This is a genomic window from Butyrivibrio sp. ob235 (assembly GCF_900109475.1).
GTDB lineage: Bacteria > Bacillota > Clostridia > Lachnospirales > Lachnospiraceae > Butyrivibrio.
The window spans coordinates 1-57,671 of the sequence record NZ_FOBE01000025.1 but is presented as its reverse complement, the minus strand read 5'-3'; the positions used below and the strand labels follow the sequence as shown (position 1 = coordinate 57,671).

Annotated in this window: 54 protein-coding genes and 1 tRNA gene (1 of these 55 running past the window's edge); 38 read left to right on the top strand and 17 right to left on the bottom strand. The window is 43.0% G+C overall.

What is annotated here, in order from left to right:
- The 23 genes from ftsZ to BMW61_RS15480 form a co-directional block, all read left to right on the top strand.
- A protein-coding gene (gene ftsZ / locus BMW61_RS15585) for a cell division protein FtsZ (protein ID WP_022761678.1) crosses the window boundary here: on the top strand, window positions 1-1,297 show its 3' portion. It extends 11 nt beyond the left edge of the window; only the last 1,297 of its 1,308 coding nucleotides appear in the window; its start codon lies off the left edge, out of view; its stop codon occupies window positions 1,295-1,297.
- A 221-nt stretch (window positions 1,298-1,518) separates the two neighbouring features.
- Window positions 1,519-2,025, top strand: a complete 507-nt coding sequence (nrdR, locus tag BMW61_RS15580; RefSeq protein WP_022761677.1) for a transcriptional regulator NrdR — start codon at window positions 1,519-1,521, stop codon at window positions 2,023-2,025.
- 122 nt (window positions 2,026-2,147) lie between these two features.
- Window positions 2,148-3,758 carry an ABC transporter substrate-binding protein gene (locus BMW61_RS15575; protein WP_175475249.1) on the top strand — a complete coding sequence of 537 codons (1,611 nt, stop codon included), beginning with the start codon at window positions 2,148-2,150 and terminating at the stop codon, window positions 3,756-3,758.
- A gap of 26 nt (window positions 3,759-3,784) precedes the next feature.
- Entirely contained in the window at window positions 3,785-4,729 is a 945-nt protein-coding gene (locus BMW61_RS15570; RefSeq protein WP_091823750.1) for an ABC transporter permease, read from the top strand.
- Window positions 4,729-5,562: an ABC transporter permease gene (locus BMW61_RS15565; RefSeq protein WP_022761674.1), complete on the top strand. Its 834-nt coding sequence runs from the start codon at window positions 4,729-4,731 to the stop codon at window positions 5,560-5,562. The genes BMW61_RS15570 and BMW61_RS15565 overlap by 1 nt, the downstream gene beginning before the upstream one ends.
- Before the next feature lie 21 nt (window positions 5,563-5,583).
- Entirely contained in the window at window positions 5,584-6,384 is an 801-nt protein-coding gene (locus BMW61_RS15560) for an ABC transporter ATP-binding protein (protein WP_049944859.1), read from the top strand.
- Window positions 6,385-6,396: 12 nt separating this feature from the next.
- Window positions 6,397-7,161, top strand: a complete 765-nt coding sequence (locus BMW61_RS15555) for an ABC transporter ATP-binding protein (RefSeq protein WP_026497830.1) — start codon at window positions 6,397-6,399, stop codon at window positions 7,159-7,161.
- 103 nt (window positions 7,162-7,264) lie between these two features.
- Entirely contained in the window at window positions 7,265-7,681 is a 417-nt protein-coding gene (locus BMW61_RS15550; protein ID WP_091823747.1) for a hypothetical protein, read from the top strand.
- 73 nt (window positions 7,682-7,754) lie between these two features.
- Complete coding sequence (locus BMW61_RS15545) at window positions 7,755-8,264, top strand: YqeG family HAD IIIA-type phosphatase (protein WP_091823765.1); 510 nt, start codon at window positions 7,755-7,757, stop codon at window positions 8,262-8,264.
- A 20-nt stretch (window positions 8,265-8,284) separates the two neighbouring features.
- Entirely contained in the window at window positions 8,285-9,673 is a 1,389-nt protein-coding gene (gene aroE, locus BMW61_RS15540) for a shikimate dehydrogenase (protein WP_091823745.1), read from the top strand.
- 11 nt (window positions 9,674-9,684) lie between these two features.
- Window positions 9,685-10,122 (top strand): type II 3-dehydroquinate dehydratase, encoded by a 438-nt coding sequence (locus BMW61_RS15535; RefSeq protein ID WP_022761670.1) that lies wholly within the window; start codon window positions 9,685-9,687, stop codon window positions 10,120-10,122.
- Window positions 10,123-10,186: 64 nt separating this feature from the next.
- The gene (gene efp / locus BMW61_RS15530) at window positions 10,187-10,744 is read left to right on the top strand and encodes an elongation factor P (protein WP_022761669.1); all 558 of its coding nucleotides are present in this window, start codon (window positions 10,187-10,189) and stop codon (window positions 10,742-10,744) included.
- Window positions 10,745-10,850: 106 nt separating this feature from the next.
- Window positions 10,851-11,783: a DUF5688 family protein gene (locus BMW61_RS15525; RefSeq protein ID WP_091823742.1), complete on the top strand. Its 933-nt coding sequence runs from the start codon at window positions 10,851-10,853 to the stop codon at window positions 11,781-11,783.
- Between the two features lie 30 nt (window positions 11,784-11,813).
- Window positions 11,814-11,885: transfer RNA gene (locus tag BMW61_RS15520), tRNA-Arg, on the top strand.
- 30 nt (window positions 11,886-11,915) lie between these two features.
- Window positions 11,916-13,388, top strand: coding sequence for an SH3 domain-containing protein (locus tag BMW61_RS15515; protein ID WP_091823739.1), 1,473 nt, complete (start codon window positions 11,916-11,918; stop codon window positions 13,386-13,388).
- A 109-nt stretch (window positions 13,389-13,497) separates the two neighbouring features.
- Complete coding sequence (locus BMW61_RS15510; RefSeq protein WP_242876766.1) at window positions 13,498-14,484, top strand: Gfo/Idh/MocA family protein; 987 nt, start codon at window positions 13,498-13,500, stop codon at window positions 14,482-14,484.
- A gap of 159 nt (window positions 14,485-14,643) precedes the next feature.
- Window positions 14,644-15,978 carry an NADP-specific glutamate dehydrogenase gene (gene gdhA / locus BMW61_RS15505; protein WP_022761665.1) on the top strand — a complete coding sequence of 445 codons (1,335 nt, stop codon included), beginning with the start codon at window positions 14,644-14,646 and terminating at the stop codon, window positions 15,976-15,978.
- A gap of 146 nt (window positions 15,979-16,124) precedes the next feature.
- On the top strand, window positions 16,125-17,654 hold the full coding sequence (locus BMW61_RS15500; RefSeq protein WP_091823736.1) for a Na+/H+ antiporter NhaC family protein: 1,530 nt from the start codon (window positions 16,125-16,127) through the stop codon (window positions 17,652-17,654).
- Between the two features lie 236 nt (window positions 17,655-17,890).
- Entirely contained in the window at window positions 17,891-18,052 is a 162-nt protein-coding gene (locus BMW61_RS22040) for a hypothetical protein (RefSeq protein ID WP_022761663.1), read from the top strand.
- Window positions 18,053-18,290: 238 nt separating this feature from the next.
- On the top strand, window positions 18,291-19,445 hold the full coding sequence (locus BMW61_RS15495; protein WP_091823734.1) for a GDSL-type esterase/lipase family protein: 1,155 nt from the start codon (window positions 18,291-18,293) through the stop codon (window positions 19,443-19,445).
- 10 nt (window positions 19,446-19,455) lie between these two features.
- Window positions 19,456-19,980: a DUF4358 domain-containing protein gene (locus tag BMW61_RS15490; RefSeq protein WP_175475248.1), complete on the top strand. Its 525-nt coding sequence runs from the start codon at window positions 19,456-19,458 to the stop codon at window positions 19,978-19,980.
- 14 nt (window positions 19,981-19,994) lie between these two features.
- Window positions 19,995-21,404, top strand: a complete 1,410-nt coding sequence (locus BMW61_RS15485) for an MBOAT family O-acyltransferase (protein ID WP_091823729.1) — start codon at window positions 19,995-19,997, stop codon at window positions 21,402-21,404.
- A 15-nt stretch (window positions 21,405-21,419) separates the two neighbouring features.
- A complete protein-coding gene (locus BMW61_RS15480; protein ID WP_091823726.1) occupies window positions 21,420-22,607 on the top strand; it encodes a DHHW family protein in 1,188 nt (395 codons plus the stop codon).
- A 75-nt stretch (window positions 22,608-22,682) separates the two neighbouring features.
- Here BMW61_RS15480 and ptsP read toward each other — a convergent pair whose 3' ends face one another.
- From ptsP to BMW61_RS15455, 5 genes are all read right to left on the bottom strand, one after another.
- Window positions 22,683-24,389, bottom strand: coding sequence for a phosphoenolpyruvate--protein phosphotransferase (gene ptsP, locus BMW61_RS15475; RefSeq protein ID WP_022761658.1), 1,707 nt, complete (start codon window positions 24,387-24,389; stop codon window positions 22,683-22,685).
- Between the two features lie 15 nt (window positions 24,390-24,404).
- Entirely contained in the window at window positions 24,405-24,668 is a 264-nt protein-coding gene (locus BMW61_RS15470) for an HPr family phosphocarrier protein (RefSeq protein WP_022761657.1), read from the bottom strand.
- Window positions 24,669-24,751: 83 nt separating this feature from the next.
- Complete coding sequence (locus BMW61_RS15465; protein WP_091823723.1) at window positions 24,752-26,686, bottom strand: PTS fructose transporter subunit IIABC; 1,935 nt, start codon at window positions 26,684-26,686, stop codon at window positions 24,752-24,754.
- A 95-nt stretch (window positions 26,687-26,781) separates the two neighbouring features.
- Window positions 26,782-27,687, bottom strand: a complete 906-nt coding sequence (pfkB, locus tag BMW61_RS15460) for a 1-phosphofructokinase (protein ID WP_091823720.1) — start codon at window positions 27,685-27,687, stop codon at window positions 26,782-26,784.
- A gap of 17 nt (window positions 27,688-27,704) precedes the next feature.
- On the bottom strand, window positions 27,705-28,454 hold the full coding sequence (locus tag BMW61_RS15455; RefSeq protein WP_091823718.1) for a DeoR/GlpR family DNA-binding transcription regulator: 750 nt from the start codon (window positions 28,452-28,454) through the stop codon (window positions 27,705-27,707).
- Between the two features lie 223 nt (window positions 28,455-28,677).
- Here BMW61_RS15455 and BMW61_RS15450 point away from each other — a divergent pair, with 223 nt between their 5' ends.
- The 7 genes from BMW61_RS15450 to BMW61_RS15415 all read left to right on the top strand — a co-directional run bounded on the left by BMW61_RS15450 (window position 28,678) and on the right by BMW61_RS15415 (window position 38,080).
- A complete protein-coding gene (locus tag BMW61_RS15450) occupies window positions 28,678-29,328 on the top strand; it encodes an HAD family hydrolase (RefSeq protein WP_091823715.1) in 651 nt (216 codons plus the stop codon).
- A 132-nt stretch (window positions 29,329-29,460) separates the two neighbouring features.
- Window positions 29,461-30,060 (top strand): flagellar motor switch phosphatase FliY, encoded by a 600-nt coding sequence (gene fliY / locus BMW61_RS15445; RefSeq protein WP_022761640.1) that lies wholly within the window; start codon window positions 29,461-29,463, stop codon window positions 30,058-30,060.
- Between the two features lie 36 nt (window positions 30,061-30,096).
- Window positions 30,097-31,233 carry a DUF4317 domain-containing protein gene (locus BMW61_RS15440; RefSeq protein WP_022761639.1) on the top strand — a complete coding sequence of 379 codons (1,137 nt, stop codon included), beginning with the start codon at window positions 30,097-30,099 and terminating at the stop codon, window positions 31,231-31,233.
- Window positions 31,234-31,413: 180 nt separating this feature from the next.
- Window positions 31,414-33,168 carry an ABC transporter ATP-binding protein gene (locus BMW61_RS15435; RefSeq protein ID WP_091823712.1) on the top strand — a complete coding sequence of 585 codons (1,755 nt, stop codon included), beginning with the start codon at window positions 31,414-31,416 and terminating at the stop codon, window positions 33,166-33,168.
- Complete coding sequence (locus tag BMW61_RS15430) at window positions 33,168-35,108, top strand: ABC transporter ATP-binding protein (protein ID WP_091823709.1); 1,941 nt, start codon at window positions 33,168-33,170, stop codon at window positions 35,106-35,108. Before BMW61_RS15435 ends, BMW61_RS15430 begins: the two co-directional genes overlap by 1 nt.
- 622 nt (window positions 35,109-35,730) lie before the next feature.
- Window positions 35,731-37,446: a lysozyme inhibitor LprI family protein gene (locus tag BMW61_RS15420; protein ID WP_175475247.1), complete on the top strand. Its 1,716-nt coding sequence runs from the start codon at window positions 35,731-35,733 to the stop codon at window positions 37,444-37,446.
- 1 nt (window position 37,447) lies between these two features.
- Window positions 37,448-38,080: a hypothetical protein gene (locus BMW61_RS15415; protein ID WP_022761633.1), complete on the top strand. Its 633-nt coding sequence runs from the start codon at window positions 37,448-37,450 to the stop codon at window positions 38,078-38,080.
- A 178-nt stretch (window positions 38,081-38,258) separates the two neighbouring features.
- On the opposite strand, the gene BMW61_RS15410 is transcribed toward BMW61_RS15415, so the two are convergent.
- Complete coding sequence (locus tag BMW61_RS15410) at window positions 38,259-38,876, bottom strand: hypothetical protein (RefSeq protein ID WP_026497807.1); 618 nt, start codon at window positions 38,874-38,876, stop codon at window positions 38,259-38,261.
- Between the two features lie 275 nt (window positions 38,877-39,151).
- On the opposite strand from BMW61_RS15410, the gene BMW61_RS15405 reads away from it, so the two are divergent.
- Complete coding sequence (locus tag BMW61_RS15405) at window positions 39,152-39,592, top strand: hypothetical protein (RefSeq protein WP_091823702.1); 441 nt, start codon at window positions 39,152-39,154, stop codon at window positions 39,590-39,592.
- Between the two features lie 58 nt (window positions 39,593-39,650).
- Here the strand turns inward: BMW61_RS15405 and BMW61_RS15400 are convergent, their stop codons facing one another.
- Genes BMW61_RS15400 through BMW61_RS15360 form a run of 9 tightly spaced genes read right to left on the bottom strand, consistent with a single transcriptional unit; the run spans window position 39,651 to window position 46,472 of the window.
- Window positions 39,651-41,150, bottom strand: a complete 1,500-nt coding sequence (locus tag BMW61_RS15400) for a diguanylate cyclase (RefSeq protein WP_091823699.1) — start codon at window positions 41,148-41,150, stop codon at window positions 39,651-39,653.
- Between the two features lie 20 nt (window positions 41,151-41,170).
- Window positions 41,171-41,590, bottom strand: a complete 420-nt coding sequence (locus tag BMW61_RS15395) for a hypothetical protein (RefSeq protein WP_091823696.1) — start codon at window positions 41,588-41,590, stop codon at window positions 41,171-41,173.
- A complete protein-coding gene (locus tag BMW61_RS15390) occupies window positions 41,580-42,167 on the bottom strand; it encodes a hypothetical protein (protein ID WP_022761628.1) in 588 nt (195 codons plus the stop codon). The genes BMW61_RS15395 and BMW61_RS15390 overlap by 11 nt, the downstream gene beginning before the upstream one ends.
- A complete protein-coding gene (locus BMW61_RS15385; RefSeq protein WP_022761627.1) occupies window positions 42,164-42,664 on the bottom strand; it encodes a DUF4860 domain-containing protein in 501 nt (166 codons plus the stop codon). The genes BMW61_RS15390 and BMW61_RS15385 overlap by 4 nt, the downstream gene beginning before the upstream one ends.
- Entirely contained in the window at window positions 42,661-43,014 is a 354-nt protein-coding gene (locus BMW61_RS15380) for a hypothetical protein (RefSeq protein ID WP_022761626.1), read from the bottom strand. Before BMW61_RS15380 ends, BMW61_RS15385 begins: the two co-directional genes overlap by 4 nt.
- 6 nt (window positions 43,015-43,020) lie before the next feature.
- Window positions 43,021-44,073 carry a type II secretion system F family protein gene (locus BMW61_RS15375; protein ID WP_022761625.1) on the bottom strand — a complete coding sequence of 351 codons (1,053 nt, stop codon included), beginning with the start codon at window positions 44,071-44,073 and terminating at the stop codon, window positions 43,021-43,023.
- Between the two features lie 14 nt (window positions 44,074-44,087).
- A complete protein-coding gene (locus BMW61_RS15370) occupies window positions 44,088-45,209 on the bottom strand; it encodes a transglutaminase domain-containing protein (protein ID WP_242876764.1) in 1,122 nt (373 codons plus the stop codon).
- A gap of 41 nt (window positions 45,210-45,250) precedes the next feature.
- Window positions 45,251-45,739 (bottom strand): RNA polymerase sigma factor, encoded by a 489-nt coding sequence (locus tag BMW61_RS15365; RefSeq protein WP_139176364.1) that lies wholly within the window; start codon window positions 45,737-45,739, stop codon window positions 45,251-45,253.
- 10 nt (window positions 45,740-45,749) lie between these two features.
- Window positions 45,750-46,472, bottom strand: a complete 723-nt coding sequence (locus BMW61_RS15360) for a GGDEF domain-containing protein (RefSeq protein ID WP_170832667.1) — start codon at window positions 46,470-46,472, stop codon at window positions 45,750-45,752.
- Window positions 46,473-46,648: 176 nt separating this feature from the next.
- Here BMW61_RS15360 and BMW61_RS15355 point away from each other — a divergent pair, with 176 nt between their 5' ends.
- Together BMW61_RS15355 and BMW61_RS15350 are read left to right on the top strand one after the other, a co-directional pair.
- Entirely contained in the window at window positions 46,649-46,885 is a 237-nt protein-coding gene (locus BMW61_RS15355) for a hypothetical protein (RefSeq protein WP_022761621.1), read from the top strand.
- A gap of 16 nt (window positions 46,886-46,901) precedes the next feature.
- Window positions 46,902-48,935, top strand: a complete 2,034-nt coding sequence (locus tag BMW61_RS15350) for a methyl-accepting chemotaxis protein (RefSeq protein ID WP_091823686.1) — start codon at window positions 46,902-46,904, stop codon at window positions 48,933-48,935.
- A 78-nt stretch (window positions 48,936-49,013) separates the two neighbouring features.
- Here BMW61_RS15350 and BMW61_RS15345 read toward each other — a convergent pair whose 3' ends face one another.
- Window positions 49,014-49,844, bottom strand: coding sequence for a histidinol-phosphatase HisJ family protein (locus tag BMW61_RS15345; RefSeq protein ID WP_022761619.1), 831 nt, complete (start codon window positions 49,842-49,844; stop codon window positions 49,014-49,016).
- Between the two features lie 23 nt (window positions 49,845-49,867).
- Window positions 49,868-50,710 (bottom strand): cache domain-containing protein, encoded by an 843-nt coding sequence (locus tag BMW61_RS15340; protein ID WP_175475246.1) that lies wholly within the window; start codon window positions 50,708-50,710, stop codon window positions 49,868-49,870.
- A 281-nt stretch (window positions 50,711-50,991) separates the two neighbouring features.
- Here BMW61_RS15340 and gap point away from each other — a divergent pair, with 281 nt between their 5' ends.
- From gap to BMW61_RS15315, 5 genes are all read left to right on the top strand, one after another.
- Complete coding sequence (gap, locus tag BMW61_RS15335) at window positions 50,992-52,017, top strand: type I glyceraldehyde-3-phosphate dehydrogenase (RefSeq protein WP_022761617.1); 1,026 nt, start codon at window positions 50,992-50,994, stop codon at window positions 52,015-52,017.
- Between the two features lie 156 nt (window positions 52,018-52,173).
- A complete protein-coding gene (locus BMW61_RS15330) occupies window positions 52,174-53,409 on the top strand; it encodes a phosphoglycerate kinase (protein WP_091823679.1) in 1,236 nt (411 codons plus the stop codon).
- Window positions 53,410-53,427: 18 nt separating this feature from the next.
- Window positions 53,428-54,174: a triose-phosphate isomerase gene (gene tpiA, locus BMW61_RS15325; protein WP_022761615.1), complete on the top strand. Its 747-nt coding sequence runs from the start codon at window positions 53,428-53,430 to the stop codon at window positions 54,172-54,174.
- A 72-nt stretch (window positions 54,175-54,246) separates the two neighbouring features.
- On the top strand, window positions 54,247-54,993 hold the full coding sequence (tpiA, locus tag BMW61_RS15320; RefSeq protein WP_091823676.1) for a triose-phosphate isomerase: 747 nt from the start codon (window positions 54,247-54,249) through the stop codon (window positions 54,991-54,993).
- 175 nt (window positions 54,994-55,168) lie between these two features.
- Entirely contained in the window at window positions 55,169-57,187 is a 2,019-nt protein-coding gene (locus tag BMW61_RS15315) for a methyl-accepting chemotaxis protein (RefSeq protein WP_091823673.1), read from the top strand.
- Window positions 57,188-57,671: the final 484 nt, after the last annotated feature.

Sequence of the window (57,671 nt, the reverse complement as noted above, 5' to 3'; positions counted from 1 at the left end):
AAAGTCAAATGAGGCTGAATCCGGTGCCAAGATCATTGTTGTTGGGGTTGGTGGCGCAGGAAATAACGCTGTAAATAGAATGGTAGAGGAAAATATTTCCGGTGTAGAATTCATCGGAATTAATACAGATAAGCAGGCTTTGCAGCTTTGCAAAGCTCCCAAGCTGCTTCAGATCGGTGAGAAGCTCACCAAGGGTCTTGGTGCGGGAGCAAAGCCGGAAATCGGTCAGAAAGCTGCTGAGGAGAGCCAGGAAGAGATTTCCGCAGCTCTTAAGGGTGCTGACATGGTTTTCGTTACTTGCGGAATGGGTGGCGGTACCGGTACAGGTGCAGCTCCGGTTGTAGCTAAGCTTGCAAAGGATATGGGTATTCTTACTGTCGGTGTAGTCACCAAGCCTTTCGCTTTTGAGGCTCGCGTACGTATGCAGAACGCACTTGCCGGCATTAACACAATTAAGAACAACGTAGATACTCTTATCGTTATTCCTAACGATAAGTTACTTCAGATTGTTGACAGACGTACAACAATGCCCGATGCACTGAAGAAGGCTGATGAAGTTCTTCAGCAGGCAGTTCAGGGAATCACAGATCTGATCAACGTACCCGCTGTTATCAACCTTGACTTCGCTGACGTTCAGACAGTAATGAAGGACAAGGGAATCGCACACATCGGTATCGGTTCCGGTAAGGGCGATGATAAGGCTGCAGACGCAGTTAAGATGGCGGTTGAGTCTCCTCTTCTTGAGACTAAGATTGACGGAGCTTCCAATGTTATCATCAATGTATCCGGTGATATCACACTTATGGATGCTTCAACTGCATCAGACTATATCAGAAATCTTGCAGGAGATGATGTTAATATCATATTCGGCGCTATGTATGACGAATCAATGGCAGACACCTGCAATATTACTGTTATTGCTACAGGTATTGATGACAGAGCAAATAATGCTGCTGCATTGCAGAGAGCTCTTAATCGTAACGCTGAGAAAGCCGCAGCCGCTCAGGCAGCACAGGCTGCAGCTGCTGCATCACAGCAGGCTCAGGCACAGCCTCAGCCCCAGGTTCAGGTACAGCCTCAGGTTCAGGTTCAGCCGCAGGTACAGCCAGTTCCGGTTACTCCCGAGCCCATGATTGATACACTGACAGCTCGTTCAGCTCAGACAATACCGACACAGAAACCGGTTACTCCTCAGCCTACTCAGAGACCTTCATCAGGACTTAATCGTACTCCTGAAGTTAGAAGCTCTGTAGAAGCTAAGAGTCTTAAGATACCGGATTTCTTACAGAAAAAGTAATAATGACTTTCAGACAGTCACCTGAATAATCGGGTGACTGTTTTATTTTGCATTTTTTAATAGTTTGAGCGAGATAATGCATTTTTTTGTGGATAATTCCGTTTCACAATGTTACAATAACTTGTGTGGGTGTTTTTTTTAGACCCTAAATCTTGTAAAAGAATCAAAAGTTACAAATCTATAATTTTTTATGTGCGATAAAGCACAGAAAGGTTATCATTATGAAGTGTCCTTTTTGCGGTAAAGACAACACTCGTGTAATTGATTCAAGACCTGCGGATGAGAATACATCCATCAGACGCAGACGTGTCTGCGATTCTTGCGGGAAGAGGTTTACGACCTATGAGAAGGTTGAGACTATCCCTCTTATTGTTATCAAGAAGGATAATAACCGTGAACCCTACAATCGTGCAAAGATCGAAGCAGGCGTGCTGAGAGCATGTCACAAGAGACCGGTAAGTGCTCAGCAGATTACACAGATTGTCGATGCTGTAGAGACTGAGGTTTTCAATCTTGAGCAAAAGGAAATCCCCAGCCGTATTATCGGTGAGCTTTGCATGGATAAGATGAAGAATCTCGATCCTGTAGCTTATGTAAGATTTGCGTCTGTTTACCGTGAGTTTAAGGATGTAAATACCTTCATGGATGAGCTTAAGATAGTACTTGAGAAGGAAGAAGAGGGTGTGATAACCGATTCTACTGATAAGAACACCCCCTTGTTGAAATAAACTGTAATCTGACCTTGGTTGTTGACATCTGCTACGTCTTTCCGTATAGTTTATGGTGCATCAAGACTTGATAATCAAATTGTTTTGGTGCGAAAACTAAATAAAGAAAGAAGGATTGTAACATGATGAAAAAAGGTATTGGAAGGAGAGAACTTTCCACACTTTTAGTTGTGTTAACGACACTGACTCTTACTATGAGCGGATGCTCAGGTAAAAAGGCAGAGGAATCTACGGCAGATGCGACCAATGCTACCGAGAATACCAGTTCAGGAAAGGACGGTAAAGCGGAGACAGCTGACAACACTGCAAGTTCAGATGATCTTTCAAAGATTACCATTGGTATTCCACAGGATATTGACAGTATGGACCCGCACATCGCACAGGCGGCGGGAACCAGAGAAGTACTGTTCAATGTTTACGAAGGACTTGTGAAGCCTGACCAGAATGGTAATCTGCAGCCTGCCATAGCCAGCGAGTACACAATTTCTGAGGATGGAAAAACTTATACCTTCACACTTAGAGAAGGCGTTAAGTTCCATGACGGTTCTACGGTTACGGCGGAGGATGTTAAATATTCAATCGAGCGTAATGCCGGTACCGATGGAACAGATCCGTTGATATCGGCATTTTCTAATATTGATAGTGTTGAGATTGCGGATGATTCCACAGTAGTAATGACACTTAAGGAAGCAAATACAGAGTTTCTGGCATATATGACAGTAGCTATTATTCCTGCTTCCAATGAGGATCCCGAAGGTAATCCTGTGGGAACAGGCCCTTATAAGTTTGTTTCACGTTCACCTCAGGAGAACGTAATACTTACCAAGTTTGATGAATATTGGGGCGAGCCCGCATACATTAAGGACATAACACTTAAGGTTGAGGCTAATGCTGATTCAATCGTTATGGATCTTGAAGGCGGCTCCATTGATATGTTTGCAAGAGTAACATCTGCACAGATGTCACAGCTTTCCGATAAGTTTGATGTATATGAAGGAACCATGAACCTTGTTCAGGCACTGTATCTAAACAATGCCGAGGAGCCCTTCAACAACGAACAGGTTCGTCAGGCTCTCTGCTATGCTATAAGCCCGCAGGAAATCATGGACTTTGTATCAGACGGAAAGGGAACCGAGATCGGAAGCAGTATGTTCCCTTCCTTCGGTAAGTATTTTGATGCAAGCCTTAGTGAGACCTATAACCAGGATATTGATAAGGCTAAGCAGCTGCTTGCAGAGGCAGGATATCCGAATGGTTTCGACTTTACAATAACCGTTCCCTCAAACTACACTCAGCACGTAGACACAGCACAGGTGCTTGTTGAGGAGTTTAAGGCTATCGGTGTTAACGCTACCATCCAGGAAGTTGAGTGGAATACATGGCTTGATGATGTATATACAAACCGCAACTTCCAGTCAACTGTTATCGGTGTTGATGCTTCAACACTTACAGCTTACGCACTTCTTAGCAGATTCAGATCTGATGCGCACAACAACTTCATCAACTACAATGATGCGTCCTACGATGCAGCATTTGATGCAGCTGTGAATGCAACTGATGATGCCGAGAAGACCAAGAACTACAAGGAATGTGAGAAGATTCTTTCTGAAACCGCAGCAAATGTATACATTCAGGATCTTCCCGAGTTTGTAGTATTAAATAAGAAGTTTACAGGTTATACTTTCTATCCGCTTTACGCACAGGATTTTTCAAAGATAAAACCTGCTAAATAAAATATTGAAAAAAGAGGAACACGCATATGAGATACGTATTGAAAAAAGTTTTGAGCATGGTGCTGACTTTATTCGTTGTATCTTTGTGCGTGTTCTTTGCATTTAGTCTTATACCGGGAGATCCGGTAACAAGAATGTTCGGAACAGAGGCTACACCTGAACTGATAGCGCAGTACAGAGCAAAAATGGGACTTAATGATCCACTTCTTGTCAGATATTTTCGCTGGTTTATAGCATTTTTACAGGGGGATATGGGAACCTCCTATGATTACAAGATTCCCGTAGCTGGTATGCTTGCAGAAAAAATCCCGATTACGCTTACACTTGCTATTATGTCTTTTGTGATCATGGTCATCATATCGATTCCGCTCGGCATTTACACTGCAAAGTACGAGAATGGAATAATTGATCATGTGATTTCTGTTATTAATCAGATAATTATGGCGGTACCGCCGTTTTTCTCAGGAATATTATTGACCTTCTTTTTTGGTGTGATTCTGAAAATATTCACGCCGGGAGGTTTTGCTTCATATACAAAGGATGTTCAGGGATTTCTTAAATACCTGATTTTGCCGGCTTTTGCCATAGCACTTCCTAAGGCAGCAATGGCGACGAAGCTTCTTAGAGGTTCTGTCATTGATGAGGCCGGAAAGGATTATACAAGAACAGCCTACAGTAGGGGAAATACCACAAACGGCGTTCTGTATCGTCACGTCTTGAAAAATGCCATGATTCCTGTAGTTACATTTATGGGAATGGCTCTCGCCGATATGGTTGCCGGAAGTATTGTAATTGAGCAGGTTTTCGGAATCCCCGGAATAAGCCGCATACTTCTAAGCTCAATCAACAACAGGGATTATCCCGTGGTAGAGGCAATCATCATGGGAATAGCAATCATGGTCCTTGTGATAAACCTGTTGGTTGATATCATTTACAGAATTATCAATCCCAGAATCGAGGTGGAGGAGTAATGAAGAAATTTCTTTCACTTTTCAAAAAGAATAAAGCTACAGGGCAGAGAAATACATTTCTTCTCCTTGGGACAATACTTACGGGAATAATACTCCTTATGGTTATAGTGGGAGTATTCTATACTCCCTATAGCCCGACTAAGATGGATGCTTCGGCAAAGCTTCAGGGTATCTCTCTTAAGCACATCATGGGCACTGATAACATGGGAAGAGATGTGTTCAGCAGAGTTCTCTACGGAAGCAGGATTACTCTTATAATTGCGACGTTCACCATTTTGATCGGAGCGGGAGTAGGGACAATTATCGGAGCTCTTGCCGGATATTTCGGAGGAATGTTTGGCGAGGTGACAATGAGAATTATTGATGCAATGCTGGCGTTTCCCAGTATTTTGCTCTCGCTGGTTTTTGTGAGCCTTTTCGGAACCGGAACCTATCAGGTTGCCGTAGCTCTCGGAATATCATTTGTACCAAGCTTTGCCCGCATAGTGCGAGGTGAATTCCTAAGGTGCAGAAACATGGATTATGTGGAAGTAGCAAGGCTCCAGGGAGTTTCAAATATCAGAATAATATTTGTACACATACTACCAAACACGGTAGGAGTATTGCTTTCATCAGTGATGATCGGCTTTAACAATGCTGTTCTTGCGGAGGCGGGACTCAGTTTCCTTGGAATAGGTGCGCAGCCGCCCTATGCAAGTCTCGGGAAAATGCTCTCGGATGCACAGGGTTATCTGTTCAACAGACCCAGTTATGTAATAAGCATAGGTCTTGTGATTGTGCTTATGGTTTTGGGATTTTCGTTCCTTGGTGAAGGTATAAAGAGAATTCAATGATTTTTATAAGGAAAGCAATTTATGGGAAATGTAATACTTGATGTTACTGATCTTCATATAGAATTTCATGATCATGACAAGCCGGAGACGGTTGTCGAGGACTTTGATCTTATGCTTGAAGAGGGCGAGATTGTCGGAATCGTCGGGGAATCCGGATCCGGGAAAAGCATGAGCGCCCTCGCAATCGCAGGACTTTTGAAAAGACACGCCCTCACGAAACAAGGCAGAATCATGTTCGACGGTACCGATCTTTTAACCTGTGACAGACAAAAGCTGAGGTCATATCAGGGTGATGAGATATCAATGATTTTCCAGGAGCCCATGACCTCTCTTAATCCGGTGAAGAAGATTGGCTGGCAGGTGGAGGAATCACTTAGGATCCACCACCGCGAAATAGATAAAAAGGAAAGAAAACGCCGCGCCATCGAGATGATGGAGGCAGTAGGACTTCGGGAGCCGGAGCGTGTTTACAATATGTATCCGCATGAGCTGTCGGGCGGAATGCGCCAGAGAGTTATGATAGCTGCAGCGATGATAGGTGAGCCCAGGATATTGATCGCGGATGAGCCGACGACGGCGCTGGATGTCACAATTCAGGCTCAGATCGTGGAACTCCTTAGGAAAATGAACAGAGAAAAAGGAACCGCAATCATTTTTATCTCCCACGATCTATCACTCATCAGACAGCTTTGCAAAAGAGTTATAGTTATGCAAAAGGGGAATATAGTAGAGATTGGCGATGTGGAGAATATTTTCAGAAGACCTCAGATGCTCTACACAAGAAAGCTTATAGCTGCGATTCCGCAGATAGATCTATCGTAAAAGGAATGTCCTATGGAACAGGAAAAGGTAATTCAGATCAAGGATCTGAAGGTTTACTACAAAGATCATAAAAAGAATCCGCTTAGCAGGGACCATAGAAGGCAGGTTTTAAAAGGAGTTTCTCTTGATATATATGAAGGAGAGATTCTTGGAATTGCCGGGGAGTCAGGATGCGGTAAATCCACCCTTGCTAAGGCCCTGGTTGGAATGAATAAGGATATCGAAGGAGAGCTTATTCAGAAATACAATGATGCGCAGATGGTTTTCCAGGATCCGTATTCGTCCCTTAATCCCACAAAGAAAATCGGATGGCTTTTGGAAGAGCCCTTAAGGGCTGATAAAACAAGGAATTGGACTAAAGAGGAGAGACAAAAGCGGGCAAAGGAGATCATGCGTGCAATAGGCCTTCAGGAGAATATGATGGACAGATATCCGTCGCAGCTATCCGGAGGGCAGAGGCAGAGAGTCAGCATAGGCGTTGCTCTTATGAAATCGCCCAAGGTTTTGATTGCGGATGAACCTGTATCGGCTCTTGATGTTACGATTCAGGCTCAGATTCTGGAACTGTTGCAGAAACTTCATCAGGATATGGGAATTACTATTCTTTTCATATCCCATGATCTTCGCGTCATATATCAGATATGTGACCATGTAGCTGTTATGCATGAGGGAATCATTGAGGAATACGGTGTTCCGAGAGCTGTTTATAAAGATCCCAAGAGCCCTTATACCATGCAGCTTCTGGAGGCTGCCGGAATAAGACAGCCCAAGGTATAAAGTTTTCGCCCCTATATGCCGATATAATACAAGATGATGTGAAATGATTGAAAAACGCCACAAGTTCGTGTATTATAACGATGTATGAAGAAAGGAGGGGCGTATGAGGATTGATGGGCTTGATAACTCATATATACGCGAAATATATCAGGACGCCATCGCTTCACCGGATAAGAGTTCGCAGGTAAGACCGGAGTCTACACCCCAGAGCAATGTTAAGGAAAGCGATAATACTGAAAAGTCTGTTTCTGAGGAGGTTGTAAAAACTCCCCGCAGAAACTCAAATATAAGTGATGTCAGAGTGTCTTTGGGGAATAGAGACAGTTCACTTGTGGGACTTTCCAATCTCGGAGGAATTCAGTCGAGCGTTATGCGCAAGGCCGTTTCGGATATGCAGAAGGATTCAATTCTTCATGAATATCAGTATTTTGTGGGAAGCGGAGCTGTAAGAAGAAAAGAAACTGCCGGCGATGGCAATGTAGTGATGAATGATGAGGACGGACTTGTCGTTCGCAAGTGATTTGGTAATTTAATGAAAATAAAGGGATAGGAAAGTGTTTTTCCTGTCCTTTTTTTATGTTATAGTTTTCTCTATGAGACACTTACTTTATCCGAGCGAGATCTCGGAATCAACCTATTTAATTCCATTTGACAGATTATATGATGAGGGCTACAGAGGGGTTATTTTCGATATAGATAATACCCTTGTTCCGCACGGAGCGCCGGCTGATGAGCGCGCTGTAGAGCTTTTTGATAAGCTTCATGAGCTGGGATATCAGACAATGCTGCTATCAAATAATAAAGAGCCCAGAGTAAGCCCTTTTGCTGATGCTGTGGAATCGGGATATATATACAAGGCAAACAAGCCCTTCCTTTCAGGCTATTTTAAGGCCATGGAGAAGATGGGAACCGGTCCGGATAATACTTTGTTTGTGGGTGATCAGATTTTTACTGATGTCTGGGGAGCAAACAGAGCCGGAATGCATACGATCCTTGTAAAGCAGATAGACAAAAAGGAAGAAATTCAGATTGTTATAAAAAGATGGTTTGAAGCAATAGTTCTCTTCTTTTACAAAAAGCATATAAAGCGCATGGAAAAATAGAGTACCACTTGGAGGCTGATATGGGAAAAGACATAAAGGGTACTACGAGAGTCTGCGGACTTATAGGTAATCCCGTTCATCATACGTTGTCGCCCGCTATTCATAATACATTGAATGAGCTTACGGATACGGATATGGTATACGTGCCCTTTGAGGTGAAGGGTGAAAATGTTGAGGCGGCGGTAAAGGGGGCATTGGCTCTTGATGTTCTGGGGCTTAATGTTACGATTCCGCATAAGAGTGCAGTTATTCCTTTTCTTAAGGAGATTGATCCTGTTGCAGAGAAAATAGGTGCTGTAAATACCCTCGTCAGAACTGAGGATAACACCGGTTTTAAGGGATATAATACGGACTATACAGGGCTTCTTAGATCTTTGAAGGAAGAAAATGTAAGCCTTTCGGGGCAGTCTGTTATTATTCTGGGAGCCGGAGGAGTTGCAAGACCGGCGGCATTTATGTGTGTAAATGAAGGAGCAGCTGAGGTTTATATTCTAAACAGAACCTTTGAGAGGGCAGCCGATCTGTGCGCTGATGTCAATGAATACGCCGGAAAAGATATTGCAATTCCGATGGAACTTTCGGCATATAATGAGCTTCCTTCAGACAAAAAGTACATCTGTATGCAGATGACTCAGGTGGGACTTTTTCCTGAATCGGATAAGGCGGTAATAGAGGATCCTTCTTTCTATGAAAAGCTGAGCACCGGATTTGATGCAGTTTACAGACCGCTTAATACACAGTTTTTGCAGAATTGCAAGAAGGCGGGAGCAAAGAGCATATCTGGACTCAGGATGCTTTTGTATCAGGGAATAGACGCCTATGAAAAGTGGAACGGCATAAAGATCACACGAAACCAGAGTGAGACAGTATACGGGAGACTTCTCGGGGAACTTATGGATGGGCAGAATATTGTGCTCACCGGTTTTATGGGAAGCGGAAAAAGCACAGTCGCCAAGATGCTGTCAACAATGCTTGGATATGAGCTGCTTGATTCCGATTCGGAGATTGAACATCAGCAGAGAACCACGATCAGTTCGATTTTTGAGCATCAGGGTGAAGGTGCTTTCAGAGATATGGAGACAGAGTATATAAAGCAGCTCCTCGAAAGCGAAAAAAAGCGTTTTATTCTTTCGGTTGGAGGCGGACTTCCGCTTAAAGAAGTAAACAGAGAGTTCCTTAAAAAGATAGGCAAGGTCATTTTTCTAAAAGCAAAACCCGAGACTGTCTATGACAGGATCAAGGATGACAGAACCAGACCACTTCTTAAGTCCGATGATGTTTTACAGAAAATAAAAGATCTGCAGAATGAGAGAAGAGCGGTTTATGAGGATGCAAGTGACATCGAGATCGATACGGATGCGATAGATGCTTTGCAGGTTGCAAATGAGATAATAGAGAGACTGATTTGAGGATTACGAAAATGAAGCTACTAGTTATAAACGGACCCAATCTTAATTTTCTTGGCATAAGAGAGAAAGCGGTATACGGCAATGAGGATTACGATTATCTTGTTAAAATGATAGAGGATAAGGCATCTTCATGCGGAGCGGACGTTGAAGTATGGCAGTCGAATCATGAAGGAGCGATTATCGATAAGCTGCAGGAAGCATATTTTGACGGCACAGAGGGAATTGTCATAAACCCCGGAGCATATACTCATTACAGTTATGCGATACATGATGCTCTAAAAAGCCTTGAAAATATCATCAAGGTGGAAGTACATATCTCCAATATAAAGGAGAGAGAGGACTTCAGGGCGAATTCCGTCACCGCACCCGCCTGCGATAAACAGATATACGGACACGGACTTCAGGGATATCTGGAGGCAATTGATTACTGCATGAAAAAAAGTTGTTGAAAAAAATATAACATTAGTATAATATAATCTAGTTGTTTGATTTGTATTAATTAGGAGGATTTTTATGATTTCTGCAAGTGATTTCAGAAACGGTATGACCATCGAAATCGATGGCAATGTATGTCAGATTATAGAATTCCAGCATGTAAAACCCGGTAAAGGCGCAGCATTTGTAAGAACAAAGCTTAAGGATATTATCAACGGCGGTGTTAAGGAGACAACCTTCCGTCCTACAGAGAAGTTCCCTGCAGCACGTATCGATCGTAAGGATATGCAGTATCTTTATGCTGATGGCGATCTTTTCAACTTCATGGATAACGAATCCTATGAGCAGATCTCTCTTACAAAGGATCAGGTAGGCGATTCAATGAAATATGTTAAGGAGAATGAGACCGTTCAGGTTAACTCATACAATGGCAACGTATTTGCTATTGAGCCTCCGCTTTTCGTAGAGCTCGCTATTACTGAGACAGAGCCCGGCTTCAAGGGTGATACAGCTACAGGTGCTACAAAGCCTGCTACTGTTGAGACAGGTGCTGTTGTTCAGGTTCCGCTTTTCGTTAACGAAGGCGATGTAATCAAGATCGACACAAGATCAGGAGAATACCTCTCCAGAGTATAATTACCGTTCATCTGAAAAAATTGTATTTATAGACTTGTAAGGCAATGAAAGAAAAAATGATATCTTTCATTGCCTTTTTGCGTGTTTAGGTAAAAAAGGAGAAATAATGAATAAAAACAATTTTTTTAATGAGGTAAGAGACAAGGCAGCAGAGTATTATGAGGGAAAAGGAAAGGTTTCCATGCATGAGGTGGACAAAAATAACGGACTAAAGAAAATGGGAATTTGTGTAACTCTTGTTGGTGGGAACTGCGGACCTACGGTATATCTTGATGATTTTTATGAGGAGTTCCTGAAGGGAAAGTCTTTCGGGAGCGTTTTTAATGATATAATAAGGGTGATCGACCAGCATCTTGTGGGCGAAAAAGTTGATTTTTCATTCTTTTCGGACTTCGACCTTGTCTGTGACAAGATTTGTTTCAGACTCATCAGTTCAAAGAGAAATGAGGAAAAGCTTAAGGAAATTCCGCACAGGCTCATGGAGGATCTTGCGGTAACCTATTTTGTTTCGCTCTCTGCAATGGGGATTGAGGGAAGCGTTGCTGTAAATAACGAGATTATGAAAATCTGGGATGCTACGGAAGAGGATCTCTTTGAGGCTGCTTTGGATAACACCCCAAGATTATATCCTGCTGAGATTGTACCTATATATGATTATTTGGAAAAGCAGGGAGGACAGAACTGCTGTCCCGGTGATGTATTTGGATATGACTCTTATTTTGAGGGGTTGCTGGTAGCAAGTAACGAAAAATTAACAAACGGAGCATCGGTAATCCTTTATCCGGAGCTTCTTAAGGAAGTGGCTGAGCACTTTGGATCGAATTATTATATTCTTCCATCATCAGTACACGAGGTGATCTTTGTTAAGGAACTATTTTCACAGGATGAGCCCGGAACACTTGAAGATATGATAAAAACTGTAAACGCAACATGCGTTTCGCCGGAAGATGTGCTGTCGGACAGCCTTTATTACTACGACAGGACGCACGAAAATAATATAAAAAAGGTTGAACAGGTCAGAGATACTATGGTATTATAGTCGGGTACGTAATAAATCTGTAACAATTTTGCACCCGTAGTCTAATGGATAGAACGGAGGCCTCCGACGCCTTTAATGCAGGTTCGATTCCTGTCGGGTGCATCTTTTGTCACAGAAAGGATATAGAGTTTTATGAATTTTAAAGGTATGAATTTTAACAAAAAGAGTAGTAAGCCGGAGAATCCTTTCGCTGCTATGGATAAGCGTAATTTCTGGGAATTTATCTCTGACAATAAGAAGCTTGTGATGCCACTGGTGCTTGTAGTTGCGGTAATTATTACAATTGTTATAGCACTTAAGGCCAATAACAGAGTTGTGCCGACAGAGGCAGAGGACGCGCAGGTTACAATCGATGAGAATGGAAGCTATATTGTTCCGGAGGTAGATCTTGAGAAGAATGCTCATGAGGATGTTAATGCGCTGATGAGCACATACTTTAACGCTTATGCAGCAGGAGATATGGAGACGATCAAGTCGGTTTATACGGGACTTGAATCAACAGAGGAGCTTAGACTCAAGGAGGTATCGAAGTATATCACCGGAATTCCTACCGTAGATGTTTATACCAAACCCGGTCCTGTTGACGGAAGCTATGTTGCTTACGTGTACACTGAGGTTTTATTTGACGGCTATGACACAGCACTTCCCGGAATGCAGACTATGTTTGTTTGTACCGATGAAAACGGTAAGCTCTACATCAATGGTGATGTAGTCGATGATAAGGTTACTGAGTATATCAGCAACATTTCTCTTCAGGCTGATGTTGTTGATCTCAACAATACTGTTGCTGATGATTACAATAAGATTATTGCTTCCAATGAGGCGCTTGCTACTTTCCTTTCCGATATGAGTGCCAGCATCCAGGTATCTGTAGGAGAGGCACTTGCAGCTATTGAGTCCGGAGATACATCAATGCTTGAAGCTGCAAACCAGGAGAATCCTGAGGGTGCTGAAGCTGCGGCAGAGAATCCTGAAGGCGAAACTGCTGAAGGTACTGAGGCTGGAGAAGCTACCGAAGGAGCTGAAGCTGCCCCGGCTGAGCAGGAGCAGCCCGCTGAGGAACAGCAGCAGGTGGTTAAGAAGATCAAAGCAACAGATGTAATCAATATCAGAAGCTCTGATTCCGAGACAGCCGATAAGATTGGCAAAACAGAAAAGGGACAGGAGTTCACACAGCTCGAAGCACTTGCAAATGGCTGGAGTAAGATTGAGTATAACGGCGGAACAGCTTATGTAAAGACCGAGTACTTCGAGGAAGTAACTGAGGATCAGGCAGCTACAGATACCCAGACCGAAGAGAATACCGAGACTCAGACTGAGGAAAAGAAGGAAGAACAGACAGAAGAAAAGACTGAGGAAAAGAAGGAAGAGAAGCAGGAAGAGCAGACAGAAAGCGCATCAGTCAGCGTCTATGATAAGGGTAAGATGCAGGTATCAGAGGCTGTTAAACTCCGTAAGGGACAGGGAACAGATACTGATATCGTAACAACCATCTATGCCGGAGACTTTGTTGATGTTAAGGAACAGTATGCGAACGGCTGGGCTAAGGTTGAATATAACGGCAAGAGCGGTTATGTAAAATCTGAATTCCTTAAAAAAGAATAAGGATATGGTATAATTAACATTGGCGCGTAGCACTGACAGTGCTGCGCGTTTTTTAACAGAAGATTATCTCCGATGAGGAGCAGTTGGCACGAAGTGCCGGGCGAGGGAAATGGGAATGATATTTGATAAGAAAAAAGTTGGAATACTTGGAACAGGCGAGATTGCCAGAATTATGGCAAAGACACTTTCAGGAATGAGAGGCGTTACATGCTATGCCGTAGCATCGAGAACCAAGGAGAAGGCCGAGAGTTTTGCCAAGGAATTTAAGATTAAACATTTTTACGGCTCGTATGAAGAGCTTTGTCAGGATCCCAAAATTGATCTGATATATGTGGCAACTCCGCATTCTGCGCATTATGAGAATGTTAAGCTGGCGCTTGAGAACGGTAAGAATGTTCTTTGTGAGATGGCATTTACCTTAAATGAAGAGCAGGCTAAGGAGCTATTTGACCTTGCGGCTAAGAAGGATGTTCTTCTTACGGAAGCTATGTGGACAAGATTCCTTCCTCTTGCGGGAAAGCTTAAGGAAGTTATTGCAAGTAACGTCATCGGGGAAATCTCGATGGTAATGGCTGACCTTAGCTATAACATAGCGTGGAAACAAAGAATCCAGGATCCTTCACTCGGAGGAGGAGCTCTTCTTGATCTTGGTGTATACGGACTTACTTTTGCTTCAATGATTCTGGGGGAAGATATAACTGATATAAAGAGCCAGGCTGTGCTTGGTGATACGGGAGTTGATATCCAGGATACCGTGTCACTCAAATATCGCAGCGGGCAGATGGCGGTTGTTACCTGCTCGGCAACATCCTTTGGTCCATGCAAGGGAATAATATACGGTGCAAACGGACATATTGAAGTACAGGATATTAACAACTTTTCAGAGATTGTTGTATATAACAATGCCGGGGAGACAATTGCGCATTATAAGAAAGAGAAGCAGATAACCGGCTATGAATATGAAATTGAGGCAGCGTTTAAGGCGCTTTCCGAAGGCTGGAAGGAGTGCCCGCAGATGCCTCATGCGCTTACTCTTAAGATAATGAATATGATGGATTTTATCAGGGACCAGACAGGTGTGAAGTTCCCGCAATAATATTTTTATCGGTTTAAAGCAATAAAGTGCTTGACGATTTTTAATCTCTGTGGAATAATACTTGTCAGACAGTGGTGTCTACGCAAGGGAGCGTAAAGACCTATAAATCTTTACGCTCTTTTTTTGTACACAATTTTAATTTTTAGGAGGAGCAAAAAAATGTCTTACGTTGATGAAGTCTACAATTATGTTGTTGAGAAAAACCCCGCACAGCCGGAATTCCATCAGGCTGTAAAGGAAGTACTTGATTCACTCAGAGTAGTTATCGATGCTCATGAGGATGAGTACAGAAAGGATGCTCTCCTTGAGAGACTTTGTACTCCCGAGAGACAGATTCTTTTCAGAGTTCCGTGGGTTGATGATAAGGGACAGGTTCAGGTTAATAACGGATTCCGTATTCAGTTTAATTCAGCAATCGGACCTTACAAGGGAGGACTTCGTTTCCATCCTTCAGTAAATCTTGGTATCATCAAGTTCCTTGGCTTTGAGCAGATCTTCAAGAATTCACTTACAGGTCTTCCGATCGGCGGCGGTAAGGGTGGTTCCGACTTCGATCCCAAGGGTAAGTCAGACAGAGAGATCATGGCATTCTGCCAGAGCTTCATGACAGAGCTTTTCAGACACATCGGTGCTGATACAGACGTTCCTGCAGGTGATATCGGTGTAGGCGGACGTGAGATTGGATTCATGTATGGTCAGTACAAGAGAATCCGTGATACATACGAAGGCGTTCTTACAGGTAAGGGCCTTACATACGGCGGATCACTTGCTCGTACACAGGCTACAGGTTATGGTCTTCTTTATCTTACAGAGGAACTTCTTAAGTGCAACGGCTCTGATATCAAGGGTAAGACAGTAGTTGTTTCAGGTGCAGGTAACGTTGCTATCTACGCTATCGAGAAGGCACAGCAGCTCGGTGCTAAGGTTGTTACATGTTCTGATTCCACAGGCTGGATCTATGATCCCGAGGGAATCGATGTTGAGCTTCTTAAAGAGGTTAAGGAAGTTAAGAGAGCACGCCTTACAGATTATGCTGCAGCAAGAAAGTCTGCTGAATATCATGAGGGCAGAGGCGTATGGAGCATCAAGTGTGATGTTGCTCTTCCTTGCGCAACACAGAACGAGCTTCTTCTTGAGGATGCTAAGCAGCTTGTTGCTAACGGCTGTATCGCTGTTTGCGAAGGTGCTAACATGCCTACAACTATCGAGGCTACAGAGTACTTGCAGCAGAACAAGGTTATGTTCGTAGGCGGTAAGGCTGCAAACGCAGGTGGTGTTGCTACATCAGCTCTTGAGATGAGCCAGAACTCCGAGAGACTTAGCTGGACCTTCGAAGAGGTAGATGCAAAGCTTAAGAGAATCATGGTTGACATCTATCACAACATTGACGATGCTGCTAAGAAGTATGGTCAGGAAGGCAACTACGTTGCAGGTGCTAACATCGCAGGCTTCCTTAAGGTTGCAGAGGCTATGAAGGCTCAGGGTATCGTTTAATAAAAGAATGATATTGTAGCTTTTATACATTAAAGCGATATAGTATAATCAAATAAAGAAACATCGAATACCGCACCAGATAGTTCTGCTGCGGTATTCGCATTATATATGAAAAAAGTGAAAATTTAAGGAGGAGGGGAGTAAAAATGTTTGTTAACAGTTTTTGGGCTCTTTTGCCGGCTATTATCGCGATAGCTCTGGCGCTGATCACCAAGGAAGTTTATTCGTCGCTATTCGTAGGAATTCTCGTGGGTGGTCTTCTCTACACCAATTTCAGTTTTACTGCTACAATGCAGCATGTTTTTGTGGATGGAATGATCGGACAGCTCTCCGATGGGTGGAATGTCGGTATTCTGATATTCCTTGTAGTTCTCGGAAGCATGGTAATGCTTATGAACAGAGCAGGCGGATCTGCAGCCTTTGGAAAATGGGCAACTACCCATGTGAAAACCAAGACAGGCGCGCAGCTGGCGACAATAGCACTTGGCTGTCTGATTTTCATCGATGACTATTTCAACTGCCTTACAGTTGGTTCTGTTATGAGACCGCTTACAGATAAGCATAAGATATCAAGGGAAAAGCTGGCATATCTAATTGATGCAACTGCAGCTCCCGTGTGTATTATTGCACCTATTTCTTCCTGGGCAGCCGCTGTAACTGGCTTCGTTGATGGTGCTAACGGACTTACACTTTTTGTAAGAGCTATTCCGTATAACTTCTATGCACTTTTGACAATAGTAATGATGCTTACTCTTACTTTTGGAAAAATAGAATTCGGTCCCATGAAAAAGGCTGAACTCAGAGTAGGCGGTGGCGCTGATAAGGACAGCGAGAAGAATAAAAGACACTCCAGTATGACAGGTGCGGAAGATCAGCCTACTCCGCCTGTGTCCGTGAATGGCCGGGTTATTCATCTGGTACTTCCTATCATTACATTGATTGTGTGCTGTGTTATCGGAATGATCTATACCGGTGGATTTTTTGAAGGTACAAACTTTGTTGATGCTTTTGCAGGATCAGATGCTTCTGTAGGTCTTGTATATGGTTCGGTGGTAGCCCTTGTTATTACGATTATCTTTATGGTTGCTACAAAGGTACTCAGCTTTACAGAGTGCATGAATGCTATACCTGAAGGTTTTAAGAGTATGGTGCCCGCTATTATGATTCTGACCTTTGCATGGACACTTAAGTCAATGACAGACTCCCTTGGAGCTGCTGAGTATGTTGGAGGTCTTGTGGCCAATATCGCAGACAAGGATGCTCTTATGAGTTTGCTCCCTGCAATTGTTTTCATAATTGGAGCATTTCTTGCATTTGCGACCGGAACATCATGGGGAACCTTTGGTATCCTTATTCCGATAGTTGCTAAGGTCTTCGGATCTGATATGGGCAATGAGCTTATGATCATCTCGATTTCAGCCTGCATGGCAGGAGCTGTTTGCGGAGATCACTGCTCACCGATTTCCGATACGACGATCATGGCGAGTGCAGGTGCTGAATGTAAACATATAAATCACGTTTCAACGCAGCTGCCTTACGCGATAACAGCAGCAATAGTATCCTGTGTTGCCTATATAATTGCAGGATTTGTACGCAACTGGATTGTATGCCTGATAGTTGGTATTGGACTCATGATTTTCACTGTATTTGGAATACACGCTGTTACAAAAGAATAAATGATATTTTGTTTCAATAATTCGTGAAATTTAAGAAATAAAATTTTAAGAATTTCTTAAGTTTTTGTTCCTTGATTGGAGACGGCCAATACTTTAATATTAACCTTGCATCTGAAACACAGAAGTCTTTATCTGGGGGGAGAAAGTTCTGCAAATGTTTTTTCAGAACGCAGAAAAAGGCAGACAGGTATTCAGAATCTGATGGTGGGGACCTTCGGATTAGCAAGGAGAAAAGTATGGAATGGAAAAAAGCGTTTGACCGAATCATGGATCAGCTGTACAATCACCCGGAAGAAATGAGGACTAAACTTCTCGGAAAGTACAATACTCCTGCTGCGGCAGGACAGACAGAGGGGAAAACAGCAATTGAGTTATTGCAGAGCTTACAAAGAGGCTGAGTTTACGGCAGATTTGTAAGCGAATAAAATATAGAAGAAGCACACCGGTCGGATTTCATAATTCGGCCGGTTTTTATTTTTGATTTTACTGAAAAAATAACTGTTACTGTCGGCGTATTTTTGATAAAATGTAATGTATGTGTGGCGACAGGTTTTGATTATAACCACATTAAATTATGCTGCATAAGGCAGATATTCTGCCAAAGATGATGTTTTTCAAGAGAGGATTTTTATAAAGGTGAAATTTGGGAAATTAGCTGGACTTCTGGCTGTGGTCGGAGTTTCTGTGAGTTTATGTGCCTGCGGAGCAAAAAGTCAGCCTGATGAAGGCGATACCGCAGAGAACACATCTATTTTTCAGAAGATAGATAGTGAGAAGAGCGCCGCTGCAGAGGAATCTGACAGCCCCGCGGAAGAGGTTTCCACTCAGATAGTCGTGGAAGCAGAAGAGGTTTCTTCTCAGGATACAGAGAAAACGAACGAGAGCACTGAAGAAATCAGTGCAGACGAGCAGGTCACCGATGATGCCGGTGAGGCTGTTAGCGGGGAAGAGACAGAGCAGGAAGGTAATGCCGCGAGTGAGGGCGGTGATGAAGTGGCTTCTGAGGGATCTTCAGATGATGTTTCTGTGGATGTTGCTCCTGCAGATGATACTACTGCTGAGAATACTTTAGGAAACGGATTTACTGCATCCTATGATCTTCAGACGCTTCAGAATATGCATTATTCCGATGAGCAGATGGAACAGATTCGTCAGTTCTATGAAAATACGGTATTTGCGGGAGATTCGGTTCTTCTGGGATTTAGGAATTATTCGGCCAGGAGCTCTGATCCGATGCTTACACAGCTGCAGTTTCTTGCAGCAGGATCGCTTTCACTTCATAACGCGTTCTGGCCTGTAAGTGAGAAAAGTGTACATCCGTTATATCAGGGAGCGCAGCATCCAATCTGGGAATCAATGCAGATGATGGGAGCGAAGAAGGCTTTCCTGTTTTTCGGAATAAATGATGTCAGCTATGACATTGATGAGTCTGTAGCACTCTATCCGCAGCTCGTTGATAAGATCAGGGAATTATCTCCCGATATGGAGATTAACATTATCAGCGCAACCTATACGCTCAAGGATTTGGGCAAAGGTAAACTGAATAATACGAATATCGCAGCCTTCAATCAGGCAGTTCATGAACTTGCAAATCAGAACGGTTGGGGCTATATTGACATGGCGACAGTTCTTTCTGACGGACAGGGCAATCTGTTACCCGAGTATTGCAGTGATGGATTCCTGCATGAGAGTAAGTCCGCATATAATGTCTGGACACAGATGCTGGTAAGATATGCAGCTGAGAGGCTTGGGCTTCAGGAGACACCGGTGGATGATACTGCGCAGCAATAAGGAGGATGTTATGAAAAAAAATTATCTTAAAGTTATAGGAGTGGCAGCACTCACAGCAATGCTTTGCATTACAGGATGCGGCGGCAAAGGTACAGATGCTTCAGGCGCCGATACTGAGGCAGGACAGGAGGCAGCTGCAACACCTCTTAAGGCATCAGAGATCTATGAGAAGATCAAGGGAGCTTATACACTTCCCGATATGTATGAAGCTGATGATGACTGGCTTATGAACTACTACGGAATTGATGCATCAATGCTTTCAGATTACGTTTTTGCTGAGGCTGATGAGGTTCATGCAGACCGCGTTATCATATTAAATGTTGCAGATGAGGCAAACGTTTCTACAGTTGAGGAGAAACTTGGAGCTGTCCTTGAGCAGCTTTCTTCACCTGAGATGCTCGACTATCTTCCGGATCAGGCAGACATCATTAAGGCTGCAAGCATCAAGAAACAGGGCAATGCATTATACCTTGTTATTTCTTCCGACGCCGATGGCATCGAGGAAATCATTAAAAATGGTCTCATGGGTAAATAAGAAAGTAGCGTTTTATGGTATTTAGTAGTCTTACATTTTTATTCTTTTTTTTACCGGCATTTTTGATTTTATATTATGTAATTCCCGGCAGGGCGAAGAATTTCGTCCTGCTCATTTTTAGTCTGCTTTTTTATGCCTGGGGAGAACCCATCTATATTCTTTTGATGTTGTTTTCTTCCTTTGTTGATTACATGGACGGACGACTTCAGGAGAGATTCGCTTCTTCTCTAGTGAAAAAGCGCGTATGCCTTGTGATAGCGCTTCTTATTAATTTCTCACTGCTTGGATATTTCAAATATGCTGATTTTTCCGTTGGCATCTGGAATGCGCTGACACCGTATGATGTAAAGCTCCCGGGTGTGGCTCTTCCAGTGGGTATAAGCTTTTATACCTTCCAGACTGTAAGCTACTCAATTGATGTATATAAGGGCCGTATTAAGGCTGAAAAAAACTATCTGGACTATCTTACCTATGTTTCGATGTTTCCGCAGCTTATTGCCGGTCCTATTGTGCGTTTTTCAACAGTTCAGCAGGAGATTCACAGTAGGGAAATATCAGAGTCCGGTTTCGTATCCGGTATGAAGCGTTTTATTCTGGGACTTCTTCGAAAGGTTTTGATCGCCAATCAGATCGGAGCTCTTTGGGATACTATTCGTGTGGCTGACGGCATTTCTATAGTTACGGCATGGCTTGGACTTTTGTGCTTTACACTTCAGCTTTATTACGACTTTAGTGCATACAGTGATATGGCTATAGGTCTTGGACATATGCTGGGATTCCACTTCCCTGAGAACTTTATCTATCCGCTTAGCTCAGTTTCAGTTACGGACTTTTGGCGCCGCTGGCATGTGTCACTTTCAACCTGGTTCAGAGATTATGTGTATATTCCTCTTGGTGGAAATCGAGTAGGCATGGTCAAGCATTTTCGGAATATCTTTGTGGTATGGTTTTTGACAGGCTTATGGCACGGAGCTTCCTGGAACTTCGTCCTCTGGGGATTGTATCACGGAACACTTCTTACGCTGGAGAAATTCATCTGGGGAAAATGGCTTAAGAAGCTTCCTATGGCGTTGCAGCATTTGTATGCAATTATTATAGTTATATTCGGTTTCGGAATTTTCACCTTTGATAATCTGTCTGAGATGGGAACCTATTTCGTTAAGCTTATAGGCATCCCCGGCAATCCGCTGTTCGGAACAGAGTTCTGGTGGTACACCGGAAATTATCTGCCGGTTTTACTTGCGGCAATAGTGCTTTCATTTCCTGTGTATCCCGCTTTTGTGAAAAAAGTGGAGGGAGCTGGAACCACTGCGGTGAATGTGGTGAAAACCGTTGGTACTGTACTTATGGCAGGTTTGTTTATTCTTGCAATATCCAGCCTTGTGAAGGATACCTATAATCCGTTCCTGTACTTCCGTTTTTAATTTTGAGGTATTGATGTGAGTAATAATTCAGATAAAAAAAAGATAGGCATTCTCGACCGCATTCCGGTATATCTTATTTGTGCGGTGACCTTGTGCTTTATAATCGTGTTTTTTGTTTCTGAGAAAAAGACCTTTTCTCAGAATGAAAATCGCAAGCTGGCACAGATGCCCGAATTCAACTTTGAAAAGATAAAAAGCGGTGACTTTACCAGCGGCTTTGAAACCTTTGTGGCAGATCAGTTTCCTGCCCGTGATGCATTCATGCGTCTTATGGCTGAGGTTGAGAGGATAACCGGAAGGAAAGAGATTAACGATATTTATCTTGCGAAGGATGGCTCTCTTATTGAGAGGTACAAGTATCCTAAGAATACGGCAAAGCAGATTGATCAGTTTTCAAAGCTGGCTGTAAATGTTGAAAATGCCAGATGCATGCTGATGATGGTTCCGACTGCGGTATCGGTTTATTCCGACCTTCTGCCGGAAAATGCAAACGATCCTGATCTTCAGCAGCAGATAATATCAGATATTTACTCAGCAGCATCTGATAAGCTTCAGAAAATAGATGTTTCGACAAGGCTTAAGGATGAAGCGAAGAAGACTGTTTCAGAGCCTCTTACAGAGGATGTCACAGGCAACAGGCTGTTTTACCGTACAGATCATCACTGGACTACCTACGGGGCATATATAGGCTATGAGGCTTTCTGTGAAGCAGCAGGACTTACGCCCGTTCCGCTTTCTGAGTATAAAGGAGAGGTTGTATCGGAGAATTTCAAGGGGACAATATACTCCAAGCTTAATGATCCGTATTTCGGTGCGGACAGGATTGTTTCTTACAGCTATCCGGACTGGAAGCTTAGTGTGGAATATTCGGATACTGAAGAAGTGACCGATACTCCTTACAATAAGGAATATCTGTCAGAGAAGGACCAGTACTCCTACTTCCTTAACAACATTCATCCTTTGATCACCATCACCAATGATGCGGTGCAGGATGGGGCGATAGCACTTGTTAAGGACAGCTATGCTAACAGTATTGTTCCGTTCCTTCTTGCGCATTATCATACTGTCTATGTGTTTGACACCCGCTACTATAAAGGCGGACCGTCCAAGTTTATAAATGAGCACCCCGAGATATCTGATGTACTTATTCTGTATAATATGAACACGATTGATAATGATACAGGTATAGGTGGTATCTTCTAAGTATCAAAAAAGCTCCCGTGAACTCTTTGATGAGTTTACAGGAGCTTTTTTCGAAAGGAGATGTGACCTTGGAGGTTATTCCTTTGCAGCCTCTTTAAGTGCTGCAACTATATCTGCCTCAGTATCCATTGCCATAACCTTGTCTGCAAGAGCGTCTGCTTCAGCCTTACTCCATTTGGAGATGATGCAGCGGGCGGTCAATACAAGAACCGGATTAACGCTGTATTCATCGAGACCAAAGGACATAAGAAGCGGAATCATAAGAGGATCTGCAGCTGCTTCACCGCACATTCCAACTGGAATACCGGCCTTTTTACCACACTCAATAATATACTTTATTGAGCGGAGTACAGAGGGCTGGAAAGAGGAATACAGGTAAGCTACCTTGGGATTTCCTCTGTCTACGCTCATCGTGTACTGGGTGAGGTCGTTGGTTCCGATTGAGAAGAAGTCAGCTTCCTTTGCAAGGAGATCTGCTATGAGAGAAGCAGAGGCTGTCTCTATCATGCAGCCGACTTCAATATTCTTATCATAATCTATTCCTTCTGATGAAAGATTATCCTTTATCTCACCAACAAGTGCTTTTACGCTTCTTACCTCGTCAACAGTTGTAACGAGAGGTACCATGATCTTAACTTTTCCAAAGGCGCTGGCTCTTACAATGGCACGAAGCTGTGTCTTATACATATCCTGGTTTCCAAGACAGTAGCGGACAGCTCTGTAACCAAGGAAAGGATTCTCTTCCTTCTCAAGTCCCAGATAAGGAATGTCCTTGTCACCGCCGATGTCGAGAGTACGGATGATTACGCATTTGCCATCCATTGTCTGAACAGCTTCCTTATACGCTTCGAACTGCTCATCCTCGGTAGGAAGGTGAGTGTTGTCCATGAAAAGGAATTCTGATCTGAAAAGACCGATTCCTTCACCGTCGCATTCGACAGCTTTCTTGGCATCCTTAGGAGTGCCGATGTTGCAGAAGAGTTCAAGCTTTGTTCCGTCAGCGTTAACTGTTTCCTTACCTATGAAGGTCTTAAGCTCTGACTGCTTACGGATGAATTCCTCACGCTTTAGCATGTATTTTGAAAGAACTTCTCCATCGGGATTTATGAAAACATCACCTTCGGTTCCGTCAATTATAGCGGTATCCTTATCTTTTACTTCGTCGACGATTCCGGGAACGGAGAGTACTGCAGGAATCTCAAGGGCTCTGGCAAGGATGGCGGAGTGGGAGGTCTTACCACCTATCTCCGTGATGATGCCGGTTACATTTTCCTTGATGATCTGTGATGTCATGGAAGGAGTAAGATCCTTGCAGACAAGAACAGTACCGGGTGCAACCTTGCTGATATCAATATCCTCAATGCCGAGGAGCTTTTTCAGGACGCTTACCTTGACATCGGAGATATCGGAAGCGCGCTGCTTCATCATCTCATCATCCATCTGTGAAAACATGTTAATAAACATATCACAAACGGCAGTAAGAGCTGTCTCGGCGCACTGCCCCTGGTCGATCATTTTGTCCATCTCTCCGGACATGGCGGGATCGGAGATCATTACGGCATGTCCCTGAAGGATTTCTGCTTCCTTGGGACCGATGCGTTTTCTGACATCCTCAGCCATTGCGTTAGTTTCTTCTACGAAGTCAGCTATTGCTTTATGAAAACGTTCTTTCTCTGCAGCGGGATCGGCAACCTGCTTTGCCTCAAAAGAAAGATCATGCTCTATTATGCGGCATATACTGCCGATACCGATTCCTCTGGATGCAGCTATTCCTTTGTACATATTTATTCCTCCAGATCAGTCACCCATACCGGACTCAATAAACTCTGAAAGCTCTGCGAGAGCCTTTTCTTCATCGGGACCTTCGCATACAAGCTCAATCTCGGAACCACACTTGATGCAAGCGCTCATAAGGAACATAACGCTCTTGCAATCATAGCTGTTGCCGTTAAACATGATTTTTACTGAGCTCTCAAAAGGAGTAGCCTTCTGTGAAAGAAGACTTGCGGGACGCATGTGCATGCCCTGCTCGTTTTTTACTGTGATGTTCTTTGATACCATAATGTATGTCCTTTCTTTACAAAACCTCATCCGTCTGCTGCGCAGACACCTTCCCCTAAAAGGGGAAGGCGATAGAATGAAAATTACTTAGTTACGTCCTTCTTGAGGATTCCAAGCAGCACTGCTGATACTACTGAACCAACAAGGAGTGCTACAAGATACATTGCTACATTACCTACAACAGGGAATACGAAGATTCCGCCGTGAGGAGCCATAAGTGTGCACTTAAATGCCATTGAGAGAGCGCCTGCTACAGCTGAACCAACCATAAGGGAAGGAATAACGTGGAGCGGGTCAGCAGCTGCAAACGGGATAGCACCTTCTGTGATAAAGCAAAGACCCATGATGAAGTTAACGGGACCTGACTTTCTCTCGCCCTCTGTGAACTTGTTCTTGAAAATTAGTGTTGCAATTGCAATTGCGATAGGAGGAGTCATACCACCAACCATAACTGCTGCCATGATCATCCAACCTGTCTGATCTGACTGGCTTGCTGTTGCAAGTGCTGCTGTACCGAATACATAAGCTGCCTTGTTGAGCGGGCCACCCATATCTGTTGCCATCATACCTCCGAGTATTGCACCAAGGACTACGATAGAACCGCTGCTCATTCCGTTAAGAACGCCTGTGATCCATGCATTGAGGGCACCAACCAGAGGGTTGATAGCGCACATTACAAGACCGATTACCAGGATACCGCAGAGCGGGTAGATGAGAACGGGCTTGATACCTTCAAGTGCAGCCGGAAGACCATCGGTGATCTTTCTGATTGCAAGTACGATATAACCTGCTGCAAAACCTGCTACAAGAGCGCCAAGGAATGCTGAAGGAATATCACCGCCGGGAGCTGCAAATGTAGCGCCTGTACTTGCAAGAGCACCGCCCACGAAACCAACTGCAAGACCGGGACGATCCGCTATACTCTGAGCAATAAATCCTGCAAGGATAGGAAGCATAAATCCGAATGCTGTTCCACCGATTGATTTAAACCATGCAGCAACAGGAGTGTTGGAACCAAAGTTTGAAGGATCGAGTGAGTAGTCATCCAAAAGGAATGCAATCGCAATAAGGATACCACCGCCGATAACGAAGGGAAGCATGTGTGATACACCGTTCATAAGGTGCTTGTATGCTTTTCTTCCTGCGCTTTCGTTATCAAGAGAAGCGCTGCTTGTTACGGATCCTGAATGCTGATAAACGGGAGCGTCGCCCTTTACCGCACGTCCGATAAGATCTGAAGAGTGGTGGATTGCATCGGCTGTTGAAGCCTTGATAACCTTCTTACCGTTGAATCTGCCCATCTCAACATTTTTATCTGCTGCGATGATAATAACATCAGCGTCCTTGATCTCAGCATCTGTGAGCACATTCTTTGCACCGCCCGAACCATCTGTCTCAACCTTCATTGAAAGGCCCTGGTCCTTTGCTGCCTGCTCGAGAGCTTCAGCAGCCATATATGTGTGAGCGATACCTGTGGGACATGCTGTTACACCAAGAAGCTTAATTCCTGATGATGTGGGAGCCGGAGCAGCTGACTCAGCACCGGAACTCTTTTTATCACGTGCATCTTCCTGCTTATCAATGAGATCAATGAATTCTTCAGGTGTTTTTGCTTCAATAAGAGAGGATGTGAAAGTCTGATCCATGAGCATTGTCATGAGCTTTGACAGTACCTCGAGATGTGTGTCGGCAGCTCCGTCAGGTGCTGCGATCATGAACAGAAGCTTACTGGGCTGGCCGTCGAGTGACTTGTAATCTACTCCTGACGGAACAGTAATGGCAACAAGTCCTGCCTTGTTAGCTGCTGCTGTCTTTGCGTGCGGAACAGCGATCCCCATGCCTACCGCAGTTGAACCCTTTGCTTCTCTGGCAACAATCGCATCCTTGAATGCTGCCTTGTCATTAAGATTGCCTACTTTGTCGTGAAGCGCTACCATCAGGTCGATTGCGGTATTCTGATCCGCAGCGGTCTGATTTAAGCTTACCCCTTCTTTGCTTAAAAGATCTTTGATTTTCATGTTTCTCCCTTTCTATGCGTTAGCATCCTTGTTGGGGTTTTCCCCAATACATTTGTATTTATATTGACGAAACGTATTTACAGGTTTATCCCTGTTTATAATGTTTCGTAAATACTGTTAATCAGCTCGCCTGTTGCGAGATCGTCGGAAAAGGCTGTTGCGCTTCCGGCGGCGGTTCCCATGTTAAGGGCAACCTTGTAATCCTTTGTTTTCATATATCCTGCGACAAAACCGGCTACCATTGAATCACCGGCTCCTACGGAGTTTTTAACCTTTCCTTTCGGAACACCGACGCGGAATCTCTGTCCGTCCTCTGTTATAAGCATTGCGCCATCGCCGGCCATGGATATCAGAACGTTTCTTGCGCCCATTTCCTGGAGCTTTTTGGCATGTTCTTCAATTTCGTCATCTGTTTTAAGTACGGTTCCGAACATCTCACCCAGTTCATGGTTGTTGGGTTTAATAAGGAAAGGATGGTATTTAAGAACATTCATGAGAAGATCCTTTGTTGCATCAACCACGAAGGTGACTCCCTTATCCTTTAATCTGTCCAGAATGATTTCATATACATCGCTTGGAAGAGTGCTTGGAATGCTTCCCGCAAGGATTAGCATATCGCCTTCCTTAAGCGAATCGAGTTTGCAGAGAAGCTCGTAATAGGCTTCGTCTGTGATAACCGGACCCTGAGCATTTATTTCTGTTTCCTGCTCTGATTTGATTTTTACGTTAATTCTTGAAATTCCATCCTTTAGCGTAATGAAATCAGCTAGAATTCCTTTATTCTTGACACTTTCAACTATGGCCTCTCCTGTAAAACCTGCTACGAAGCCAAGAGCTGTGTTCTCGATTCCGAGATTCTTTAATATGGTGGAAACATTGATTCCTTTTCCTCCGAAAAAGCAGTCCTCGGAAACTGAACGGTTGGTCATTCCCGGATCCAGTGGCTTATCCATTCTGACAATATAGTCAATTGCAGGGTTAAAAGTTACGGTATATATCATTTGCTTCTCCTTCCTTTTCAGTTGATGGCCTTGATGATGGTCTGATCTTTATATTTTTTGTCAGGCTCCTCATCTGTAATGATGCAGCAGTTCCTTAGCTCAGAAAAAGTAACCGAGCTCACAACTCCGAATTTGGTGTGGTCTGCAAGAATGTAGGAGAGATAGGTGTGCTTTATTGCTTCGGCTTTAACAAGTGCTTCGTCCACATCGGGGGTGGTGAAACCCGCCTGAACCGAAATGCCGTTTGTTCCCATGAAGGCCTTTGTAAAATGGAATTTTTTCAGCGCTTCCACACAATCGGGACCGATGACTGCTTCAGTAACGGGCTTTATACGGCCTCCTATTATCATGGTGGAGAGTCCTCTTTCCAAAAGCCTCTTGGCATGAACAACGCCGTTTGTAATGTACTTCGCCTTTTTATTTGTTATGTGATCGATTAGATGAAGAGTAGTTGTACCTGAATCGATATAAACAAAATCGTTGTCCTGGATAAGTGAAGCAGCATATTCCGAAATGATGTCTTTTTCTTCGGTATTACGATGTGTTTTCTCGGCAACAGAGGGCTCTGTTGTGGTCACGTCCTTTTTATTTAAAACAGTGGCACCGCCGAAAACCTTAAGAATGCGGCGCTCCTCGTGAAGAGCATTCAGATCGCGCCTGATTGTAGCCGCTGAAGAATCAAGAGCATCTACAAGCTCCTGAACAGTTGCTGCTTTATGTTCTTCAATATAGGAAACAATTGCTGATCGTCTTTCCTCGGTTAACATATGCTAAGTCTCCTTGAAAATTGATGATGGAATGTACCATCTGAGAAAAGAATAACATCAAGAGTAATCAAAGTCAATCATATATAATCACAAATACTCATGATAAATAAACAAAAATAATCAAGAATGATTGTGAATAATCACAAAAAATCACTTATAAGAAGCCCCGGGAAATGGTATCATTATGAATAGCACTTTTTATAAATAGAAGCGGAGAAGGAAAATGGACATAAAGGCAGTATTATTCGACCTTGACGGAACACTCATCGATACGGAAAAGTACTATCAGATAGTGTGGCCTAAAACAATAGAGCATTTCGGATTTCACATGACAAGAGAACAGGCGCTGCAGCTTAGAAGTCTCGGGAGACCCTTTGCTCCCGAACAGTTCAAAAAGTGGTACGGCGATGATTTTGACTATCATGAAGCGCGCGCCTACAGGAAAATTCTCTTTGAGGAGCTGGCTGCGAAGGAAGGGATAAATCTTAAGCCCGGAGCCAGGGAAATTCTTCAGTTTCTTAAGGAGAGAAATATCCTTATCGCTACAGCAACCGCGACGGATGAGGAGAGAACCACCAGATATTTGAGCGAAGTCGGGCTTCTTTCTTATTTTGATAAGATATGCTGTGCCACCATGGTTAAAGAGGGAAAACCTAAGCCCGACATTTACCTGTATGCCTGTGAACAGGTTGGAGTACCCAAGGAAAACTGTATCGCTGTGGAGGATGCTCCAAACGGAGTAAGGTCAGCAGCTGCGGCAGGTATTAAAACCGTATACATTCCCGATCAGAATGATGACGAGGAAGAGGTAAAGGGACTTTATTATAAGAAAATGGAGTCACTTTATGAACTAAAAGACCTTATAAGTAAATAAAAAGGTTATAGAAAATTAAGAAATCACAGCCCCTTTCTTCCTTTACACAAAAAGTATGATGGCATAAAATAGTAGTATATCCGTGATATCTAGCGAAATGAAAAACTGATTATACAGAAGCGAGGGGTTCTTATGGATCAGGTACTTACAAACGAACAGATGGATACTTTAGGAGAAATTGCCAACATCAGTATGGGTAATTCCGCGACCACACTCAGCATGATGGTCAATAAAAAGGTGGATATAACCACACCGAATGTTTCCGTGATCAAGCGCAGCGAGACTCTCGATGATTATGAGAATACCTGCATTTTTGTTCAGATTCACTACGTTAAGGGACTGACCGGCAATAACGTTCTCATTCTCAAGGAGAATGATGTTAAGGTTATGACGGATCTTATGATGGGTGGAGACGGTACCAACACTAACTGTGAGATATCGGATCTTCATCTTTCCGCAGCTTCGGAGGCCATGAACCAGATGATGGGTGCTGCGGCTACGTCTCTTTCTATGATGCTCAGTGTTCCTACTGATATCAGTACTCCTGTTGTCAACAGAATAGATGTCGACAGTGTCAAGATTTTTGAAAAGAGTTTTGAAATCGAGTACGATAATTTCGTCAAGGTAGCTTTCAAGATGACTATCGAAAATCTCATTGATTCAGTTATGGTTCAGTTATATCCTGTTCAGTTTGCCCGCGAGATGTGCGATAAATTTATAGCAAAGGAATAGTGTACTTGAAATAAGCACACCGGTAAAACAGCTCAAATGAATAAAGCAGAAGTATTAGAAATAAGGAAACAATTTACACCCGACAGATGTACTATCGATCACATCTGCGGGTGTTATGTTGATGGCGAAAAATCAAAGCGCCTTGTATTTAAAAAAGCATTCGGAAGCATCCCCGATGAGGAGATGTTCAAGTATCTCGATATTTTCAAACACACACTTACAGGAGTATTCGGAAAAAGTCTTATAAATCTCGAATTCCCGCTTGACCAGGAAGAGCAGGGAGGAACTCAGGAGTTTTTACTGCGTCTTCGTGATTCCCATCTTGAGGATGACAGTCTTATTGATGAATTCTATGACAAGATTATTGCCAATCTTTTTATGGAAGAGAATTATTATATAATCCTCGTTCATGCTGTCTATGATATCCCCGGAATGACCAGAGACGGAATAGAGATGGAGGATGCATCGGAGAATATCTATGATTACATTCTCTGCAGCATCTGTCCGGTTAAGCTTTCCAAGGCAGGACTTGGCTATAATGAAAAGACCAACGAGATAGAGGACAGATACCGCGACTGGGTTGTGGATGCACCTTCCAAGGGCTTCCTTTTTCCTGCATTTATTGAGAGAAATGCGGACATCCACAACATGCTCTATTTTTCAAAAAAGCCCGAGGACCTTCAGCCCGAGTTTATTCAGGCACTTTTCGGAGGAAGGGCACCTATGTCTGCACCGGAGCAGAAGAACCTTTTCCAGGCGCTGGTTGAGGAGACAATCGGTGAAGAGGCTGACTATGATGTGATGAGAAACATCCATGAAAATTTGAACACGATGCTCGAGGATCACGAGGAGGATGAGGTTCATTTCGAACTTTCAAAGGAAGATGTAAAGCACCTTCTCTCAGATAGCGGTGTTCCCGAGGAGCGAATGGACTACTTTGATCACAACTATAAAGAAATAGTTGGAGAGCAGGAACAGCCGCTTCTTGTTACGAATATTGCCAACACCAGAAAGTTCGATATAGAAGCTCCCAATGTTGTTATCAAGGTTAAACCCGACAGAGCTGACCTTGTGGAATCCAGAATTATCGACGGCAGGCAGTGCCTTGTAATCGAGGTGGACGACCACATCGAAGTAAACGGGGTTAATGTACGCACTTTTATTAAGGAGTAAAGCCTTCCCCTTGGGGACGTCGGCTCAGCGCGGACCGAAGCGGAGCGAAGACAAGTGGCACGAAGTGCCGGATGAGGGGAAAATAAAAAAACTTACAAATTGTATACAATTTATGTTAAGAATGTCATATAATATATAGAACGCTTCGGCGTTCTAATTTTTTCAGAGGATGGTGAATAAATGGTAAAGAAAATTCTTGGGGAATTACATGAATTCAAACTGCCAAGTATACTTACACCCCTGTGTATGATAGGAGAGGTTATCTGCGAGATGATCATCCCCGTCCTCATGGGTAGGATAGTAGACCTTGGAATTAACGGCGCTGATATGAACTACATTATCAGAGTAGGTTTGATGATGATAGTTGTGGCAATTTTAGGATTGCTCGCAGGTATCGGCGGCGCCTTCTATGGATCAAGGGCATCCACGGGACTTGCAAGGAATTTGAGAAAGAGAATGTTTGATAACATCCAGACCTTCTCCTTTGCAAATATAGACAAGTTCTCATCATCAGGTCTGGTAACAAGACTTACCACCGATGTTACGAATATTCAGAATGCCTACATGATGATACTCAGAATGGCGATGAGAGCACCGGCATCGATGATAATTGCTCTTGTTATGTCATTTATTATCTGCCCCAGGCTTGCGCTGGTATACCTGGTTGCGGTTATCTGCCTTGGAGCTTTCATTATTTTCATCATGAGCAAAGCAACAAAGTATTTCAGAGAAGTATTTGAAAAATATGACAGACTAAATGAGAGCGTACAGGAGAATGTATCCGCAATCCGCGTAGTCAAGGCTTATGTTCGTGAGGAGTATGAAAACAGCAAGTTTAAGACAGCTGCTCTTAATATCTATGAAATGTTTGTAAGAGCAGAGAAAGTTGTTACATTAAACGGCCCTGTTATGACTGCAACGGTTTATGCATGCATCCTTCTTATAAGCTGGATGGGTGCTCATATGATCGTTTCAAATGAGCTCACTACCGGCGCGATGATGAGTCTTCTTACCTACTGCATGAATATACTGATGAGTCTCATGATGCTCTCAATGATATTTGTTATGGTGACAATGTCATCTGCCAGCGCAAAGCGTATTGCAGAAGTTATCGATGAGGAGACAAGTATCTCCAATCCCGATCAGCCTGTTATGGAGGTAAAGGACGGAAGCATCAGATTTGATCATGTTGATTTCGCATATAACACCGAGTCCGAAGAACCTGTACTTAAGGATATCAACCTTGAAATCAAGTCAGGAGAAACTATCGGAATAATCGGTGGAACCGGTTCTGCGAAGTCTTCACTTGTTAATCTTATAAGCCGTCTCTACGATGTTGAAAAAGGAAGCGTAAGTGTAGGCGGAATCGATGTAAGAAAATACGATATGGAAGTTCTTAGAAATCAGGTTTCCGTTGTTTTACAGAAAAACGTGTTGTTTAGCGGAACCATTTATGAGAACCTCCGCTGGGGAGACAAAGAAGCAACTGATGAAGAAGTAAGGAGAGCCTGCGCATTGGCCTGTGCCGATGAGTTTATAGAAAAAATGCCCGAGGGTTATGATACCTTTATCGAGCAGGGCGGAACCAATGTTTCAGGTGGACAGAGACAGCGACTTTGTATTGCAAGAGCGCTTCTTAAAAAGCCCAAGATACTTATTCTGGATGACTCCACCAGTGCTGTTGATACCGCAACAGATGCGAAGATAAGAAAGGCCTTTGCCGAGGAAATCCCGAATACCACAAAGCTTATTATTGCTCAGAGAATATCCAGTGTTCAGGACTGTGACCGCATTATAGTTATGGATGATGGTAAGGTTGACGGCTTCGGAACACACGAAGAACTCCTTGCAAATAACACGATTTACCGCGAGGTTTATGAATCTCAGGTTGGTTCCAGCGGCGACGCTGATTTCGATGAAGGAGGGGATAACTGATGGCAGAAGAAAAAGTTAAAGAGATACGAGGCCCCGGAAATCGTCATATGAGAGGCGGCCCGAAACCAAAGATAAAAAATCCCGGCAAGCTTTTCATGAGGCTTATGTCGTATGTATTTAAAGACTATGGAATTCACATGGTACTTGTTGTAATCTGTATCATTCTTTCCGTTATAGCGAGCGTTCAGGGAACGATGTTTACAAAAACCTTGATCGATACTTATATCACACCGCTCATAGGGCAGGCGAACCCCGATTACGGTCCCCTTGCAAAGGCAATCGGAAATGTGATCATTTTCTATGCAATTGGTGTTGTTGCAGCTTTTGTTCAGGCGAGACTTATGATTTATGTGGGACAGGGAACCCTTCGAAATCTTCGAATCGAACTGTTTAACCACATGGAATCTCTTCCGATAAAGTACTTTGATACTCACGCTCACGGTGACATAATGTCAATCTACACCAATGACATTGACACACTCAGACAGATGATTTCCATGAGTATTCCGCAGCTTTTAAACAGTGCGATCACTATTGTCAGCGTGTTTATTTCAATGATTGTATTAAGTGTTCCGCTTACGATTGTGACACTTATAATGGTTGCACTTATGATTTTTCTGTCTGCAAAAGCAACCGGAGCATCAGGTAAGAATTTCGTTGCACAGCAGCAAAATCTTGGCGCGCTAAACGGCTACATCGAGGAGATGATGACAGGACAGAAGGTTATCAAGGTGTTCTGTCATGAAGAGGATACTATAAAGAGATTTGATGAGCTCAATGAGGAGCTTTACCAAAGTGCCTACAAGGCAAATGCTTACTCAGGCATCCTTGGACCGATAAATGCACAGCTCGGAAACTTAAGCTACGTTGTATGTGCGATCGTAGGTGGTGCAATAGCTCTTAATCAGTATCTTGGCTTTACAGTAGGAGGACTTGCAAGTTTCCTTACATTTAACAAGAGCTTTTCAATGCCCATTAACCAGGTGTCCATGCAGTTTAACAGTATTATCATGGCACTTGCAGGAGCTGAGCGTATTTTCAATCTTCTTGATGAACAGTCAGAGACAGATGATGGCTATGTAATGCTTGTTAATGCCAAGGAAGAAAACGGACAGATTGTTGAATCTAAGGAATTTACAGGACGCTGGGCATGGAAGCACTATCACAAGGCTGAGGGTACAACAACCTTCCAGCCCATGGAAGGCGATGTTACCTTCAATGATGTTGACTTCGGCTACACTGACGATAAGATGGTTCTTCACAACATCCTTCTTCATGCAAAACCGGGACAGAAGGTTGCACTCGTTGGTTCTACCGGTGCAGGAAAGACCACAATTACAAATCTGATAAACCGTTTCTATGATATTCAGGACGGTAAGATCAGATATGATAACATCAACATCAACAAGATTAAGAAGCCGGATCTTAGAAAGTCACTTGGAATGGTTCTTCAGGATACTCACCTGTTTACGGGAACTGTTGCAGAGAACATCCGCTACGGTAAGCTCGATGCGACTGATGAAGAGGTTAAGGCAGCAGCCAAGCTTGCCAATGCACACAGCTTCATCAAGAGACTTCCCGAGGGCTACAATACAATGCTTACAGGCGACGGAGCAAATCTTTCACAAGGTCAGCGCCAGCTCCTTGCCATCGCAAGAGCAGCAATTGCCAATCCGCCTGTACTTATCCTTGACGAGGCTACAAGCTCCATCGATACCCGTACAGAGAAAATTGTTCAGGATGGTATGGACAAGCTGATGCATGGTCGTACAACCTTCGTAATTGCCCACAGATTGTCCACTGTTAAGAACTCAGACTGTATCGTAGTTCTTGAGCAGGGCCGCATCGTGGAGATGGGTACTCACGACGAACTGCTTGAACTTAAGCAGAGATACTACCAGCTGTATACAGGTAATAAACCTGAAATGGTTACCGCATAATATAATTTAGATATGAAGATGGCCGAGCAGTTTTTGCTCGGCTGTTTTTATATGCTAGCAATTATTAGCAATAAAATAAGGATAAAGGTAAAGTTTTGTTGTATGCCAGAAGGGAGAAAGAAGGCCCATGAGGGTCAAATGAAGGCCAATGAAAAGGGAAACAACAAAAAGAGAAGAGATATATTAATTTGTTGCATGAGAGAGGAAGAATTTACAACAAAACAAGACGTGATATAAAGATTTGTTGTATGCAAAGAAAGGATAGACAACAAAAGAAGATGTAACGCAATGATTTATTGTTTGCTAAAGAGTAGGCATACAATAAAGTGAGAAGGAAAGTAGAGATTTGTTGCATAGAGAAAAATGAGGAACAATAAAATGAGAAGAAATACAGAGATTTGTTGCATATAAAGAAATTGCTAACAACAAATCAAAAAGCAAAAATGATATTTGTTGCATGGCATAAGATTATCTATCAATAGCATAATTATTTATGATATGAAAAAGGCTACATATGAAAAAGGGCTACCAAAGTGGCTAAAAAGCTGATATATTGAAGAACAGTATGAAAAAAATATAAGGGCTTATGGCTTGGAAATAATAGATTGGGAGGATGAGAAAATTGAGAAGATTTACAAAACTATTTGTTATCTTGGGGATAAGTACTCTTATTGCAGGTTGCACTCCTACAGCACAGGATGGAAGTGTGACAATTTCTGAGGGTGGTGAGACAGCAAGCACTGCGGATGATCAAAATGATAGTGCAAATAATGAGCAGGATGGAGATAGCGATAGCGTAGCCAATACTGATAATGCAGACATATCTGAAAATACTGAAAGCAGCGACGATTCGATAAATGATGGAGCTGAAGAAAACAATAATTCTGACAATAGCTCAGATGATAAAAATAGCGAAAACTTACAGAGAGATGACACCACTGAAGATAATATCAAATCTCAAAATGCTGAATCCGATCTCTACGACGCTTTTCTTGTAGGCGACAGCACCCTTAGTTTCGATTACTACATGAATAATGTGTTCCAGGATTCCGAGTATCGTTCTTATGTGGATGATATTATTTCCTATGTTCCCACAGACAGGGAATACACGCTGAGTGAACTTAGAAATACACTCCAGGGTATTCTCAATAATGATGCGTATTACTTTGCTGGCGGCGACATTGAAACAATGGAGTATGCCTTCATCGATTGCGGAGCAGATGATGTAAGAGAGATGGCCCTGAAAATGGTAGGACCCTTTGTGGAACCCGGAAGCGAACTGACTTTGGTAATAAAAGAGCTTGAAGGAAAACTTCAGGTTATCTATGCATTTGCATCCTGGTCCAGAAGTCAGACAGATATCTATGAATACGGCATTATATCCGGAGGAGGAAGTAACGGAGCATCCAACCATGGATGGGATGAAGCTTATATTAATGCTGACGGAAAATATCAGTTTGGCTACTACGAAGAGCAGGAAATGGACTTCGAGATGTTTGCAAACTACAAAGACCATGCCAATTTTGACTTATCAGATATTGAGGGAAGCATGACTATCTATAATCTTCAGCTTGAGGAATGGAGCAAAGATAAAAAGATAGAGCAGTATTATTCCTTTGAAGTCTATGATAATGAGACCTATGAAACCATGAACATTCCGAATCTCTATACCGACAGCAAATACAAAGATGTTGTGGATTCCTTCAAGGATTGTAAGTTTGTATCAATGGATGAACTCTATAAAATTGAGGCGGATAAAATGGAATCCATCGGTGTTACAGATAAAATCAAGAACGGAAAAATGCCGACCTATAGCAACATAAATCTTTATATGCTTGATAGTAATACTTCAGGGGAGACTGATAATAAGAAAGCGGAAACAGATAACAAGTCTTCAGAGACTATTGTAGATGATGGCACTCTTCAGTCAGAGCTTGCAAAGGTTGAAGCAAAGTATCAGGAATACGAAAACCTCGATTGGGCAGCGATGCCTCAGCAGCCGGCGAATGTGACTACATATGAGATGTATACCCTTTGGGATGAAGAGCTTAACTCTCTTTGGAGCAGACTCATCGAAAAGGTAACTCCCGAGGAAAAAGAGGAACTTCTTAATGATCAGCGCGCATGGATAAAGCGCAAGGAAGCAGCTGTTAAGGAAGCGGGAAACGAAGCACTCGGCGGAACCCTCCAGCCCCAGCTTGAAAACGGTACAGCCTGCGTCTATACAAGAAAGAGAACCTACTATCTTGCAACTGTTCTTGCAAAGGCACTCGGCGAGGACTTTGAGATTCCGAGTGAAGTTGAAAAGAGCTATTCAGACGTAGATACGGAACAATAAAATGAAGAAACGAATAATTATAATTTTTAGTGTTGTTATAATCATCTTTATTGGCGTGTTTGCTAAATGGAGTATCGAAGAAAAAAATAAAGCCACATACAAGTCCCGCCATGAAAAATTTGCATCACAGTATTTTTATGAAATTGACAGAGACACAGGTGAACTGGTTATTTCTAAGCCTGCTGTTATCGAAGTGATAAAGAACTGGGATAAATATGGATGCAGATATATCTACTCATTTGCTGATCCGGAAGTCGGATCTAATGAAGAAATGATGAGATGCTTACATTCGGAAGATAATCCTGATGAATGGGGATTATCTGTTGTTGATGCTTTTTACATAATGCTTGCTGAAGATGAATTTAAACGGTCAGCTGAACTTATAGAGTTAGACTATGATTCCAAAATCAGCATGATAGAGCTAAAGAGATCCTACACGATAAAAGATATTAACGATGCGATGGAAGTGTTTGTGCTCGGAGCGGAAAACGCTAGTGTGAACAACCAATATAAAAGTATTATGGATGTACCATACGATTTACAAAATGCGTGTATTTTTGCGATGGACAAATCGACATTTACGGCAAAGGAAATGATAATCTGCTGGAGCATGGCTATTACAGCTAATTCATAATAAAATTATATCATTTATCATTTGGGGAGCATGTTGTACAATCGTTATTCGAGGGGAACAAAAAGTTGTTTTATTTGGGAAATGTTTCAGGTTCACATGTAGAGCGTCTTCCATCAGGAAGACTGACAGCAAAGAAGAATAGCGTTACACTTACATGGAAGAATCGAACATACATCTGTCAGTCATTATATTCTACTTCAAAATCTTTAAAGAAAGCCTCTGTTCCGATTTCAGAAAAGAATCCTATAGATCCGTGTGCATCTTTACCGTGTTTCATAAAATGAACCACAAGTACAGGATCTTTTTCTTCATTCAAATAAAACTGAGCTTTTTCATCATGAATAATGGCTGTCAGCTGTACCCACTCATTTAATCCATTATGAATCGGCGCTTCATAATTAGTGATTCCAAATTCTCTAAAATAAGCAAAAGTATATCCCGGATAAGAAAAGTACTGACATCCATGTGCCTTACGCACAGGATCATTTGTCGTCCCATTAGTTGGCCTTATATAAAAAGATTCGAACTCGCTATTATCCTGATTTACCCTAAAAACGATTCCTATAAATCCTCTGGCGAAATCCGGAGCGTCGGGAAGAAGCCTGCTCAACATTTTTACCCTGATGATACCATTATGGAAATCTATATTTCTCAGTTTGACAAAGGTATTCTCATCGAACTGCATGATTTTTTCCTTTTTTATGACCCTGAAAACCTTCTCTCCATCTAGCTTTTCCTGAGTAACTGTTGTGTGTACCGGAATAAATTCTTCCAAATCTTCATATCTTGTCATCATTGATGTGTTGTCCTTTCATCTATTTCGAGTAAATGTCTATAATCCATCAAATCACGATTAACTAATACTAAAATTTTAACCATTTCAACAATAAAAATAAAGCCCACTAATGTGAGCTTTATTCTGTATACAAATTTAATCTGTGAATAGTACCGGATGGATTTTTTACTGTCTCATATATCGTACACAAAAAATGTTACAAATAATGGTGTAGAAGAAAAGGTTGTTGCTTACAGGCGGTAAATAAACTGCCTATATACCAAGGGAGGGCAAAAATGAGCATATATCCTTATGAGCAGACATATCCATCAATCACTTACGGACTTTTTTCCTTAAACATCCTTGTTAACAGGAAAAGACTAAGGGAATTGGATAACCATACAGTCATCATAGTTACGGATGAGATTATCGATGATTCCCTGATCAGAAAGTTTGCAGAGATCCTTCTCCTAAAAGGCTGTAAGAACATAGCATTTTGCGGAACAAATGCAGAAGAGTGGCACCAAATATTTGAAAAGGTCGACCTTGATGTAAACGGATTTAATGGCGCAGACGGATACGAGGATTTCGCTGTCATGTGGTGCTTTAACGATATTGAGAATCTTCCTGATGAACTGTATTCCTGCTGGAACGAAGTCCTTATCCTCTGCAGCAGCATGTCAGTTTTAAAGGAATGCCGTGCGATTATTGCTGAGAGCATAGACCCTGTATTTTGACGAAACTCCCCGGCGCCCATTAATACCCTTCGGCAGATTATACAGTCGCTCCGGCGCGTTATTCTTCCTTTGTTAGTTCGTCGATAGCAGTCTTGAAAGAGGCTGCCTTATCTGTTGTGAAGAAGACCTTGTCGGCACCGGCTTCTCGGGCCTCCATGAAGGAATCCTCGTCGGTGGCAACCGCAATGACGGGGATGTGCTTGAAACCGGCGCGATCCTTGATGTAATGGATGACCTGATCGCCGGAGATTTTTTCAATATCAAGATCCACGATGACAAGACGGATGTTATCGTGGTACTGGCTTAGGTAAGTGAGAGCTGTGTCGCCGCTGTGAGTCTCGATGATCGAAAACTTTTCGGAAGCTGCATTCAGGAATTTCTCCGACATCATGCTTTCTGCGGAGCTAGCAAGCAAAATAAGAGGTTTTCCGTAGGCTTCGCTCTTCGGAATAACCCAGGTACTAACACAGTTTTTGCCCATGAGCTTGGACTGGTAGAGGGCGTCGTCAGCCATGCGGAATACTTCACCAATGGAATGATCTCCGGTGTCGATGATCGCGCCTATACTTAAGGTAAAAGGACTACCGGTACCGAGATCCAAGTCAGTCAGCATCATTTGCATAGTTCTGCAGCGCATCTCAACAATATCAAGCCTTGCCAGACCCGGCATGAATACCATGAATTCATCTCCTCCGAATCTTCCGATATAATCCGTAGATCTGAAGTTTTTTCTTAGAAGCTCGCCAATATTTGCCAAAAGCCTGTCACCGGTATCGTGGCCGAAATTATCATTGACCTGTTTGAAATTATCCACGTCGATAATACACATACCGCACGGATCGCCGGACTTTCTTCGCTCAAAATAATTGTTGATTGCAGTTAATAGAGCACCTTTATTCAGAAGATAAGTAAGCTTATCGATTGTACTGATTTTGGTCAGCTCATCAAAGGCAAGACCCTCCTGGGATCTCACCTCCAGAATGATGTGCGCACTTAGCATAGATAACACATAAGATGCCAGAGCAAGATATACATCATGGTGAAAGATATCTGTGGTTTTGGTGAAAAATGAAGCAATGCAGAAGATGATAACAAGCGTCAACTCAAAAAGGCCATATTTATACATCCTTGTAATATACACCGTAGGGAATACCACAAGGTATAATGGAAACCACATGGCCTGATGATCAGCGGAAGATGTCATATCCCTCAATATAAACAGAATAAATAAAACAAAGTAGAAGGTTATGCAAAGAACTTCTGTTGTGACGGCAGACAATTTTTCCGCTTTTCTCGTATTAAGATTGATCAGGAAATAAATGGTAAGCAGCGGAACCAGCAGTACATGAGCAATGCTCAGTCTGAAGTCGGCAACGATGATCTTACCAAGGAAAATCATTGCAATATAACACATAGCAATATACATGCAAGACTTTCTAAGCATGTAACGATTGCTATTTTCTATGGTCTCAGTACATTTGCCAAAGTATTCGAGAATCTTTCTGTTCTCTCTTTTTGCACTGAACTCAATTTTGCTAGAGCCATAATTTTTATCCATGTAAATGCCCCTGAAAAATATCACTTCATTACAGGAAGAGTCTCATCATAAACAACTTCATCATTATGTGTAACAACACGCCACTCAAGAATCTCATAGGTGGGAGTATCCGGACCTTCCGAGTACATCGGTTTTATGTTTACATCAAGAGTCTGGAATTCACTAAGAGTAATACTTTTATTAAGCGAATTCACGTTGATATTCGGATCGCTCCAGTCGATTTTTCTAAAGGAAGGCTCATTCTCGGCAATAAATCCGCTGGCTTCGTGGCAGGCCTGATAGTAGGAAAGAGATCTGTCAAGCATTTTTTTGCTCAGAATATAATCTGCCCTTGAATTGACAAGAGTCAGCGATGCAAAGGATATGAGGCTCAGCACGAGGAAAATTAGCAAAATAGATGCTGCGCCTATATGGGTGCTGTAGATCGGCTTACGCTTCACTATTGTCTACCTCCGTGTTTCCAATGTAAAAATCGGTGTATCTGTCGGAAATGATATCAGGATCATCATCATCCGGAATCTGGTCGATTGTGGTCTGCTCATCCATCCTGAGGATGGTTATCTCGCCTTGGAGTGCATCGCCGTCCATTAGTGAGGTGTCGGCCTGCGTGTCTGCGTAAACTTCCTTTGCGGGAAGTTTTTTTATGGACAGAAGGAGCTCATATCCTGCGAAATTCAGAGCACCGTTTTCAGAAGGAAAATCTATAAGATTCCAGTTTTCATCAAAAAACATAATAAGCGCCCCGATCTCAGGGGTGTCATCGTAGGATTCAAGGACAACGCAGCAGCCAGCAAAATAGTCGGCGATGGTGTGCAGATTCCCGCGGCTTCCGTAAAAAACCTCAGAGATATTCTGCGTCCATAAAACTGAATTGTTCATCTCCACAGATTGCTCGGACAAAGTGTGAGCCTTGGCAAAGAGCTGGATGCAGATTGCCCCGGATATAGAGAAAAACAAAATTGATATGATGAGCTCCATCAGAAAGAGACTCGTTTTGCTGTGTTGTGTATGATTCATCCGTTAGCCCCTGTGCCGGATCTTTTCGATGTTATAAAAGTAAGATCCTTTCCGTCAGTCAAAGTGATGGTTATCTGTAGAAGACCTTCTCCTTTACTTGTTATTTCAAGGTTATTAATATCCATTATCCGCTGCCCCGATTCAGGTAGAAGTGTACCTGCATCGGCTCTTGAAAAGAGCTCCATGAGACTTCCTTCGTACTCATAGAGGTAGGTTACATAATCCACTGTACCTATTGTTGTATCTATTCTGAGAGCACCGGATTTATTGAAAATATCTGTGCTTATATTTCCTTCGGTATCATATTGCCGCAGCTTTTCTGTAATATACGCATAAGCTGTTCGTCTGTCATAGTTTTCCGCAAGAGTGGTGACACTTCTCTTATAAATGCTTGACCCAAGCGCAATAAGCATCAGCGCTCCCATTGCAAATAAAAACAGAAGAGCGATGACGAAGAGCATATCTACGGTATGTCTGCTTTCAAACTGTTTTTTCATGGACGAAGGCCTGCTCCTTTAACGCGCAAAATTGTGACATCCGGATAGATATTGGATGCGACGGGTCTGTAATCTATAAAAAATATGCTCTTGTCATAGACAAGGCCGTAATGTTCCTCAAGATATTCCAAACTCGGAGGATAGATTCCCTCGATGGAATAGCACTGAACGATATCTCTTTCCACTGCTGTATAAAGGCTTTCTTCCTGTTTCTTTTCTGTGCTCCTGCTTATCTGTGAAACTCCGATGTAAAAAATCACGATGATGAAAATGATGACAAGCGAAGGAACGATAAAGCCCATGATACTAAGTATGAAGTTTTGCCTTTTTTTGAGAGTGAGTTCTTCCATACATGTTTACCCGATCGATGACATGATTCCCATCAGCGGCAGTATTACCGACAGAAGGATAAGTCCTACTATCAGTGAAAGGATGATTACGAGAGTGGGCTCCAGGATAGAAATGAAATTGTACATTTTTCTCTGGGTCTCATCCGTATACTTTCTGGCTATTTGCTGCATTACGGTATCCATTGAACCGGACTGGAAGCCGATGGCAACCATCCTTGAGTAAAACTTGTTGAAGATACCGGCTTCCTTAACAGCCTCGGGGAAGCTGTCACCCGCTGCGATGAGTGAGCGGCAGGTCTCGATTTTTACGACCATATCCTTGTATTCAACCAGCTTACTTACAAGGCGTAGCCCTTCATAGGTGTCCATTCCACTTGACAGAGTAAGTACCATTCCATTTGCAAATCTGGCGGTTGCAATCTCTCCGTAAATCTTTCTTATCGGAGGAATGTGCATGCCGATAGTTCTGAAAATATCATGCCCCTTTTTAGTTTTAACAAAGAAGATACAGCCGGCCGCAAAAATAACCATGATAGCTATAAACACGATGGAGTAGCGGTTTAGCGCGCTTCCTACAGCCAAGAGCGACCTCGAAAAGCTGTTCATGCTGGTTCCGAGCTGAGCGAATACCTGACCGAAAATGGGAAGCACCTGTGTGATCAGAACAATGATTACAACGATCATCATTCCTATCATTATGAGAGGATAGGAGATGGCGCTGCTTATATTTGTGCGTATGGTATCTTCCTGCTCGTAGTAATCGGCAAGGGAATCCATTACCAGATCCAGATTACCGGACTCTTCACCGATGGTTACCATGTGTATCACATAGCTTGGAAAAGCTCCGGTCATCTGCAGGGCAACGTGAAATCTTTCACCGGAACTCAGAATTTGTGAGATGGTCTTAAGGGTGGAATCATCCCCTTCAAATTTGAAATCCTGAAGCATGATTTCTATTCCTTCAAGCGGGGCAATACCTGCTTTTATCAGCATTGCCATCTGCCTGCAGAAAACGGATATCTCATAGTCCGATAGTTTTTTTTCAGCCTTTGAATTCATAGTGTTTTCCTCAGTTAATAAATGTATTTAGTCTGGTAGTTTTCACCGTCACCGATAAAGGATGCCAGTTTTGTGGTTTCTGTTGTGGAAGCAAAAGTCGGATCCATAAGTGACCATTTTTTGCCGTCGAATTGAATCATTCCGTTTACCCAGCCCACATCTTTTATATAAGTACTTATCCATGCATGGTATGCGGTTCCCGCGTAGCCGACCTCCATTCTGGTGGGTATCCTCTGGGACCTAAGCATTGATGTCATCAGCACGGCATAGTCAAGACAGATGCCTTTTCCGGTGGTCAGAACTTCATCTATGTCCGGAAGGTAACCGCTCTGTACGGTTTCAGCCTCCTCGTAGTCATAGGACATGCTGCTGATCAGGGCGTTATATATTGCGGAAACTACATCCAGGTCATCGTTTGCCGTGTAGGATAAATACTCGCTGTAGGCTATCGCCTGATTGCCCTCATTAAAGTTCACATATTGATTCGGATACAAAAACGGCAGGAATTCGTCATTAAGGGTGACCTCTATGTTTTGAGTAAATGCCGTTACATACTGTGTTCCGACCAGGTTTTCATAAACTGCGATGAGATATTTTCCATCCCCTGCCTGAAGAGGAAAAACCTCATCCTTTCCGCCGTCTGTTGTGAGGTTATAGGTGTATACAACTTCATCGGGACCGGTTATTCTGAGCTTTACCTTTGGCGATTCGCCGGTATAGCGTATTATCACATAGCCCTCAGATGCGTTTGTTGCATCAACCTTTGCGACATCGTTTTTGTATACGACTTTGCCGTCTGCCTTGGGTTTTAGACACACAGGGGTATTGTCCCTTGTTCCCTTAACAAGTGTCGAGACATCATAGGTCTCACGGTTAGCCATGGCTTTTGCGGCAAGCAGTCTGTCCGCGTCAATGACAATGCCGTGCGGCAGAACAAGCAGCAAAATCGGAGACAGGGTGATAATGACAAGCATAGCGAGGCTCACATAAATATTCACGGAAAGAAAATCCGGAGCGCTTTTTATAAAGCCTCTTGATGCTTTGATCTTTTCCTGATTTTCTCCCGCAAAAGCACCGGCCTTCCCGGATAACTCCAATACCTCAAGGAAAGTGGAAGAAATCTCGTCATCGCTCATATGAAATTTATTCTTCCTGTCTTTTACATATTCCATAGTCATCACGCGCGTCTTAGTTTTCTTAGCTCTAAAATGTGTTCTCTTGAGTTTGTGAGGCTCTTTTCCACATGGCGCTTTGTAATATGAAGAGCGTTTGCAATATCCTTATCTGATAGTCCTACAAAATCATGCAGGAAGAAAATCTCTCTCTCAAAAAATGATAAAGATTCAATCTCTTCCGGATGGAGCAGTGAGTACAGATCGGTGCGGCCTTCTGCCATGACCCGGTCATAACATACATCGAAAGCGATGCGGCGAAGCCACGCATCAAAAAGGGAAGGATCCTTAAGCTTAAGTATGTTCTTTATAACAATGGAGTATATTTCGCGCACAGCCTCAAGACTCCTGTCGTTTTCACCAAGGATGTGCCGGCAATAGTTGTAGGTATCATCCACGGTGAGACAGTAGATCTCTGTGAAAGCCTCTGTGTCGTCGTTCCACATATCAAGGACGAGCTGTTGTATTCTTGAAGAACGCTTCCCTAACATCATCTGTTGCACCTTAAGTAAGAACATTCGGGTTTTCGGTAAAATTCCTGTAAGCACAGGTTATTAAAGTATAAAAATGGTCTGCATTTACACTGTCCCCAAGGACGCTTGAATATGAAAGCGTTATGGGATTCTCCGGAGAAAGAGCATTCCTGTTGTGAATTCTTCTTCCGAGATCACCCAGGAAAAGATCGACGGCGGTTCTGTCACAGTTCTCGATTACGACCAAAAATTCATTACCGCTGTTTCTTCCAATAAGACCGTACTGAGTTCCAACCGATTCAAGAATTGAACAAAAATCGGAAATGATTTTGTCACCGCTTCCACGTCCGCTTTTTTCATTTATCTCTTTTAAGTTATCCAGCACCATAAGGACACACCCGAGGTGCAGGAGCTTTTCGGGAGAGTCGTATTTCTGAGATATGCGGTCAATGCTGTATCTGTTGGGAAGACCCGTGAGTTTATCGAGAAAAGACAGATCACGCAGATCCCGAAGCATATTCCGGTTTTTCTTCATAAGAATAAAATCCAGGAAAACGCAAAGAAATCCTGTCAGAAGACAGAGCCATATAACTATAAAAGATACGAGATAAGCCTTGTCCTCAAAGATGGAACTGCGAAGATTCTGATTAGTTATAAGGATGAAAAAGTATATTGCTGCAAGCAAAATGAAAACTGCCATAAATGCAGCTTTGGTGATGCATATTTTCTTTACAAGGTCAGGTTTTTTGGACATCCCCAATCTCCCTCCGTGGGCATAAAATGGCATATTTTCTTACTTAAATATTATAAGGTATAGGTTATTCAAAAAAAATGTTCTAACCATAAACTAAGGATAAAGTTAGCCTAAAATATTCGGAAAATCACACATTAGCAAAATGGAATTTAGTATAATGAACGCGAGGTGGGATTATGATTATTTTGTTTGTCTTTATTTTGATGTTTATCATTATTTTGACTCTGGCAATCTATCTTTACATAGATGAGTGCATGCAGCTGCGAAAGCGGCTTTTGCGTCTCGGAGTAAAGAAGGATGAGATCATGTCATTTCCAAAAGGTCTTTGGATTTTCAGGCTTAAAGAGCTTTTATATGAAAAGGAAACCGAGCTGGCAGAAGAGTGTTTTCTGACAGTTGATAAGGATATTTAAAGCGGAGGTAAGTAAGATGGCAAAGGAAAAGAAGGAACAAGGTGTAGAAAAGAAGGGCTTTTCATTTAAAAGCGTAAAGCCTAAGCTTATCAGTGTTATGCTGCTTCTTTGCATAATTCCGATACTGGTATCAGTTGTTGTAAGCTATCGCAGTTCGATGACTAAATCCTTAGAGGATGCTGAGTCAATTAATGTTAAGAAGGCTCAGGTTATAGAGAAAGCTTATATGGAACACATTGAGCAGATGGTCAGCGCTCTTCAGACAGCAGCTTCGAGTCCTTATATGGTCAGCTATATGCAAACACCTGAAGATCAGCGTGATAACGAGGCTATGCAGGCCTGGCTCCAGGATATGGAGAGTAAGCTTGATGGAGATAACTCGATTGTAGTTACTGCTCCCGACGGAAATCAGGTTGTAAGGTCATCGGGAGAATTAACGAATATCGCTGACAGAGATTACTTTCAGAATGCGCTTAAGGGCAATACCTTTGTTTCAGGAGTATATGCCTCCAAGACTACAGGAAAGGCTACAATTTTCATTATTACCCCTATTTTTGATCAGGGGCAGCAGGTTATTGGAACCATAATGAGAAGTTATAGCCTTGATAATCTGAATTCTTTTCTTGCGGAAAATGTTGATTCATCAAAGGGTGAAGAGGCTTTTATACTATCTTCGGCGGGCGAGCTTATCGGACATTGCGCGATGGAGATTGATGCAAATAATCTTATTGATTTTAGTGAATTTGGTCTTTATAAACAATCTCAGTCTGCTGATAACGGAAGTACCATTGGAGCGAACAATGGAATAAAGTATGTTATGTCCTTCCAAAAGGAACCCAAGACCGGTTGGCTTATTGTAACTGCAGCGCAATACAATGTGATAATGGCACCTACATATAATTCATGCAATATTATCATCGGGCTTGGACTAGCTATGATTGTCATTGCGATATTCATCTCACTTAAGATGGCCAATTCCTTTACACTTCCGCTTAAAGAGGTTAATGATTCCGTTAGTAAGCTTGCAGAAGGCGAGTTTCATAGGATTACTAAGTTCACAAAAAGAGAGGATGAATTTGGTGAGATCATCAATAACACCAATGCAGTTATTGATAAACTGAATTCAATTGTTACAAGCATTAAGGATTCGACGATATCCGTGAACAGTTCGTCTGAGGAACTGGCGGATACTGCTAATCAGATTTCGCAGACAGCAGACGATGTATCCAATGCGGTTCAGGAAATTGCATCAGGTGCAACGCAGCAGGCTGACGAGATTCAGAGCGTAACAGAGAATGTCGGCAGTATCGGCGAAGCAACCGGCAATGTTCAGACCAGCACGGATGATCTTGCAAATCTTGCAGGCAGAATGCAGGAAGTCAGCACAGAATCTGCGCAGAGTCTTGCAGACCTGCAGCATAGTTCCGAGAGTATGAGCGAGAGTATCGTACAGATCACGGAGAAGATTGGTGCAACCAGTAAGGCAGTTGAGAATATCAACGAGAAGGTTATGGGAATTGCATCCATTGCATCCCAGACAAACCTATTGTCACTTAATGCTTCCATCGAGGCAGCAAGAGCAGGCGAAGCAGGAAAAGGCTTTGCGGTTGTTGCTGAGGAAATCGGAAAGCTTGCTGATGATTCCAGAACTATGGCAGATGATATCAGAAGAGAGATGGATGTTCTTCTGTCAGAGTCTCAGTCAGCGGTTGCTATGGCATCAGAGGTTCAGAGACAAAACGACGAGCAGCAGGCAGTGCTCGGCAGTACAGTTCAGAGCGTAAATGCTATGATAGAAGATATTTCATCAACGGTTGTAAGTGTTAAGAGTATTGAAACTGACGCAGGAACCTGCGTGGATGCAAAGAATGTGGTTGCCGACGCTATGGCATCACTGTCCGCTATTTCGCAGGAGAACGCTGCATCCTCAGAGGAGACCGGTGCTTCCATGCAGGAGCTTTCAGCAACCGTTACAACGCTGGCATCCTCAGCAGACTCCCTCAAGGAAGTTGCCGAGAAGCTCAACGCCGAGATGGCTTTCTTTAAGTAAGCACCCAGCGAGGTTATTTCGAGCTGCTGGTGCGCACTTAGTTCTGGCGAGCAAAGCGAGAGCAGAACTTCCTTATGATCAAAGCTTAATAAACGTGCCCTTACGTTTGGCGAACAGTGTGTAATACCTGAAGCCGCAGGCTTTGGCGATTTCTACAGCGGTTTCGAAGCCAAGACCGACATTCTCGGGCTTGTGCGCATCGGAACCAAAGGTTATGATCTCGCCGCCCAGCTCTTTGTAGCGGGCGAGGACTTCGCGTGAGGGATTGGGATCTCCCAAAGTGGGCTCTGTATAAAGGGACTTGGTGTTTACATCAAGTCCTTTTCCTTTTGCAATAAGAGTCTTCAGGATCTCATCGATGACATCTGAATAATCCTTGTAGGTGTAGTTCTTATTCAGATTAGGAGCGTAGCGTACAAGGTAGTCCAGATGGCCGAGGACATCAAAATCGTCGAATAAGTTTATGTTCTCGAGAGTTGATTCGAAAAACTCGGTAAAGGCTTCCTTTTCAGTGCGTCCCTCATAGAAAGAAGCAAAGTAGGGATCTTTTCCGTGGCATACGTGATTGGAACCTATGATAAAGTCGAAGGGATATTTCTTTGCATATTCGAGATTTGCGTCCACAACCTGCGGCTGCATTCCAAGCTCGATTCCAAAATAAATATCAATGGTATCGGCATAATTATCTTTAATAGAAGAGTACTCTTTATAATAGGCATCCGTATCGACTACGAACTGATCCGTTATTCCGTCCGGAACATCGGGATAGTCCATGTCCATGTGCTCTGTGATACAAATTGCGGGTAGCTGCTTTTTGATAGCCTGCTCTATGACAGCTTCCATGGGAGAGTCGCAATCTCCCGAGTGGTGTGTGTGCATATGAAAATCTGCCGGTAATTGTTTTGACATGTTTTTTCTCCGTTATGAATTCATTATTTTTCTTCTTCTTTTACCACGCAAATGGTCCAGTCCGAAGCTTCGTTTCTTAAATGATAGAGATTATACCAGGTGCCCTGTCCGTTATTGGCTCTGTAAAGACCTTCCCCTGTTTCCTGAGTCATGAAGAGCTCGTGGCTCAAATCTTCGACTGAGTCACCGTTTGCTGCAAATTGGGAATGAGCCGCAAGCATTCCCGAGCTGTCCACAAGAAATGCGTGATCATTCTGGCCTGCCAGGATCTTATGAAAATTGAAAAGATCATAGTTTCTCTGAACGATACCCAGGATATCACCGCTTTCGGATTTGACCGGGACGGCAAAGGTTACTAATAGAGCACCTGTTGATTTTGAAACAATGACATCGGATATGGCATTTTCTCCGCTTATGGATTTTGCGAAATAATCTCTTTCAGAGACATCCTTAAGGTCGCCTTCTGTACTAAGGAGCTGCATGCCGTCAGCGCCGGTAAGAATGATTTTTGAATCCTCGGAAAGAGAAGATTCAACACTCTGCAGATAAGATAATTCACTGTCTGCAAGTTCTGCATTGGCAGTATCTTCCATATAAGAAATTGTGGAAGGTGATAATGCAACAGCCTCAAGGGATCCCAGATTCTCGTCTATAACCCTTTGCCACTCGCCTTCAATATTATGTGCTTCCCATTTCATGGAATCGTGAGTACTGCTGAGTACCTTGTCCGAGGTTTTCATGTGATTAACCGAAAGAAATGCGATAAGCGGAATCAGGAATGCCAGAAGTAAACCAACTATTATTACTACAATAATAATTGTTTTCATACTAATTCCTGAAAAATTGTTGTTTTCTGTGTCTCCCATAATGATCTCCTTGTAAATCATAAATCTTTTTATTCAAAAACATCCTATATTCTAGAGTATAGAAAGAATTTTATCAATTAAGAGTTCAGATAAAACGATTATGCGTACATTTTTGATTCTATATAAGGAAATTTTTGATAATTCTGTGTTTTTGCCCAAAGATTACTTGAAAAATTGAGAGAAGTTAGATAAAATAAATTTGCTGTCAAATTTTTGACAATCACGTTGTAAAGAATTAGTAGCAGCAAATAAATTTTAATATCATTTTAGGAGGACTTAAAATGGCAGTAAAGGTAGCAATCAATGGTTTTGGCCGTATCGGTCGTCTTGCATTCAGACAGATGTTTGAGCACGAGGGAACAGAGATCGTAGCAATCAACGATCTTACAGCACCCAAGATGCTTGCACACCTTCTTAAGTATGACTCTTCACAGGGTAAGTACAAGTATGCTGATAAGGTATCTTTCGATGACGATTCCATCACAGTAAACGGAAAGAAGATCACAATTTACAAGGAAGCTGACGCTAATAACCTTCCTTGGGGTAAGATCGGTGTAGACGTTGTTCTTGAGTGTACAGGTTTCTACACATCTAAGGACAAGGCTCAGGCACACATCAACGCTGGTGCAAAGAAGGTTGTTATTTCTGCTCCTGCAGGAAATGATCTTCCTACAATCGTATATAACGTTAACCACGAGACACTTACAGCAGATGACAACATCATCTCTGCAGCTTCTTGTACAACAAACTGCCTTGCACCTATGGCTAAGGCTCTTAACGACTATGCACCTATCCAGTCCGGTATCATGGCTACAATCCATGCTTACACAGGTGATCAGATGATCCTTGACGGACCTCAGAGAAAGGGTGACCTTAGAAGAGCTCGTGCAGGCGCTGTTAACATCGTTCCTAACAGCACAGGTGCTGCAAAGGCTATCGGCCTTGTTATTCCTGAACTCAACGGCAAGCTCATCGGCGCTGCTCAGAGAGTACCGGTTCCGACAGGTTCCACAACACTTCTTTTCGCTGTAGTTAAGAGCAGCACAGAAGTTACTAAGGAGAGCATCAACGAGGCTATGAAGAAGGCTTCTGATCCTGAGACATTCGGTTACAACGAGGATGAGATCGTATCTTCTGATATCGTTGGAATGACATATGGTTCACTCTTCGATGCAACTCAGACAATGGTTACAAAGATTGGTGACGACCTCTATGAAGTTCAGGTTGTTTCATGGTATGACAACGAGAACTCTTACACATCTCAGATGGTTCGTACAATCAAGTACTTCGAGAAGTTCGTTAAGTAAGAACCCCGCGAGGTATTCCTCGAGCGGCTGGTTCGCACTTAGTTCGATCGAGCGTTAGCGAGAGTCGAACTTCCTTATGAAATCGTATTGATTTAGAAGAGGGTCCGGTCCGTATGGACCTGGCCCTCTTATTTTTTATCCAGGAGGAAAACAAAAATGGCACTTAATAAGAAATCTGTTGATGATTTCAGCGCAAAGGGCAGAAGAGTACTTGTTCGTTGTGACTTCAACGTACCGCTCAAGAATGGTGAGATCACAGACGAGACACGTATCAATGCTGCACTTCCTACAATCAAGAAGCTTATCGCAGATGGCGGCAAGGTAATCCTTTGCTCACATCTTGGTAAGGTTAAGAACGGCCCCAACGAGGGTGAGTCTCTTGCTCCTGTAGCTAAGAGCCTTTCAGCTAAGCTCGGCAAGGACGTTAAGTTCATCGCTGACTACAACGTAACAGGTGCGGATGCAACTGCTGCTGTTGAGGCTATGGGTGAGGGTGATGTAGTTCTTCTTCAGAATACACGTTTCCGTGGAAAGGAAGAGACAAAGCCTTCAGATGCAGGTGAAGCTTTCGCAAAAGAGCTTGCAGATCTTTGTGATGATTATGTATGTGACGCTTTCGGTTCTGCTCACAGAGCACACGCTTCCGTAGCTGTTGTTACAAAGTATGTTCGTGAGAAGGGTGGCAACTGTGCAGTTGGCTACCTTATGCAGAAAGAGATCGATTTCCTCGGCAATGCCGTTGAGAATCCGGTTCGTCCTTTCGTAGCAATCCTTGGCGGCGCTAAGGTTGCTGATAAGCTTAACGTTATCAATAACCTCCTTGAGAAGTGCGATACACTTATCATCGGTGGTGGTATGGCTTACACATTCCTTAAGGCTAAGGGCTATGAAGTAGGTCTTTCACTCGTAGATAACGAGAAGATTGATTATTGTAAGGAAATGATGGAGAAGGCTGAGAAGAACGGCAAGAAGCTTCTTCTTCCTGTTGATACAGTTGTATCAGGCGGATTCCCGGATCCTATCGACAATCCTAATATCGAGACAGCAATCGTTGAGTCCAACGCAATTCCTTCTGACAAGGAAGGTCTTGATATCGGTGTGAAGACAAGAGAGCTTTTCGCAGATGCTGTAAAGAGTGCAAAGACTGTTGTTTGGAACGGACCTATGGGTGTATTCGAGAACCCTGTACTTGCTGAAGGTACAAAGGCTGTTGCTAAGGCTCTTGCAGAGACAGATGCTACAACAATCATCGGTGGTGGTGATAGTGCAGCAGCTGTTAACCAGCTTGGTTTTGCTGACAAGATGAGCCACATCTCAACAGGTGGCGGTGCTTCACTTGAGTTCCTTGAGGGTAAGGAGCTTCCCGGTGTTGTTGCTGCAGATAATAAGTAAAGAAGGAGACTTTTTAAAATGGCACGTAGAAGAATCATTGCCGGCAACTGGAAGATGAACATGACACCTTCTGAAGCTGTAAAGCTTGTTGCTGAGCTTAAAGATTTAGTTAAAAATGATGATGTAGACGTAGTTTACTGCGTTCCTGCAATTGATATCGTTCCTGTAGTAGAGGCTGTTAAGGGCACAAACGTTAATGTTGGTGCTGAGAACTTCTACATCGAGGATAAGGGTGCTTTCACAGGTGAGATTTCCGCACCTATGCTCGTAGATGCAGGCGTTAAGTATGTTATCATGGGACATTCCGAGAGAAGAGACATCTTCGGCGAGAATGATATTCTTATCAATGCTAAGGTTAAGAAGGCATTTGCTGCAGGTCTTACACCTATCCTTTGCTGCGGTGAGTCACTTGCACTTCGTAAGGCCGGTACTTACAAGGAGTGGATCGAGAGACAGATCACATGGGATCTTAGCGGTGTAACAGCTGATCAGGTTAAGAAGCTTGTTATCGCTTACGAGCCTATCTGGGCTATCGGAACTGGCGAGACAGCAACTGCTGACCAGGCTGAAGAAGTTTGTGCATTTATCCGTGAGCTTGTTGCTAAGCTTTACGATCAGGCTACAGCTGATGAAGTTCGTATCCAGTACGGCGGATCAATGAATGCAGGCAACGCTGCTGAGCTTCTTTCAAAGCCCAACATCGATGGCGGTCTTATCGGTGGTGCTTCACTTAAGCCCGACTTTGGTAAGATTGTTAACGCATAATATATATTAAAAATAAGAGATGAGTTCAGTTGGCTTCATCAACTGAACTCATTTTTATATGGAGTATTTATAATGTCTAGAAAAAGAATAGTGGCCGGAAATTGGAAGATGAATATGACACCGGCGGAGACGACTGCTTTTATCGCAAAGCTGCGTCCGCTGGTTGACAATACAGAGGTTGACGTCGTTTTATGTGTGCCTGCTATTGATATTATCCCTGCAATGACAGCCACAAGGGGAACAAATATAGAAATAGGTGCACAGAATATGCACTTTGAGGAGAATGGCACTTATACAGGCGAAATAGCACCGGGAATGCTTACGGATGCTGGTGTGAAATACGTTATTCTCGGTCACTCGGAAAGGCGTGAATATAACCACGAGACAGATGAGGAACTTAATAAAAAGGTGAAGAAGGCTTTTGAACACGGCCTTACACCTATCCTGTGCTGCGGCGAAACACTGGAGCAGAGGAATAAAGGCATCACACTCGATTTCATCAGAATGCAGATAAAGTCTGATCTTGCAGGAGTTCCTGCTTCGGATGTGGAAGAGATGGTAATTGCATACGAACCTATCTGGGCTATCGGAACAGGTGAAACTGCCACATCGGCACAGGCAGAGGAGGTATGCAAGGCTATACGTGAGTGCATTGCTGAAATCTATAGTGAAGGCACAGCGGAGAGAGTTCGCATCCAGTACGGCGGCTCTGTAAATGCGGCTAATGCCAAAGAGCTGTTTTCGCAGCCTGACATTGACGGAGGTCTTGTGGGAGGTGCATCTCTTAAGCCTGATTTTGGAAAAATCGTTAACTGTTAAAAGAAACCTGGCACTATGAAAAGCATTCATGGTGGCAGGTTTTTTATATATAAACTTGGTATTAAAAAACGATTAAATGTTCACAAATTCACTTTTTAAGGCACGCTTAGGTTGTATAATTTTTGATGAGAAACTATTTCCTTTCAAATGATTTATTTCATCATGGAGGCGTGTTATGGCAAAGAATGAAAATGCTCACGGAAGTACTGAAAGAGTCAGCTTTAAGGATAGCATCAAGACAAAGCTGGTTTGCATAATGATACTGGCTGCTGCGATACCTCTTTTGATAGCTGTAATTGTAAGCTATAAGACATCTACGGATAAAGCTCTTGCTGATGCTCAGGATTCCCTGGAATGGGAGGCATGGTATCTGGAGCAGTCGTTTGTTACTGTGCTTGATACGAATATGAAAATGATAAGGAGTATAGCCGGAAGTCCTACCGTGGTTAATTTTGTTGCCAAGGAGGGAGATATTCCGCTGGATGCAATTATAAATACTCTTTCGGAGTGTGACACTATCCTGAATGATGGAGATACTACTGCAATTACAGATGCGACAGGAATGCAGATTGCTCGAACATCCGGAGATTGTATCGATGTTTCTGACAGAGAGTACTTCCAGAAGGCGATGGAAGGAACCGTATATGTTTCCAACGTTCAGATCAGTAAGAAGAACGGAAGACGTATGCTGACGTTTGCTGCGCCTATTATGTATGATGGTAAGGCTATAGGTATTGTTCACAGGAACTATGACCTTAATAATTTCCATGAACTTCTGGCAAATGAAGCAGAGGATGCCTTCCTTGTAGATAGAGAAGGCCTTGTAGCGGCACATTCACAGTATAAAATCGGTGAAGGCGAGCATGAAGAGGAGAGCAGAGCTCAATCAGAGTTTATGGTTTCGGGCAAGGACGAAGGCTTCTACTTTGTGGATACAGGCAAGGGCTATGATGCTTATGTCGCATATGTAAAAGAACCCCAATCACAGTTTAGAGTCTGCGCAGCAAGCAATGAGAAGAAGGTGCTTGCATCTGCAAGAAAATCAGCTACTATTACTATAATTGTAGGCCTGGTGCTGCTGGTAATCGTGATTATTGTATCTTTCGTAATGGCTAATAGCTTTACAAAACCGATTTTAGCAGTCGGGAAATCTCTTTCCGCGCTTGCTGACGGACGTTTTGAAAAGGTTGGAAAAGAAGCTAACAGAAAAGATGAGTTTGGACAGATATCCAGAAATACTAATTCTGTTATACATACCCTTGATGAAATAGTTTCACATATTAAGGCATCCGCTGCAAATGTCGGATCCTCTTCGGAAGAACTTTCCGACATGGCTAACCAGATTTCGCAGACGGCAGAGGATGTATCAAATGCGGTGCAGGAGATTGCATCCGGTGCTACGCAGCAGGCTGATGAGATTCAGAGTGCTTCAGAAAATGTAGGTCTTATCGGTGATGCTGTCGGAGATGTGCAGACATCAACAGGAAACCTCTCCGGACTTGCCGGAAAGATGAAGGAAGCATCCGAAGTTTCAAGCAGATCACTTACATCCCTTCAGGATTCTTCTGCTGAGATGACAGCCAAGATTGATGACATTGCAAGAACGATTCAGGCTACGCAGGAAGCTGTTGACAATATCAGTGAAAAGGTTGAAGGAATTACTTCCATCGCGACCCAGACAAACCTTCTTTCTCTTAATGCTTCTATTGAGGCAGCAAGGGCAGGCGAAGCAGGAAAAGGCTTTGCGGTTGTTGCTGAAGAAATCGGTAAGCTTGCAGATGATTCCAAGCAGATGGCTGATGACATCATGAAGGAGATGGGTACACTTCTTGAACAGAGTAAAGCAGCTGTTGCCGCTGCAGAGGATGTTAAGCAGGGTAACAATGAACAGCAGATTGCCATCGGAGAAACCCTTGATGCTGTTAACGGAATGCTTGAGGATATCGGAAGCACTGTTGGAGGTGTACAGCTTATTTCTCAAGGCGCAGATACCTGCGAATCCTCCAAGAATGCTGTGGTTGACACCATGAGTGCACTTTCCGCAATTTCAGAAGAAAATGCTGCATCTTCGGAGGAGACCGGAGCTTCCATGCAGGAGCTTTCAGCTACGGTAACAACACTTGCAGGTTCAGCCGACAGCCTGAAGGCTATTGCGGAACAGCTCAATGAAGAGATGAAATTCTTCAAGTCTTAATTGATAAATTTTTATGGAATAGGGAAATCCCGCCATCAATCACAGATATTTGATGGCGGGACTTTTTTGTGCAAAAAGGATGTAAAATTCAATTATTTCCGTGGTTATTTATATTGTTGATGCTACTGAATTATGATATATTCCCATCTTTGACACCTAAAAAGCCGCAATCCCAGTATACTTCTAGGATTCCGGCTTTATTTTTATCACGTGAAATGCGTAATGTTGCGTATATACTCTTTGAAATGGAAGCCTTGCCTACGGCAAGCCTCTGAATTAATGCGAAGGGCGTAAGGTTACGCCAGACCCAGGTTCATATCCGCTTGATTACCTTTTTATCATGAGCCATATATCTGTCAAGGCTGCAAAGCACCGCTCCGCGGCTACGGCCTTGACAGATATATGGCTCATGAGTACTGTTTGACAAGCGGATATGAACTAAGGGTGTCCTAGACAGGACCACCGTCTACAGTCCTTTAGTTCT

Excerpts from the sequence above, each read along its gene's own strand:
- BMW61_RS15415 (WP_022761633.1), top strand. The coding sequence starts at position 37,448 with ATGAAGAAACGAATAATTATAATTTTTAGTGTTGTTATAATCATCTTT.
- BMW61_RS15550 (WP_091823747.1), top strand. The coding sequence starts at position 7,265 with ATGAGGATTGATGGGCTTGATAACTCATATATACGCGAAATATATCAG.
- ptsP (WP_022761658.1), bottom strand. The coding sequence starts at position 24,389 with ATGTACAAAGGAATAGCTGCATCCAGAGGAATCGGTATCGGCAGTATA.
- BMW61_RS15440 (WP_022761639.1), top strand. The coding sequence starts at position 30,097 with ATGAATAAAGCAGAAGTATTAGAAATAAGGAAACAATTTACACCCGAC.
- BMW61_RS15410 (WP_026497807.1), bottom strand. The coding sequence starts at position 38,876 with ATGATGACAAGATATGAAGATTTGGAAGAATTTATTCCGGTACACACA.
- BMW61_RS15465 (WP_091823723.1), bottom strand. The coding sequence starts at position 26,686 with ATGAAAATCAAAGATCTTTTAAGCAAAGAAGGGGTAAGCTTAAATCAG.
- BMW61_RS15365 (WP_139176364.1), bottom strand. The coding sequence starts at position 45,739 with ATGATGTTAGGGAAGCGTTCTTCAAGAATACAACAGCTCGTCCTTGAT.
- BMW61_RS15535 (WP_022761670.1), top strand. The coding sequence starts at position 9,685 with ATGAAGCTACTAGTTATAAACGGACCCAATCTTAATTTTCTTGGCATA.
- BMW61_RS15375 (WP_022761625.1), bottom strand. The coding sequence starts at position 44,073 with ATGAATTCAAAGGCTGAAAAAAAACTATCGGACTATGAGATATCCGTT.
- BMW61_RS15490 (WP_175475248.1), top strand. The coding sequence starts at position 19,456 with ATGAAAAAAAATTATCTTAAAGTTATAGGAGTGGCAGCACTCACAGCA.
- BMW61_RS15500 (WP_091823736.1), top strand. The coding sequence starts at position 16,125 with ATGTTTGTTAACAGTTTTTGGGCTCTTTTGCCGGCTATTATCGCGATA.
- BMW61_RS15575 (WP_175475249.1), top strand. The coding sequence starts at position 2,148 with ATGATGAAAAAAGGTATTGGAAGGAGAGAACTTTCCACACTTTTAGTT.
- BMW61_RS15385 (WP_022761627.1), bottom strand. The coding sequence starts at position 42,664 with ATGAAAAAACAGTTTGAAAGCAGACATACCGTAGATATGCTCTTCGTC.
- BMW61_RS15380 (WP_022761626.1), bottom strand. The coding sequence starts at position 43,014 with ATGGAAGAACTCACTCTCAAAAAAAGGCAAAACTTCATACTTAGTATC.
- BMW61_RS15350 (WP_091823686.1), top strand. The coding sequence starts at position 46,902 with ATGGCAAAGGAAAAGAAGGAACAAGGTGTAGAAAAGAAGGGCTTTTCA.
- BMW61_RS15345 (WP_022761619.1), bottom strand. The coding sequence starts at position 49,844 with ATGTCAAAACAATTACCGGCAGATTTTCATATGCACACACACCACTCG.
- fliY (WP_022761640.1), top strand. The coding sequence starts at position 29,461 with ATGGATCAGGTACTTACAAACGAACAGATGGATACTTTAGGAGAAATT.
- BMW61_RS15330 (WP_091823679.1), top strand. The coding sequence starts at position 52,174 with ATGGCACTTAATAAGAAATCTGTTGATGATTTCAGCGCAAAGGGCAGA.
- BMW61_RS15455 (WP_091823718.1), bottom strand. The coding sequence starts at position 28,454 with ATGTTAACCGAGGAAAGACGATCAGCAATTGTTTCCTATATTGAAGAA.
- pfkB (WP_091823720.1), bottom strand. The coding sequence starts at position 27,687 with ATGATATATACCGTAACTTTTAACCCTGCAATTGACTATATTGTCAGA.
- gap (WP_022761617.1), top strand. The coding sequence starts at position 50,992 with ATGGCAGTAAAGGTAGCAATCAATGGTTTTGGCCGTATCGGTCGTCTT.
- BMW61_RS15390 (WP_022761628.1), bottom strand. The coding sequence starts at position 42,167 with ATGAATCATACACAACACAGCAAAACGAGTCTCTTTCTGATGGAGCTC.
- efp (WP_022761669.1), top strand. The coding sequence starts at position 10,187 with ATGATTTCTGCAAGTGATTTCAGAAACGGTATGACCATCGAAATCGAT.
- BMW61_RS15470 (WP_022761657.1), bottom strand. The coding sequence starts at position 24,668 with ATGGTATCAAAGAACATCACAGTAAAAAACGAGCAGGGCATGCACATG.
- BMW61_RS22040 (WP_022761663.1), top strand. The coding sequence starts at position 17,891 with ATGGAATGGAAAAAAGCGTTTGACCGAATCATGGATCAGCTGTACAAT.
- BMW61_RS15370 (WP_242876764.1), bottom strand. The coding sequence starts at position 45,209 with ATGAGCGATGACGAGATTTCTTCCACTTTCCTTGAGGTATTGGAGTTA.
- BMW61_RS15560 (WP_049944859.1), top strand. The coding sequence starts at position 5,584 with ATGGGAAATGTAATACTTGATGTTACTGATCTTCATATAGAATTTCAT.
- gdhA (WP_022761665.1), top strand. The coding sequence starts at position 14,644 with ATGTCTTACGTTGATGAAGTCTACAATTATGTTGTTGAGAAAAACCCC.
- BMW61_RS15355 (WP_022761621.1), top strand. The coding sequence starts at position 46,649 with ATGATTATTTTGTTTGTCTTTATTTTGATGTTTATCATTATTTTGACT.
- BMW61_RS15315 (WP_091823673.1), top strand. The coding sequence starts at position 55,169 with ATGGCAAAGAATGAAAATGCTCACGGAAGTACTGAAAGAGTCAGCTTT.
- tpiA (WP_022761615.1), top strand. The coding sequence starts at position 53,428 with ATGGCACGTAGAAGAATCATTGCCGGCAACTGGAAGATGAACATGACA.
- BMW61_RS15510 (WP_242876766.1), top strand. The coding sequence starts at position 13,498 with ATGGGAATGATATTTGATAAGAAAAAAGTTGGAATACTTGGAACAGGC.
- BMW61_RS15570 (WP_091823750.1), top strand. The coding sequence starts at position 3,785 with ATGAGATACGTATTGAAAAAAGTTTTGAGCATGGTGCTGACTTTATTC.
- BMW61_RS15485 (WP_091823729.1), top strand. The coding sequence starts at position 19,995 with ATGGTATTTAGTAGTCTTACATTTTTATTCTTTTTTTTACCGGCATTT.
- BMW61_RS15400 (WP_091823699.1), bottom strand. The coding sequence starts at position 41,150 with ATGGATAAAAATTATGGCTCTAGCAAAATTGAGTTCAGTGCAAAAAGA.
- BMW61_RS15430 (WP_091823709.1), top strand. The coding sequence starts at position 33,168 with ATGGCAGAAGAAAAAGTTAAAGAGATACGAGGCCCCGGAAATCGTCAT.
- BMW61_RS15340 (WP_175475246.1), bottom strand. The coding sequence starts at position 50,710 with ATGGGAGACACAGAAAACAACAATTTTTCAGGAATTAGTATGAAAACA.
- BMW61_RS15525 (WP_091823742.1), top strand. The coding sequence starts at position 10,851 with ATGAATAAAAACAATTTTTTTAATGAGGTAAGAGACAAGGCAGCAGAG.
- BMW61_RS15405 (WP_091823702.1), top strand. The coding sequence starts at position 39,152 with ATGAGCATATATCCTTATGAGCAGACATATCCATCAATCACTTACGGA.
- BMW61_RS15545 (WP_091823765.1), top strand. The coding sequence starts at position 7,755 with ATGAGACACTTACTTTATCCGAGCGAGATCTCGGAATCAACCTATTTA.
- nrdR (WP_022761677.1), top strand. The coding sequence starts at position 1,519 with ATGAAGTGTCCTTTTTGCGGTAAAGACAACACTCGTGTAATTGATTCA.
- tpiA (WP_091823676.1), top strand. The coding sequence starts at position 54,247 with ATGTCTAGAAAAAGAATAGTGGCCGGAAATTGGAAGATGAATATGACA.
- aroE (WP_091823745.1), top strand. The coding sequence starts at position 8,285 with ATGGGAAAAGACATAAAGGGTACTACGAGAGTCTGCGGACTTATAGGT.
- BMW61_RS15450 (WP_091823715.1), top strand. The coding sequence starts at position 28,678 with ATGGACATAAAGGCAGTATTATTCGACCTTGACGGAACACTCATCGAT.
- BMW61_RS15515 (WP_091823739.1), top strand. The coding sequence starts at position 11,916 with ATGAATTTTAAAGGTATGAATTTTAACAAAAAGAGTAGTAAGCCGGAG.
- BMW61_RS15360 (WP_170832667.1), bottom strand. The coding sequence starts at position 46,472 with ATGTCCAAAAAACCTGACCTTGTAAAGAAAATATGCATCACCAAAGCT.
- BMW61_RS15435 (WP_091823712.1), top strand. The coding sequence starts at position 31,414 with ATGGTAAAGAAAATTCTTGGGGAATTACATGAATTCAAACTGCCAAGT.
- BMW61_RS15565 (WP_022761674.1), top strand. The coding sequence starts at position 4,729 with ATGAAGAAATTTCTTTCACTTTTCAAAAAGAATAAAGCTACAGGGCAG.
- BMW61_RS15555 (WP_026497830.1), top strand. The coding sequence starts at position 6,397 with ATGGAACAGGAAAAGGTAATTCAGATCAAGGATCTGAAGGTTTACTAC.